The 57,671-nt window shown below is 57.6% G+C and carries 50 protein-coding genes (1 of these 50 running past the window's edge); 29 read left to right on the top strand and 21 right to left on the bottom strand.

Going from position 1 to position 57,671, the window contains the following annotated elements:
* The 4 genes from G6N80_RS07875 to rpsU all read right to left on the bottom strand — a co-directional run.
* A protein-coding gene (locus G6N80_RS07875) for a pectate lyase family protein (RefSeq protein WP_206531710.1) crosses the window boundary here: on the bottom strand, positions 1–690 show its beginning. It extends 789 nt beyond the left edge of the window; only the first 690 of its 1,479 coding nucleotides appear in the window; its start codon is at positions 688–690; its stop codon lies off the left edge, out of view.
* 149 nt (positions 691–839) lie between these two features.
* Positions 840–1,331 carry a sigma-70 family RNA polymerase sigma factor gene (locus tag G6N80_RS07870; RefSeq protein ID WP_062555505.1) on the bottom strand — a complete coding sequence of 164 codons (492 nt, stop codon included), beginning with the start codon at positions 1,329–1,331 and terminating at the stop codon, positions 840–842.
* 615 nt (positions 1,332–1,946) lie between these two features.
* A complete protein-coding gene (locus tag G6N80_RS07865; RefSeq protein ID WP_062555415.1) occupies positions 1,947–2,132 on the bottom strand; it encodes a hypothetical protein in 186 nt (61 codons plus the stop codon).
* Positions 2,133–2,176: 44 nt separating this feature from the next.
* Positions 2,177–2,419, bottom strand: coding sequence for a 30S ribosomal protein S21 (gene rpsU, locus G6N80_RS07860; RefSeq protein WP_062555416.1), 243 nt, complete (start codon positions 2,417–2,419; stop codon positions 2,177–2,179).
* Between the two features lie 324 nt (positions 2,420–2,743).
* On the opposite strand from rpsU, the gene G6N80_RS07855 reads away from it, so the two are divergent.
* Together G6N80_RS07855 and G6N80_RS07850 are read left to right on the top strand one after the other, a co-directional pair.
* Positions 2,744–4,177 carry an aldehyde dehydrogenase family protein gene (locus G6N80_RS07855; protein ID WP_165132870.1) on the top strand — a complete coding sequence of 478 codons (1,434 nt, stop codon included), beginning with the start codon at positions 2,744–2,746 and terminating at the stop codon, positions 4,175–4,177.
* Positions 4,178–4,328: 151 nt separating this feature from the next.
* On the top strand, positions 4,329–4,604 hold the full coding sequence (locus G6N80_RS07850) for a hypothetical protein (RefSeq protein ID WP_165132867.1): 276 nt from the start codon (positions 4,329–4,331) through the stop codon (positions 4,602–4,604).
* 446 nt (positions 4,605–5,050) lie between these two features.
* Here the strand turns inward: G6N80_RS07850 and G6N80_RS07845 are convergent, their stop codons facing one another.
* A complete protein-coding gene (locus tag G6N80_RS07845; RefSeq protein ID WP_082547234.1) occupies positions 5,051–6,802 on the bottom strand; it encodes an MFS transporter in 1,752 nt (583 codons plus the stop codon).
* 1,542 nt (positions 6,803–8,344) lie between these two features.
* Between G6N80_RS07845 and G6N80_RS07840 the strand changes: the two genes are divergently transcribed.
* Positions 8,345–9,166: a bifunctional allantoicase/(S)-ureidoglycine aminohydrolase gene (locus tag G6N80_RS07840; RefSeq protein WP_165136966.1), complete on the top strand. Its 822-nt coding sequence runs from the start codon at positions 8,345–8,347 to the stop codon at positions 9,164–9,166.
* 106 nt (positions 9,167–9,272) lie between these two features.
* Here G6N80_RS07840 and aptA read toward each other — a convergent pair whose 3' ends face one another.
* Entirely contained in the window at positions 9,273–10,607 is a 1,335-nt protein-coding gene (aptA, locus tag G6N80_RS07835) for an omega-aminotransferase AptA (RefSeq protein WP_165132864.1), read from the bottom strand.
* A gap of 156 nt (positions 10,608–10,763) precedes the next feature.
* Between aptA and G6N80_RS07830 the strand changes: the two genes are divergently transcribed.
* Entirely contained in the window at positions 10,764–11,312 is a 549-nt protein-coding gene (locus tag G6N80_RS07830) for a cupin domain-containing protein (RefSeq protein ID WP_165132861.1), read from the top strand.
* Between the two features lie 2 nt (positions 11,313–11,314).
* Here G6N80_RS07830 and G6N80_RS07825 read toward each other — a convergent pair whose 3' ends face one another.
* Both G6N80_RS07825 and prmB read right to left on the bottom strand, forming a co-directional pair.
* Complete coding sequence (locus G6N80_RS07825; RefSeq protein ID WP_165132858.1) at positions 11,315–12,019, bottom strand: SDR family oxidoreductase; 705 nt, start codon at positions 12,017–12,019, stop codon at positions 11,315–11,317.
* A gap of 186 nt (positions 12,020–12,205) precedes the next feature.
* Positions 12,206–13,123, bottom strand: coding sequence for a 50S ribosomal protein L3 N(5)-glutamine methyltransferase (gene prmB / locus G6N80_RS07820; protein ID WP_165132855.1), 918 nt, complete (start codon positions 13,121–13,123; stop codon positions 12,206–12,208).
* Between the two features lie 141 nt (positions 13,124–13,264).
* On the opposite strand from prmB, the gene G6N80_RS07815 reads away from it, so the two are divergent.
* Positions 13,265–14,101, top strand: coding sequence for a pseudouridine synthase (locus G6N80_RS07815; RefSeq protein ID WP_425503905.1), 837 nt, complete (start codon positions 13,265–13,267; stop codon positions 14,099–14,101).
* Here the strand turns inward: G6N80_RS07815 and greA are convergent.
* Together greA and G6N80_RS07805 are read right to left on the bottom strand one after the other, a co-directional pair.
* On the bottom strand, positions 14,098–14,595 hold the full coding sequence (gene greA, locus G6N80_RS07810; RefSeq protein WP_062555424.1) for a transcription elongation factor GreA: 498 nt from the start codon (positions 14,593–14,595) through the stop codon (positions 14,098–14,100). The two genes, G6N80_RS07815 and greA, sit on opposite strands and share 4 nt — an antisense overlap.
* A gap of 144 nt (positions 14,596–14,739) precedes the next feature.
* On the bottom strand, positions 14,740–16,107 hold the full coding sequence (locus G6N80_RS07805; protein WP_165132852.1) for an MmgE/PrpD family protein: 1,368 nt from the start codon (positions 16,105–16,107) through the stop codon (positions 14,740–14,742).
* A 106-nt stretch (positions 16,108–16,213) separates the two neighbouring features.
* Here G6N80_RS07805 and G6N80_RS07800 point away from each other — a divergent pair, with 106 nt between their 5' ends.
* The 9 genes from G6N80_RS07800 to G6N80_RS07760 all read left to right on the top strand — a co-directional run bounded on the left by G6N80_RS07800 (position 16,214) and on the right by G6N80_RS07760 (position 26,952).
* On the top strand, positions 16,214–17,119 hold the full coding sequence (locus G6N80_RS07800) for a LysR family transcriptional regulator (protein ID WP_062555426.1): 906 nt from the start codon (positions 16,214–16,216) through the stop codon (positions 17,117–17,119).
* Positions 17,120–17,157: 38 nt separating this feature from the next.
* On the top strand, positions 17,158–18,069 hold the full coding sequence (locus G6N80_RS07795; protein ID WP_165136960.1) for a LysR family transcriptional regulator: 912 nt from the start codon (positions 17,158–17,160) through the stop codon (positions 18,067–18,069).
* 172 nt (positions 18,070–18,241) lie between these two features.
* Positions 18,242–19,186 carry an ABC transporter permease gene (locus G6N80_RS07790; protein ID WP_165132849.1) on the top strand — a complete coding sequence of 315 codons (945 nt, stop codon included), beginning with the start codon at positions 18,242–18,244 and terminating at the stop codon, positions 19,184–19,186.
* Positions 19,183–20,001 (top strand): ABC transporter permease, encoded by an 819-nt coding sequence (locus G6N80_RS07785; RefSeq protein ID WP_165132846.1) that lies wholly within the window; start codon positions 19,183–19,185, stop codon positions 19,999–20,001. The genes G6N80_RS07790 and G6N80_RS07785 overlap by 4 nt, the downstream gene beginning before the upstream one ends.
* Positions 19,998–21,626 carry an ABC transporter ATP-binding protein gene (locus G6N80_RS07780; RefSeq protein WP_165132843.1) on the top strand — a complete coding sequence of 543 codons (1,629 nt, stop codon included), beginning with the start codon at positions 19,998–20,000 and terminating at the stop codon, positions 21,624–21,626. Before G6N80_RS07785 ends, G6N80_RS07780 begins: the two co-directional genes overlap by 4 nt.
* A gap of 17 nt (positions 21,627–21,643) precedes the next feature.
* Positions 21,644–22,504: a serine hydrolase gene (locus G6N80_RS07775; RefSeq protein ID WP_165136957.1), complete on the top strand. Its 861-nt coding sequence runs from the start codon at positions 21,644–21,646 to the stop codon at positions 22,502–22,504.
* 38 nt (positions 22,505–22,542) lie between these two features.
* Positions 22,543–24,084, top strand: a complete 1,542-nt coding sequence (locus tag G6N80_RS07770; RefSeq protein ID WP_165132840.1) for an ABC transporter substrate-binding protein — start codon at positions 22,543–22,545, stop codon at positions 24,082–24,084.
* Positions 24,085–24,188: 104 nt separating this feature from the next.
* A complete protein-coding gene (locus G6N80_RS07765) occupies positions 24,189–25,643 on the top strand; it encodes a M20 family metallopeptidase (RefSeq protein WP_165132837.1) in 1,455 nt (484 codons plus the stop codon).
* A 526-nt stretch (positions 25,644–26,169) separates the two neighbouring features.
* Positions 26,170–26,952, top strand: coding sequence for a class I SAM-dependent methyltransferase (locus G6N80_RS07760; protein ID WP_165132834.1), 783 nt, complete (start codon positions 26,170–26,172; stop codon positions 26,950–26,952).
* Positions 26,953–26,999: 47 nt separating this feature from the next.
* Here G6N80_RS07760 and G6N80_RS07755 read toward each other — a convergent pair whose 3' ends face one another.
* Positions 27,000–27,653, bottom strand: coding sequence for a hypothetical protein (locus G6N80_RS07755; RefSeq protein WP_165132831.1), 654 nt, complete (start codon positions 27,651–27,653; stop codon positions 27,000–27,002).
* 437 nt (positions 27,654–28,090) lie between these two features.
* Between G6N80_RS07755 and G6N80_RS07750 the strand changes: the two genes are divergently transcribed.
* Positions 28,091–28,690 carry a histidine phosphatase family protein gene (locus tag G6N80_RS07750; protein WP_165132828.1) on the top strand — a complete coding sequence of 200 codons (600 nt, stop codon included), beginning with the start codon at positions 28,091–28,093 and terminating at the stop codon, positions 28,688–28,690.
* A 154-nt stretch (positions 28,691–28,844) separates the two neighbouring features.
* On the opposite strand, the gene G6N80_RS07745 is transcribed toward G6N80_RS07750, so the two are convergent.
* On the bottom strand, positions 28,845–30,035 hold the full coding sequence (locus tag G6N80_RS07745; RefSeq protein WP_165132825.1) for a GGDEF domain-containing protein: 1,191 nt from the start codon (positions 30,033–30,035) through the stop codon (positions 28,845–28,847).
* Positions 30,036–30,877: 842 nt separating this feature from the next.
* Between G6N80_RS07745 and G6N80_RS07740 the strand changes: the two genes are divergently transcribed.
* Complete coding sequence (locus G6N80_RS07740; protein WP_206531714.1) at positions 30,878–31,621, top strand: alpha/beta hydrolase fold domain-containing protein; 744 nt, start codon at positions 30,878–30,880, stop codon at positions 31,619–31,621.
* Positions 31,622–32,310: 689 nt separating this feature from the next.
* Here G6N80_RS07740 and G6N80_RS07735 read toward each other — a convergent pair.
* Positions 32,311–33,048: an SDR family oxidoreductase gene (locus G6N80_RS07735; protein WP_062555431.1), complete on the bottom strand. Its 738-nt coding sequence runs from the start codon at positions 33,046–33,048 to the stop codon at positions 32,311–32,313.
* A 75-nt stretch (positions 33,049–33,123) separates the two neighbouring features.
* Here G6N80_RS07735 and G6N80_RS07730 point away from each other — a divergent pair, with 75 nt between their 5' ends.
* Positions 33,124–34,041 carry an AraC family transcriptional regulator gene (locus tag G6N80_RS07730; RefSeq protein WP_062555432.1) on the top strand — a complete coding sequence of 306 codons (918 nt, stop codon included), beginning with the start codon at positions 33,124–33,126 and terminating at the stop codon, positions 34,039–34,041.
* An 87-nt stretch (positions 34,042–34,128) separates the two neighbouring features.
* Here the strand turns inward: G6N80_RS07730 and G6N80_RS07725 are convergent, their stop codons facing one another.
* Positions 34,129–35,004 carry a LysR family transcriptional regulator gene (locus G6N80_RS07725; protein WP_062555433.1) on the bottom strand — a complete coding sequence of 292 codons (876 nt, stop codon included), beginning with the start codon at positions 35,002–35,004 and terminating at the stop codon, positions 34,129–34,131.
* A 108-nt stretch (positions 35,005–35,112) separates the two neighbouring features.
* Here G6N80_RS07725 and G6N80_RS07720 point away from each other — a divergent pair, with 108 nt between their 5' ends.
* The 4 genes from G6N80_RS07720 to G6N80_RS07705 all read left to right on the top strand — a co-directional run bounded on the left by G6N80_RS07720 (position 35,113) and on the right by G6N80_RS07705 (position 38,095).
* Entirely contained in the window at positions 35,113–35,733 is a 621-nt protein-coding gene (locus tag G6N80_RS07720) for a glutathione S-transferase family protein (protein WP_062555434.1), read from the top strand.
* A gap of 44 nt (positions 35,734–35,777) precedes the next feature.
* On the top strand, positions 35,778–36,548 hold the full coding sequence (locus tag G6N80_RS07715; RefSeq protein WP_062555435.1) for an enoyl-CoA hydratase/isomerase family protein: 771 nt from the start codon (positions 35,778–35,780) through the stop codon (positions 36,546–36,548).
* Between the two features lie 100 nt (positions 36,549–36,648).
* On the top strand, positions 36,649–37,326 hold the full coding sequence (locus G6N80_RS07710; RefSeq protein WP_062555436.1) for a peroxiredoxin-like family protein: 678 nt from the start codon (positions 36,649–36,651) through the stop codon (positions 37,324–37,326).
* Between the two features lie 55 nt (positions 37,327–37,381).
* On the top strand, positions 37,382–38,095 hold the full coding sequence (locus G6N80_RS07705) for an SDR family oxidoreductase (protein WP_062555437.1): 714 nt from the start codon (positions 37,382–37,384) through the stop codon (positions 38,093–38,095).
* Positions 38,096–38,257: 162 nt separating this feature from the next.
* Here the strand turns inward: G6N80_RS07705 and G6N80_RS07700 are convergent, their stop codons facing one another.
* The gene (locus tag G6N80_RS07700; RefSeq protein ID WP_246251463.1) at positions 38,258–39,325 is read right to left on the bottom strand and encodes an acyltransferase family protein; all 1,068 of its coding nucleotides are present in this window, start codon (positions 39,323–39,325) and stop codon (positions 38,258–38,260) included.
* A gap of 1,223 nt (positions 39,326–40,548) precedes the next feature.
* Here G6N80_RS07700 and G6N80_RS07695 point away from each other — a divergent pair.
* Together G6N80_RS07695 and G6N80_RS07690 are read left to right on the top strand one after the other, a co-directional pair.
* Positions 40,549–41,553 carry an alpha/beta hydrolase gene (locus G6N80_RS07695; RefSeq protein ID WP_183898015.1) on the top strand — a complete coding sequence of 335 codons (1,005 nt, stop codon included), beginning with the start codon at positions 40,549–40,551 and terminating at the stop codon, positions 41,551–41,553.
* A 666-nt stretch (positions 41,554–42,219) separates the two neighbouring features.
* A complete protein-coding gene (locus G6N80_RS07690; RefSeq protein ID WP_165132816.1) occupies positions 42,220–42,777 on the top strand; it encodes a helix-turn-helix domain-containing protein in 558 nt (185 codons plus the stop codon).
* Between the two features lie 3 nt (positions 42,778–42,780).
* Here the strand turns inward: G6N80_RS07690 and G6N80_RS07685 are convergent, their stop codons facing one another.
* The 3 genes from G6N80_RS07685 to G6N80_RS07675 form a co-directional block, all read right to left on the bottom strand.
* Positions 42,781–43,473 (bottom strand): DUF6656 family protein, encoded by a 693-nt coding sequence (locus G6N80_RS07685; protein ID WP_165132813.1) that lies wholly within the window; start codon positions 43,471–43,473, stop codon positions 42,781–42,783.
* Positions 43,474–44,816: 1,343 nt separating this feature from the next.
* Entirely contained in the window at positions 44,817–45,569 is a 753-nt protein-coding gene (locus tag G6N80_RS07680) for an alpha/beta fold hydrolase (RefSeq protein ID WP_165132810.1), read from the bottom strand.
* 47 nt (positions 45,570–45,616) lie between these two features.
* The gene (locus tag G6N80_RS07675; protein WP_165132807.1) at positions 45,617–47,395 is read right to left on the bottom strand and encodes a cytochrome c biogenesis protein DipZ; all 1,779 of its coding nucleotides are present in this window, start codon (positions 47,393–47,395) and stop codon (positions 45,617–45,619) included.
* Positions 47,396–47,714: 319 nt separating this feature from the next.
* On the opposite strand from G6N80_RS07675, the gene G6N80_RS07670 reads away from it, so the two are divergent.
* The 4 genes from G6N80_RS07670 to G6N80_RS07655 all read left to right on the top strand — a co-directional run bounded on the left by G6N80_RS07670 (position 47,715) and on the right by G6N80_RS07655 (position 51,449).
* Positions 47,715–48,761, top strand: a complete 1,047-nt coding sequence (locus G6N80_RS07670) for an alpha/beta fold hydrolase (protein WP_165132804.1) — start codon at positions 47,715–47,717, stop codon at positions 48,759–48,761.
* An 89-nt stretch (positions 48,762–48,850) separates the two neighbouring features.
* On the top strand, positions 48,851–49,591 hold the full coding sequence (locus G6N80_RS07665) for a response regulator (RefSeq protein WP_165136951.1): 741 nt from the start codon (positions 48,851–48,853) through the stop codon (positions 49,589–49,591).
* Positions 49,588–50,907: a sensor histidine kinase gene (locus G6N80_RS07660; RefSeq protein ID WP_165132801.1), complete on the top strand. Its 1,320-nt coding sequence runs from the start codon at positions 49,588–49,590 to the stop codon at positions 50,905–50,907. The genes G6N80_RS07665 and G6N80_RS07660 overlap by 4 nt, the downstream gene beginning before the upstream one ends.
* A 125-nt stretch (positions 50,908–51,032) precedes the next feature.
* Positions 51,033–51,449, top strand: coding sequence for an organic hydroperoxide resistance protein (locus tag G6N80_RS07655; protein ID WP_165132798.1), 417 nt, complete (start codon positions 51,033–51,035; stop codon positions 51,447–51,449).
* Between the two features lie 208 nt (positions 51,450–51,657).
* On the opposite strand, the gene G6N80_RS07650 is transcribed toward G6N80_RS07655, so the two are convergent.
* Both G6N80_RS07650 and G6N80_RS07645 read right to left on the bottom strand, forming a co-directional pair.
* Entirely contained in the window at positions 51,658–52,017 is a 360-nt protein-coding gene (locus G6N80_RS07650) for an EF-hand domain-containing protein (protein ID WP_165132795.1), read from the bottom strand.
* 16 nt (positions 52,018–52,033) lie between these two features.
* Complete coding sequence (locus G6N80_RS07645; protein WP_165132792.1) at positions 52,034–52,675, bottom strand: TetR/AcrR family transcriptional regulator; 642 nt, start codon at positions 52,673–52,675, stop codon at positions 52,034–52,036.
* 114 nt (positions 52,676–52,789) lie between these two features.
* Here G6N80_RS07645 and G6N80_RS07640 point away from each other — a divergent pair, with 114 nt between their 5' ends.
* Positions 52,790–54,388, top strand: a complete 1,599-nt coding sequence (locus G6N80_RS07640) for an ABC-F family ATP-binding cassette domain-containing protein (RefSeq protein WP_165132789.1) — start codon at positions 52,790–52,792, stop codon at positions 54,386–54,388.
* Positions 54,389–54,437: 49 nt separating this feature from the next.
* Here the strand turns inward: G6N80_RS07640 and G6N80_RS07635 are convergent, their stop codons facing one another.
* Positions 54,438–55,853 carry an aldehyde dehydrogenase family protein gene (locus tag G6N80_RS07635; RefSeq protein WP_165132786.1) on the bottom strand — a complete coding sequence of 472 codons (1,416 nt, stop codon included), beginning with the start codon at positions 55,851–55,853 and terminating at the stop codon, positions 54,438–54,440.
* Between the two features lie 98 nt (positions 55,854–55,951).
* Here G6N80_RS07635 and G6N80_RS07630 point away from each other — a divergent pair, with 98 nt between their 5' ends.
* Entirely contained in the window at positions 55,952–56,851 is a 900-nt protein-coding gene (locus G6N80_RS07630) for a LysR family transcriptional regulator (RefSeq protein ID WP_165132783.1), read from the top strand.
* Positions 56,852–57,671 lie beyond the last annotated feature (820 nt).

Below are 57,671 nucleotides of genomic sequence, written 5' to 3'. Positions count from 1 at the left end.
CTTGGCTGCATCCACACGTGTCTCCTGGCAGCCGGGATAGCTCGCTTCGATCTTCCAGCTGTCACCGGGATCCCAGGCCGGAAAGTAATCGAAGGCATCCTCGAAGGTGATATTGCGGATGATGACGTTTTCCGTCCCTTCGCCAATCACGAGGTTTCCCTTTGTGATCCGGGCATCCTTGCCAAGACCAATCAGGGTCGTATTTGACGTCAATTTGATCACAACCCGCGCCTTCTGCCTCTCCGCAGACCGCTTGCGCGCTTCCTCAAGAGGTCCTGTCAGGTCGCGGATCGGTTTCTTCTTGTCATCCAGCCGCACATTCCAGGTGGAAGGTGCGTAGGCCGTTCTATAGGCCTCGAAGCTATAGCCCGGATCAGCGTAGTCCTTTTCCAGCAATTCCCTGTTCTGATCATCGACCGACAGGTTGATCGTCCCGCTCACCTGAATGATTTTCGATATGCTCGGCTCCCCACCAGCCTGCAAAGCGCTCAGCAATTCCGAGCGGTTCGTGACCTTGTAGATATGACGATCCACGGCATCAGCGCCGCCAGACGTTCCTCCGGCCCATCCATCATTGGCTGCCAGCGTCTGGCGCAGATGGTCTCCCTCAGCGGCTGCTTGCTGCAACGGCATTGCAAGAGCGGCGGCCATCAGCGCGGCGAGCCGATGTTTCAGGTCCAAGGATGTCATGATCGTCTCCTCCCCAAGAAAGAAAGAGCTCATCTTATATGATGTGCTAAGCGAGTCATATTACAAATTTTTGCCTATGTGCCTCGCTCTGGTCGACATGAAAAAGGGCAGCCGTGGCCGCCCTCGATGTCAGTCTATCAATATTCTACCTAGTTCAACTGCGATGCCAGTTGAGCCCTAGCGCGGTTGACCCGGCTCTTGATCGTGCCAACAGGGCACCCGCACCGTTCGGCTGCAACCTCGTAGCTCTGGCCCTGCAGCAGGATGATGTCGACGGCATCCCGATAATGTTCTGGAAGACTAAGCAGGGCGCGGTGAAACTCGTGGGCGCGGACAGACCATTCCTGTGGCGCATTGACGGTGGGCCGTGCCGATGCGCAATCCTCCAGGCCTACGGTCTCACGCTTTGATAATCCGAATTTTGTGCAGAACGTGTTGCGCAGGATCGTAAACATCCAAGATTTCAGGCTGGTCCCTTCTTGAAACTTGTCGAGGTTCGCCAAGGCGCGCGTCAAGGTTTCCTGCACGAGATCGTCAACATTGGTCGGGCTTCTGTCCAGTCGTCTAGCGAATGATCTGAGTGCTGGTATCAACTGTACCATCTCTGCCTGCACACGATCGCGTCCGTTCACATTGGTCATGATGTCTGCCTCCATTCCCTCTCGACCTCAAACAAGGGGTGTGGCGCATAGTTCCCGGAAATGCTGAAAACACGATACATTGTCTGCTTTAGTACAAGGTCGTCTCCGATCACACGACAGTTCGGGATAGTGCCGTAGGGAATATCGGGAACCTCATTCTGGCTGATGCAGTTGTGGTAGCAAGGAGGATGCAGAAATGGAGATGACCAACACATCCCGAGCCGGTCTTCGCGTCAGTTGCATCGCGATACTTACCTCGATGAGCTTGCTTGTCCCGGCAAGCACTTTTGCGCAGACGCCCAGTGGTACGACAAAATGCCAAGTGCCACCACAACAATTGTCCCAGAACGGTCAGGCAGCCAATGGCCAATCCGCGAACGAGCATGCTTCTTCGCAAAGCCTGAGTGGTAGCCTGGCGGATTGCAAAGGAGTTCTGAAACCACCTGCGACAGGCGACCAAGAACTTGTGGAACCAGCGCCCCAGACAGGCAATATGCCCGTTATCAAGCCAGGGCAATCCCCAGTCCAGCAGGGCGGTTGACGCCGTCGATATCTCGCTTGAAAGCGCAAAAAAAGAAGCGGCTCGTCGGCCGCTTCGTCTTTTCAGTCGCAGGATTACCGCTTGGTCTTGACGGGTTGGGACGTTGCCCTCGCCATTCGCATGGCGCGAAGTTTCTCGGTTTTCTTTTCCCGAGCAATCGCCTCAGAGTCGATAATGGCCTTCGCCGCCCTGTCTGTCGCTTCCGCCCGGTCGCGCGGCGAGAGCTTGGCGGGGGTTAAAGTCGCTTCTTCCATGGACATTGGGACCTACCTTTCTCGTCAAACGGAATTGCAAAATCGCCCGATCAGCGGCCTCCTCGGCCAACTGCTTTCTTGGGCGCCGGCAGAAGGCCTTCACGCTGTGCCTTCTTTCGCGCAAGCTTACGCTGGCGACGGATGGCTTCGGACTTTTCTCGTGCGCGCTTTTCGGACGGCTTTTCATAGGCGCTGCGCGCCTTGATTTCCCGGAAGATACCTTCACGCTGCATCTTCTTCTTCAAGACCCGGAGGGCCTGATCGACATTGTTATCTCGAACTAGAACCTGCAAAACATCTCCTTTGCATCGTGACCGTTCAAACCTTGCAGCCCGTTACCGATCCTATGCTAATGGTATCAAGATCGGCGCGCGTCAGCTGAAGTTGACATGTGCCTGCATCGCCATGTCGTCGATCGACGATCTCATGTCACAACTTATGTAGGGCGCGCTCAAAAACCTTCAACCCTGACAGGGCCAGCGGGTTGAACCGATGCTTAAATCAACTTATCATATTTATTTGACTGAGATATATGATAAGTGAGGGGTCGATGCTGATCCGGCGGCTGCCGGATCGTGGAATTACTGTGAAAAGCACCTAGCGAAAGGGAGGCATTCGTGACCATCCATCAAAATCTCATTGCCGGTGAATGGGTCGGCAAACAAGGTTCGGAAAACATCAATCCATCCGATACCAAGAACGTCGTGGGCATTTATGCACAGGCCTCGGCTGACGATGCCAAAGCGGCTATTGCCGCGGCAAAAGCAGCATTCCCGGCCTGGTCCCGTTCCGGCATTCTGGAGCGCCACGCGATTTTGAAGAAGACGGCGGATGAGATCCTCGCCCGCAAGGAAGAGCTCGGACGCCTCCTTTCGCAGGAAGAAGGCAAAACCTTGCCGGAAGGCATTGGCGAGACCATTCGCGCCGCGCAGATCTTCGATTTCTTTGCCGGTGAAACCCTGCGTCTGGCAGGCGAAGTGCTACCGTCCGCGCGCCCGAACATCGGAGTCGAAATAACGCGCGAGCCGCTGGGGCCGATCGGCATCATCACGCCGTGGAACTTCCCGATCGCCATTCCCGCCTGGAAGATTGCCCCGGCACTTGCCTATGGAAACACGGTGGTCTTCAAGCCAGCGGATCTGGTTCCCGGTTGCTCTTGGGCCATCGTCGACATTCTACACCGTGCGGGTCTGCCGAAAGGCGTGCTGAACCTTGTGATGGGCCGCGGCTCTGTCGTTGGTCAGGCCATGCTGGATAGCCCGGATCTCGCAGGCATCACATTTACCGGCTCCACCGGAACCGGCAAACGCGTGGCGCTGTCTTCCATCGAGCATAATCGCAAGTTCCAACTGGAAATGGGCGGCAAAAACCCGATGGTGGTTCTGGATGATGCAGATCTCGGCGTTGCTGTCGAAGCGGCTGCCAATTCCGGCTTCTTCTCCACGGGCCAGCGCTGCACTGCCTCTTCGCGCCTCATCGTCACGGAAGGTATTCACGACAAGTTCGTGGCTGCTTTGACAGAACGTTTGAGCAAGCTGAACGTCGATCACGCGCTGAAGGATGGAACGCATATTGGCCCGGTGGTCGATGAGAAGCAGCTCCAGCAGGATTGCGATTACATCGAAATCGGCAAGCAGGAGGGCGCCAAACTCGCCTTTGGTGGAGAGCGTATCGAACGCGATACCCCCGGCTTCTACCTGCAGCCGACGCTGTTCACCGAAGCAACAAACCAGATGCGCATCTCGCGCGAAGAGATCTTTGGGCCTGTTGCTGCCGTCATTCGCGTCAAGGACTACGAGGAAGCTTTGGCGGTTGCCAATGATACGCCATTCGGCCTGTCTGCCGGCATCGCCACGACCAGCCTGAAGCATGCCACCCATTTCAAGCGCGATTCGGAAGCCGGCATGGTCATGGTCAACCTTCCGACCGCTGGCGTCGATTTCCACGTGCCCTTCGGTGGCCGGAAGGCTTCCTCCTTCGGCCCGCGCGAGCAGGGAAAATACGCGGCGGAATTCTTCACAGTCGTCAAGACCGCCTATACGCTGGCTTAAGTCATCCATCAGGTAAACGATCAAGCCGACGGGGTCTCTCCGTCGGCTTTTTCAATGATGACGTGGTTGCTGCTTGCCTCACAACTCTTTTGCAAGACTTGGGCGCACTTTCAGTTTATGAAAGCGAACCAATTGTTTAGGGGGGAGAGCGATGGCAGATATTCTAGTTTCGCAACTGACAGATCCGTTTCGAATCGGGATGATGTTCTTCCTGCTCGTCACGGCGATCCGCACCCGCGATACGATGGGCATGAAGGCGCCTCTAGCCATGGGCGTGGTCTTCGTTGCGATCCTGCTGCCCATGACCACGGCGGCCAGCGCAGAGGTTGCGCGTTTCACGTCCATCGGCCTCGGCATCGTTTCCAATGCCCTTATCCTCGGCGTCTTTCTGGTTGGCTGGTTCTTCTGGGAAAAGCAGAAGCGGTAGAGAATTCGGGAGAGACTTGAAACTCATCTGCCGCCAAGATATCTTTCAGGAGTGAGGTCAGAAGCTCGAACTTCTGACCTCTGTTTCGATTATGCGAAGAATTGAACCCGGACGCGAATTAACCAGCTCGTCCGGGTTTTTCTTAGCTCAATCGCGATCACGATAGGTAAGCCCATCCTAATCACTCCTGTTCGAGGGCAGAGCCTCTGCCTCGGCACGTGTGGCTCATCCTCACGTGTCAGTACCGGCTGGTGCGGCACTTGCTGCTTGGCCCTCGATGCTGCTTTTATAGCACCCGTTTTGCGTGTTTCCAGTCTTCGTCGGCAGCGCGAATTCTTATTATAAATCAATAATTTAAGCTATTCTGTGTGTTGAATACTCACCAATAAAAAACAGGCTGGCGGTGAGGCCAGCCTGTCGCATTCCTTCAAGAGGAACCGCCTGGATTACTGTGCGTCGTCCGCAAAGATATCCTTCTTGTGGGTGTTGCCCGGAACCAGCAGTGCACCGATGACGACAGTCGCACCTGCGATAATGATCGGGTACCACAGACCACCATAGACGTTGCCCGTCTGCGCAGAGATCGCGAAGGCCGTTGCAGGCATCAGGCCGCCGAACCAGCCGTTACCGATGTGGTATGGCAGGGAGAGGCCGGAGTAGCGAATGCGTGTCGGGAAGAGTTCGACCAGCATGGCTGCAATCGGGGCATAGACCATCGTCACCAGGATGATGAGGTAGGTCAGGATCAGGACCACGGTAATCTTCTGGCCGCTGAAGATGTCGAAGAAATGCGCGGCCTTGATGACAGTCGTATTCTTGTCGGCGGAAGCCGGGTATCCGGCAGCCGTCAGGGCATCATTGACAGACTTTGTGAAGGCGGCCGGAGCCGTCTTGGCAGCATCGCCTGCCAGCTTGGTCGCGTCATAGGACGGGATGACCGTGTCGCCGATCTTCACCTGTGCAACCGTTGCCGCGGGGTCCTGCACCGAGGTGTAGTTGACCGAGGAACGGGCAAGCGTCGACTTGGCGATATCGCAAGAAGACGTGAACTTGGCAGTGCCGACCGGGTTGAACTGGAACGAGCAATCGCCAGGAGCTGCGGTGACAGTGACGATAGTCTGCTGTGCCGCATGGAGTGCCGGGTTGGCGACCTGCGTCAGCATCGGGAACACGAACTTGTAGGTCAGTGCCGCAATCAGGCAGCCTGCGAGGATGATTGGCTTGCGGCCGATCTTGTCCGACAGCGAACCAAAGAACAGGAAGCCACCGGTGCCGAGGATGAGCGACCAGGCAACCATGACGTTTGCCGTGAAGCTGTCGACCTTGATGACGTTCTGCAGGAAGAACAGTGCATAGAACTGGCCGGAGTACCAGACGACGGCCTGACCAGCGACGAGACCAAAGAGTGCGATGAGTGCAAACTTGCCGTTCTTCCAGGTGCCGAATGCTTCACGCAGCGGCGCCTTGGAGGCAGCACCCTCTTCCTTCATCTTCTTGAAGGCAGGGGATTCGTTCATCTGCATGCGGATATAAAGGGAAATCAGCAGCAGAACGATCGAGCCGAGGAACGGAATGCGCCAGCCCCAAAGATCGAAGGCCTTGATCATGCGTGGCGTACCATCCGGGTTCATGATGGCAGCACCGGCTGCATCGAGAACCGCAGTAGGAGCCCAGTTGGCGTTCACATAGCTCTGCACGGCCAGAATGACCACGAGCGACAGCAGAAGGCCGAGCGTCGCTGTCGTCTGGATGAAGGCTGTGAAATAGCCACGCTGGTTGGAAGGCGCATGTTCGGCCACGTAAACCGCGGCACCGCCATATTCACCACCAAGGGCCAGACCCTGAAGCATGCGAAGCACGATCAGGATGATCGGTGCGGCAGCACCCCAGCTGTTGTAGCCGGGCAGAAGGCCAACGAGGAAGGTCGAGAGGCCCATGATGAGAATAGTCATCAGGAAGGTGTACTTGCGGCCGACGAGATCGCCCAGCGCTCCAAACACCAGCGCGCCGAACGGACGCACGATGAAGCCGGCAGCAAAGGCCAGAAGCGCAAACACGTTTCGCGTGGCTTCCGGGAATGCGGTAAAGTACTGGGCGCCGATGATGGCTGCCAGTGAACCGTAGAGATAAAAGTCGTACCACTCGAAGATTGTCCCGGCAGAGGAGGCCATGATGACCTTCTTTTCCTCTGCGGTCATGGGCCGTGACCGGTCCCTCGCATTCATCTCGATTGCTGCCATGTATTCCTCCTCCTTGTGTCCGGCCTTCCGGCCGGAAAATGTCTTTCAACATCTATCGCGATCGCCACCTCCGTAGCTTTCGCTTGCCCCGAGTGCGGCCCTCTACCGCCTCAAGGCTTTCACGTGCCCCCGTGGCGGCACGCCCTCCATTTGCCCCGCGGTCCGAATGTCCGGATCAAGCTTGCGCTATGTCTACATCATCGCCAGAACGATGACCTGGGAGCTTGAAGCTAACACAGCCCCAAGGACTGAATCAGAACGACTTTGGTCTAAGAGAGTAAGCAATGCATCGAAAAATTGAATTACAATATAAAATGCGTCCAAAGATAGGCGCTTCCCACATGTTGCATTTGCTCACTGGATGGATCGAAGCATAGGTCGCGCTGACTGAGTAGACAGGTTGAAAGATCAAATGTTCAATAAAGAGAACGAGGTGGAAACGGGTCCATGAAACCTTCCTGTGTTGTGCACTGCGATTGGAGCATAGCCGACGAAAAGCGGTGGATGACAGTAGCCCGTCGTAAGGGAAACGATTGGCTGATCTCCGAGCCTCAAAAAGTTGGACCGACAACCACCCTGTTTGATCGAGCCACTGCGCAAAACCAGGAGAATGGTTGCGTGTTCTTTGGTTTCGACTTTCCGATCGGTGTTCCGAGGACCTATGGCGAAAAGACCGGCTTCAGCAATTTTCGCGATCTGCTCGATGTGCTTGGCCACGATGAATGGTCTGATTGGTTTCGCCCCGCTGACAAACCTTCAGAGATTTCGCTGAGGCGCCCCTTTTATCCGGCGCGCTCCGGCGGCACGCTTCAGGCACATCTGTTCGAGGGCCTGGGTATCGGGAAAGAGAATTTGCTGCGTCTGTGCGAGCGTCCGGCTCCAGGCCTTTCGCCACCCTCCATGCTGTTCTGGACCATGGGTGCATCGCAGGTGGGCAAGGCGGCAATTGCCGGGTGGCGAGAACTGATCCAGCCCTTTCGTCAAAGGATCGGGATCTGGCCCTTCGATGGCGGTCTGGCCGATCTGTTTCGGGCTCAAAAGATAGTGGTCGCAGAAAGCTATCCGGCGGATGCCTATGCGAAAATTGGCATTCCGCGAAGCCCGGTGTGGAGCAAGCGAAGGCAGGAGGACCGGCAGCGGTTCGCGCCCACTATCCAACAATGGTTCGCGGCAAGGCCGGATCTGCAACCGGATGACGGTCTGCTCGAAATGATCGACGATGGCTTCGGCAGTGATGCTAGCGGCGAAGATCGCTTTGACGCGCTGATGGGCCTGTTTCCGATGATCGAGATCGTTGAGGGGAGACACACCGAAGGGGTTCCGGATCTGGTGGGTTGCCGCGATTGGGAAGGCTGGATCCTCGGACGCAGCTTGACCGCGCGGGGTGACGAAGCGCCCATGAGTTCTCGATTTATTTCGACTTCGCTTGAGGATATGACAGGGGGAATCGATGCCGCTGTCAGACAACATGGCGGGGCATCACCCGACGGAGACATGGGCATGAGATCAGGACGATACTATTCCAACATGGGCGGACTTCCGGGACAGACGGAGCTTCTGTCGAGCAAGGCAACGTTCAAGACGGCCTATGCAGTCATCCCGAAGCGGGTCATGTCAGATATCGTCACCAGCGTGCTGCCACATTGGGATGCGACGCGCGCCTGGATCATCGCCCGACCGATGACCGGTTTTTCCGAGACCTTCGCGCAGTATATCATGGAGGTCGCACCCGGTGGCGGCAGCGAAAGGCCCGAGCCGAACGCGGCAGCCCAGGCAGCCATCTTCGTGGTCGAAGGCGAAATGACCATAGTGCTGGATGGCACAGCTCACGAGCTGCGCGAAGGCTCGTTTGCCTATCTGCCTGCAGGGGCGAAATGGACCCTGAAGAACAACAGCCAGAGCCTCGCCAAATTCCATTGGGTGCGCAAGAAGTTTCAGGCCGTCGAGGGGCTGGAACTGCCTCCTGCCATCTTCAGCCATGAGGATGACCACCAGCTTTCCGCCATGCCGGATACCGATGGAAAATGGGCAACCACCCGTTTTATCGATCCCGCGGACGTGCGCTACGACATGCACCTGAATATCGTGACCTTCCAGCCGGGTGCACTCATTCCATTCATGGAAACCCATGTCATGGAGCACGGTCTCTATGTTCTGGAAGGCAAGGCCGTTTATCGCCTGAACGATGACTGGGTAGAAGTCGAAGCCGGAGATTTCATGTGGCTGCGCGCCTTCTGCCCGCAGGCTTGCTATGCCGGTGGACCGGGGCGCTTCCGATATCTGCTCTACAAGGACGTGAACCGTCACGTCGATCTTTGGTGAGCTCCGCATTTCCAGGAAAAGTGTCAGCGGTTTTCCGTCCGGAAATGCGACCAGCTGATAAACAGTGCCCCCGACGAGCATCTCATCGGGGGCATTTTTCGTTTCATCAGGCAACACGCTTCAGCGCATCGCCGATCATGGAAACGATCGTCTCGATCTGCTCCTTCTCGATGATCAGCGGCGGCGAGAGAGCAATGACATCGCCCGTAACGCGGATCAGCAGGCCCTTCTTGAAGCAATCCACGAACACGTCATAAGCGCGTGTTCCCGGTGCACCATCACGCGGGCTCAACTCGATGGCGCCAACGAGGCCGAGATTGCGCACATCCACCACATGCGGATGATCCTTCAGGCTGTGCAGCGCCTCCTGCCAGGTCTCTGCCAGACCGGCAGCGCGCGTTAGAAGGTTTTCTTCCGCATAGATTTCCAGTGTCGCAATGCCAGCGGCACTGGCCACCGGATGACCGGAATAGGTGTAGCCGTGGAAGAGCTCTATGGCATTCTCCGGTCCGTTCATCAGCCCGTCATAGACCTTGCGGCTGGCGAATACCGCGCCCATCGGGATGGCACCATTGGTCAGGCCCTTTGCTGTGGTGACGAGATCCGGCACGACGCCGAAATAGTCGGTCGCAAAAGGTGTGCCGAGACGGCCGAAACCGGTGATGACTTCATCGAAGATCAGCAGGATGCCGTATTTCTGCGAGATCGCGCGAATGCGCTCCAGATAGCCCTTCGGCGGAAGGATGACGCCGGCAGACCCAGACATCGGCTCGACGATGACGGCGGCAATGGTTTCCGGCCCATGCAACTGGACCAGACGCTCCAGATCCTCCGCCAGTTCCAGACCATGCGCCGGCAGACCCTTGGAGAAGGCATTGCGCTCGATATCCAGCGTATGGCGCATGTGGTCGGCTGGGATCTGCGGGAAGACGCGACGATTGTTGACGAGGCCGCCGACGGAAATTCCGCCGAAGCCGACGCCGTGATAACCCTTCTCGCGGCCGATGATGCGGCTGCGCGTACCCTGGCCGATGGCGCGCTGATAGGCGATCGCGATCTTCAGGGCCGTATCGACGGACTCGGATCCGGAGCCAGTGAAGAAGACGCGATCGAGTTCAGCGGCAACGCCACCCGGGACGATCCTTCCCAGTTTTTCGGCAAAATCGAACGCGATCGGATGGCCCATCTGGAAGGTCGGGGCAAAATCCAGCGTGCGCAGCTGTCGTTCCACGGCATCGGCAATGCGCTTGCGACCGTGACCAGCGTTGACGCACCAGAGGCCAGCCGTGCCGTCCAGCACCGTATTGCCATCGACGTCGGTATAGTACATGCCACTCGCGCTGGCGAGCAGGCGGGGAGCAGCCTTGAACTGACGGTTCGCCGTGAACGGCATCCAGAAATTTTCCAGCGTCGGCGTGTTGGATGGCTTTGTATAGTCCATGGCGGTTCGGCTCCTTCGGCACAGCATGTCACGCTGGTGTGAGCGATTTTGGAGAGGCCAACAAGTCCTTTTCTCTCAATCTGTAAGCTATTGATTTTTCGATCTAAGAGTTGCAGAATTTGCGATATCTTCAACATCCGAAACAGTGGGTCTATCGTGTCTGTCGATGTCGGTAACCGTCTTCGCCATCTGCGCATGGCGCATAAGCTTTCACAGCGGGAGTTGGCCAAGCGCGCGGGCGTGACGAACTCCACCATATCGTTGATCGAATCCAACGCCTCCAATCCGTCCGTTGGGGCGCTGAAGCGCATTCTCGATGGCATTCCCATCGGGCTCGCAGAATTCTTCGCCTTCGAGCCGGATAAGCCGAAGAAGGCCTTCTATGCGGCAGAAGAGCTTGTCGAGATCGGCAAAGGCAAGATCTCCTATCGCCAGATCGGCGATAATCTGTTTGGCCGCAGTCTGCAGATCCTGAAGGAGTGCTACCAGCCGGGCGCCGATACGGGCAAGGTCCCGCTTGTTCACGAAGGAGAGGAGGGCGGTATCGTGCTGTCCGGTCGGCTCGAGGTGACGGTGGATGAGGAGCGCCGGATCCTCGGACCCGGCGACGCCTATTATTTCGAAAGCCGCAGACCACATCGTTTCCGCTGTGTCGGGCCTGTTGCCTGCGAGGTCATCAGCGCCTGCACGCCGCCAACCTTCTAATCTCAAACGGAGCGCATCAAGCCGCCATCCACCTTCAGGCTCTGGCCGGTGATGTAGCCTGCGCCTTCAGAAACGAGGAAGGAGATGGTGGCCGCGATTTCCTCCATCGTGCCATAGCGCCTCATCGGCACGCTCTCACGCCGCTCCTCTGTGCCGGGCAGACTGTCGATCCAGCCGGGCAGAACATTGTTCATGCGCACATTGTCGATGGCATAGGTATCGGCAAACAGTTTCGTATAGGCCGCAAGCCCTGCACGGAACACGGCAGAGGTGGGGAACATGGGCGATGGCTCGAACACCCAGGCGGTCGAGATGTTGACGATCGCGCCAGCCTTTTGCGCCTGCATGATGGGCGCCACCAGTCGAACCGGGCGGATGACGTTCATGAGATAGACATCCATGCCGGTGTGCCACTGTTCGTCGGTGATATCCAGAAGCTGCGCGCGCGGTCCATGGCCGGCGGAGTTCACCAGCGCGTCGATCCTTCCCCACTTTTCCATGGCGCCATCGATCAGCCGCTTGAGATCATCGTTCGATTGGTTGGAGCCGGTCACGCCGATGCCGCCAAGCTCTGTGGCCAAGGCTTCGCCCTTGCCGGAGGAGGAAAGGATGGCAACCTTGTAGCCATCGGCGGCGAGCCGCTTTGCGGCTGCCGCGCCCATGCCGCTGCCGCCCGCCGTAATGAGTGCCACTTTTGTCTCTGACATGATCTCTGCCTCCATAAGCTACAGCGCGGCGCGTTCGATTGAACGCGCGAACGACGCTGTAAGACTTTAAAATAATGCATATCGCGCTCAACCGAATCCGGTTGAGCGCGATATGCATTAGTGAGGCAGAGATATCACCGAAGGGAGCGACTGCAAGGGTGTTTCCCACCGGCAGAGATCAGAAGCCTACTTGACGCCGAGGTGTTCCGCGGTAATCCAGAACACGGCATCCTGGGATTCTGCTGTCTCCAGCCATGTGAATTCCAGGTGCGGGAATTCCTCTTCCAGAATTTCGCGACCGGAACCGATTTCGCACAACAGGCCGCCCTCGGGCGTCAAGTATTTCGGTGCCTCGCGCAGGATTTCGCGAACGAGATCAAGTCCGTCTTCCCCGCCATCATGGGCCATGCGCGGCTCGGCCTGATATTCCGGCGGGTAGCCGGCAAGGGCTTCATGATCCACATAGGGCGGATTGGTGATGATGAGATCGTAGCGTCGCCCATCAAGTGGCTTGAAGAGATCACCCTGGTGAAGCGTCACCTGACCCTCCACCTCGTGCTCGGCGACGTTGAGCCTCGCGACTTCCAAAGCATCGGCAGACAGGTCAACCGCATCGACCTCCGCCTGCGGGAAGAACTTCGCCATGATAACGGCAAGACAGCCGGAACCGGTGCAGATATCCACGGCACGTTCCACCATCATCGGATCGGGCAGCCAGTTGGAGCCATGCGGGTTCGTGTATTCCGCAAACAGGATTTCGCCGATATGTGAGCGAGGAACGATGACCCGCTCGTCCACGTGAAAGCGCACACCCTGGATGTAGGAGTGACCGGTTATGTAAGAGGACGGTTTGCGGGTGGACACGCGCGTCTCGATCCGCTCCGCCAGAAGCTTGCGTTCGTGGGGCAGAAGTCTTGCATCCAGAAACGGGTCCAGCGTATCGATCGGCAGGTCAAGCGAATCGAGCAGCAGGAAAGCAGCGTCATCGCCTGCATTTCCCGTGCCGTGACCATAGGCCAGATCTGCCGCGTTGAAGCGCGAAATGGCATAACGCCAATAGTCGCGCAGCGTTACGAGTTCCTGAGTGATGAGGTCAGTGTTCAAGATCGTCTCACTTCCTGACTTGGGTTTTCGCAGTTCCAGGTTATGGCAGTTCTAGTTTATGGCACTTATGGAATATGGTCGTGCAAACTGCCCTCGCTGTAGAATGGTGCGTGCGGCTGGTCAACAGAGTGAAGAACAACGGTGCGAAACAGAAATGCGCGCGGTCAGCGGCCGCCAGCCCGGTCTGCGGGAAGGGGGCCGGGCCGAGCCGGCAAGCCGAAACTGAAGGCTGCGCCAGAGGCGGCTGCGGGCAAGCGCGTGACCCTGGCGCGGGCGCTTTCCAAGCTTGGCTTCTGTTCGCGCACGCAAGGGGAAGATCTGGTGCGGGCTGGCCGCGTTTCCGTTGATGGAAATATCACGACCGACCTCGAAACCTGGGTGGACCTCGACACCGCAAATATCACCGTGGATGGCCGACCTGTCGTCGCAGAAGACCATGTTTATCTGATGCTCAACAAGCCGCGCGGCCTGGTCACCACCCGTCACGATCCGCAGGGTCGGGCAACAGTCTATGATTGCCTGAAACATCTGCCGGACCGGCATATTTCCCCGGTCGGACGTCTGGACAAGGCGAGCGAAGGCCTGTTGCTTTTCACCAACGACACGCGATTTGCCGATGCCCTGCTCGATCCCGGAACGCATGTTTCGAAGACTTACCATGTACAGATCGACGGGCCTGCGGACGACACGCTCATTCAAGGCCTGCGAGCCGGAGTGGTGCATGACGGAGAAAGACTGAGCGCCAGACGCGTGGATGTCTTGCGGCAGGGCGAGAAAAACGCCTGGCTGGAAATTGTGCTCGATGAGGGCAAGAACCGGCAGATCCGCCGAATGCTGGAGGCGCATCAGGTCGAATGTCTCAGGCTCGTGCGCGTTGCTATCGGCGATCTGACGCTTGGAAATCTGGCAAAAGGTGAAAGCCGCAATCTGACGGAAGCTGAGGTCCTCGCACTCAAGCGGCTTTCTGGCGGGAGTTAGAGCACGTCTTGAAGGGTGATGGAAAGCAGCTCCAGTTCCTGCCCGCCCGCCATGACGACATCGCCCACACGTTTTCCCACAAGCTGCCTCGCAACGGGCGATACGTAAGAGATGCTGCCTGCCTTGGGGTCTGCTTCATCTTCCCCCACGATCCGGTAGGTCTGAACCCTGCCGTCCTCCCGTGAAAAGGTGACGGTGTGGCCGAAAGCGACCACCTCGGTATCTGTCGGATCCGGTACAATCTGGGCAGTCCTGACCCGTTCCGTCAGATAGCGCAGGTCACGCAGCGGTCCGGCAGCCTGTCGTCTTCTTTCGTTGATGTCGTCGATTGCGCTGGAAGCCTGGTAGGCCTCTCGCGCTTCTTCCAGCTGCCGCTTCAGTTGCTCCAGTCCAGCCTCGGTCACAAGGTTTGGATGCGGCGATATGGGGCGGTCCGGCAACAGGGTTTCCGCTGCCGTTTCTGCACTCTCTTCTTTTACGAAGGCCACACTCATGACGGGCTCCTTCTTCTGGATCAGACCTCTGGCTCTACAGCGCGGCGCGTTCGATTGCTGGGTCGTTCGTACACCGAACAGGCAGAGAAGGGAATGTCATGCGCCTGAAGCAGGCTTCGCCGGGGGGGGGTCGCCAGTCAATGATCAGGAACTGTGACGGCCGGTAAAAAGGCCATCAGTGATCGCCTTCACGCTGTCTTCAGAGCAGAGTCTCTTGATGCTGGCGTAAGTCACGTCTGTGTCCTGCCGCCCTGACCAACGCACGCAATCTTTAAATTTTGCAAGCTTCTGCGCGTCTGTCAGCGGCCTTTGAATAGCCCCGTTGGCGTGAAGTCGTTCGGTCGAGAACCTGCGGCCGTCTTTCAACGCAATATGGACGTGATGTGGCAGTCGTTCGACCCCGCGTTCTTCTTCAACGCTGTACGAAGTCATGGTGATCTTCGCCATAAGACAACGCGGTTCGGGCCGTATGGCGGCTTGCGGTGTGAAGTCACCAAGCGACAGCCCGCCGTTCGTCAATGCGACGGCAAGGCAATATTGCATCGAAAATCTGGCCTGCATTTCATCGGAAGGATCGGGATAGGCGAGATTGTCGACCGCTGAGCGCCCGACTTTCGTGTCGATCCGTTGGATGTCCTCGACTGAAAATCCATGCTCCTTTTGCAGATCCAGAGCGGCATCTATCGCTCGATGCGTGGAGGCGCAGCATGGATGGAGTTTCGTCACGAGACCGCGTGTTTCGATGACGTGCTTCTCGTCCCAGGACAGATCCGCCCAACCTGCTGCCTCGTCACCGCCAAAGAGATCCAGAAAGCCCTGGGGACGTTCCAGAATATCGAGCCTCCCCGTCAATCCCGATTGGGCCAGCAGCGCGGCCTCAACCGAGTTTCGGGCCGCGATACCTGCATGAAAGGGTTTGGCTCCCGTTCCAAACTGTCCTTTGGGGCCGGAAGCCATGCTGGTGGCGAGGCTCATGGCGTGTGAGATCTGAGCCTCATCAAGTCCTAGGAGGACTGCCACACCTGCGGCGGCCCCTATGCAGCCAATTGTCGAGGTTCCATGCCAGCCCCGGTTATAGTGTGAGGGTATGGTGCCGACGCCCACGGATGACTGCGCTTCCAGCCCGGCCAGATAGGCTCTGACCAGCATGGGGCCTGAGAAATCATTGCTGCTTGTCGCGACGGAGAGAAGTGCTGGCACCAGGACCGCTGAGGCATGCGCGCGTGCGGGATGGAAATTGTCGTCGAAGTCGAGGCAGTGGGCGGCGGTGCCGTTGATCAGGGCTGCAACGGAGCGCGATGCGCGGCCTCCTGTGAAAACCAGCGATGGTCCATCTGGTTTGATTTCAGTTGCGAAAGCTGCGGCGACAGACTGTGGTGCCGCGTCATTCATACCCGCCATCATGCATGCAATCGTATCCACAATTGCGTCTTCCGCTCGTTCCATTGCGAGAGCGGAAAACGATGGTCTTGAAACGAGTTGTCGCGCAATTCTTTCGAGAACCGTTTTCATTCCACCACTTCCTTGCAAATCTCTCGGCGAGCGGCATTGATGAACGGCGACATTAATCGGCGCAATCTTATGCAAAAGACGGGTGACGTTATCCGGGAGAACGAGCATGAAAAAGTCGGGTGACGTACAGATCAGCATCAAGCATATTCAGGCCTTCGATGCGATTGCGGCCACTGGTTCAACCATTGCCGCAGCCGTTGATCTGGGTATTTCTCAATCCAACACGAGCCGTCTTTTGCATCAGCTGGAGGTCTATCTCGGCGTGCGGCTGTTCGACAGGGATAAGAACCGGCTCTCGATGACGCGTGAAGGGATGCAGTTGGGTCCGCAAATCCGAGCGATCGCCGACAAGCTGATGGCCTTGAAGATCACGGCTCAGGAACTGGAGGAAGGACGCTCCACCGACATTCCCTTGAGACTGGCATTTCCCGCAAGCCTCTCGGCGACCCTGGTGCCGCGTATGATAAAAAGCTTTCTGGCCGAAGCTGGTCCGGTGCGAATCGAGATTGCCTCTGGAAATTACCTGGCGATTGAACGGATGGTGGCGGAAGGCGCTGTCGATCTCGGCTTCACGCGCCTGCCTTCGCCGACGCCGGGACTTCGTGAAGAGCATGTCATGCCGACGCGCAATATTTGCGTCCTGCACAAGAGCCATCCACTTGCCGGAAATTCGAAGATCGACGTTGAACAGTTGAAGACCGAGAACCTCATTCTTCTCAACCGCGAGCGTGCTGTCCGTCACGAACTGGAGGCCATCTTTTATCGCGCCGGTCTTCGCCGCCGCCCGGCCATCGAAGCGCATTCCGTCGGCTGCGGCTGCGCACTTGCCGCAGAAGGTCTTGGCATTGCAATCGTCAGCGAGTTGCTGGCGCTCGAATATCGGGCTTTACCACTGGCCTTCGTTCCGCTGGAACCGACCATTTCCGTCGATTACGCCATCGTCAGTTCCGAACTCTCGCCACTTCCGAAAATCGCTGTGCCGTTCTTGAACTACATCCGGGAATGGGCTTAAGCCAGACGTCAGGCTGGAGAGGGAGTGGCGACGGCATGATCAATTTCAGGCAACTCGAAGTTCTGAAAACGCTGCTCGCGACAGGTTCAACCATTGCTACCGCAAAAAGCATGGGGCTTAGTCAATCCGGTGTGAGCCGTCTGCTTCAACAGCTGGAAACCGATCTCGATCTACGGTTATTCGACCGGGACAAGGGCAGGCTTATTCCCACGCCTGAGGCTGGCATTCTGGCGCGCGATGCCGAAACCATCCTGCTTGGGTTGAACAGATTTTCGGGACTGGCAGAAGATCTTCGAAGCGGTGCAAAGGGCCCGGAACTGGTGCGCGTCGGGCTTCCCAGCAGCATGTGGGAAAATTTTGCCCCCGCCATGATGACGGATTTCGTGCGCGACTATCCTTCCGTGCGCATCGAAACCTTTTTCGAGACGACGTCCAACATCGCGCGACTGGTCGAGCAGAAAGTCATCGATTTCGGCTTTTTGCGCAACGAGCATCAGGCCCTCCCGGGCATCGATATGGAAATCGTCGCAACGGGAACCAGCGTGTGCGTTCTGCCTGAAGGGCATGAACTGGCATCCTTGAAAGAGATCCACGCCAGGGATTTGCGTGGGGTGCCGCTGATCCTCATTGGCCGCCAGAGGCCAACGCGCATGCTGCTCGATCAAACCTTTTCGCGCGAAGCGGTAAAGCAGAACGTGAAGATCGAGACCCATACCAATAGTTCCGCCTGCTCCTATGTGGCGCACGGCTTAGGGGTTGCCATTTTGAGCAGTTTCTTCGCTAATCTCTACCAGCACCTGCCCATCGTTCAGCGTCCGTTCGTTCCCGTCACCACGCAGGAATTTGCGCTGGCGACACCGTCTGGCACATCAGCTTCCCTTGCAGCCAAAGCCTTGATGGAAGCGCTCAGACGGCAGATCCAGATCTCCCAGAAACGCGCCATCGGTTGATGCCGTTACAGGTCTTCGCCAGCTCGTTGGCCCGACGCTGCTCGCAGAATATGCATTATTCTATGACAATAATGCATAAGATTGCGCCCATTTTTTTGATCCGTCATAGTCTTTTCCATAACAGCCGGTGACTTTGCAGATCCGGTCCCGACAATCGTGTTCAGGGGAACCGATGATTAGATTCATATTCCATCGACTGTTGATGGCGATCCCGACTCTGGTGATCGTTGCCATCACAGTTTTCGCGCTTATTCGGTTCATACCCGGTGATCCGGCAGCTCTCATGCTGGGAGACATGGCCACGCCCGATCAGGTTGCCGAGATGCGCAAAGAGCTTGGCCTCGATGCATCTCTGCCTCAGCAGTTCCTTGTGTGGACGGGTAACGTCTTGAGCGGCGATTTCGGTCAGTCCATCGTCAACAAGGAGCCGGTGCTACCGCTCGTCGTTTCACGTTTCATGGTTTCCGCAGAGATCGTGGTCGTCGCCGTTATTCTGGCAAGCCTGATTGCAGTGCCTGCCGGTGTTATCGCGGCATGGCGCCAGAACAGCGCGACGGATCTTTTCCTGATTGGCACGGCAACCGTTTTGCTGTCGATCCCGACATTCTGGCTCGGATTGCTTTTGCTTCTCTTCTTCGGCCTGAAACTCGGCTGGCTGCCGGTGCTGGGCTACGTGTCCATCTCGGACAATTTTACGTCTGGCCTGCTCTATCTGGTCCTGCCGATCATGACACTCGTTATCCATGAGGCCGGCGTTCTGATCCGCATGGCGCGTGCCTCCACGCTCGAGGTTCTCAGGCTGGATTATATTACCCATGCCCGTGCCAAGGGCTTGTCCGAGCAGGCGGTTCTCTGGAAGCACGCTTTCAAGAACGCCTTCGGTCCAACCTGGACCATGATCGGCCTGATCCTTGGAAATCTGCTCGGCGGCATCGCCGTCATCGAAACCGTCTTCACCATTCCGGGCCTTGGCCGACTGATGGTCGATAGCATTTTCCAGCGCGATTACCCCGTCATTCAGGGCTGCCTTCTCTTCGTCGCCATGTCCTATGTGATCGTCAACCTGATTGTCGACCTCCTCTATCCCCTGTTTGATCCGCGCGTGGTGGCCGAATGAAACACGTTTCCCTCAATGGCTTGATCGGCGGCATTCTCATCGCCTTCCTTCTGATAGTCGCCGCCCTGAGCCTGTTCTGGACGCCCTTCGATCCCATGAAGCTGAGCTTCACTGCACGGCTTGCGGCACCTGGCCCACTCCATCTGCTCGGCACGGATGAGTTCGGTCGCGATGTCCTGAGCCGCCTGATGGTCGGCGCGCGGGCCAGCGTCTGGATCGGCTGCCTCACGGTTGGCTTTGCAGTGATTGCAGGCACCCTGATTGGTCTGGTGAGCGGCTATGCTCGCGGCTGGATCGATGGCCTGATCATGGCGGTCAACAACGCCCTGCTGGCTTTCCCCGGCATCCTGCTGGCGCTCGGACTTCTCGCGGTGTTCGGCGCCAATCAATACGGCATCATCTTCGCCCTTGGCATTGCCTACACGCCATCCATGGCGCGCGTCGTTCGGGGCGCTGTGCTGTCCCTGCGAGAGCGGGAATTCGTTGAAGCGTCGCGCGTGATGGGCAATGGCGAGATCTTCACGATGTTCCGGCACATCCTGCCCAACTGCCTCGCGCCGATCACCGTGCTCGCCACCTCGATGTTCGGCTGGGCCATTCTTTCGGAAAGTGCCTTGAGCTTTCTAGGTCTCGGCGTGCCGCCGCCGGCGCCCACCTGGGGCAATATGCTGGCGGCTGGCCGCCCCTTCATCGAACAGGCCGTCTGGCTCGGTCTTTTTCCCGGCCTCTGCATCGCTCTCACACTGCTTGGCATCAACCTTCTTGGCGATGCGCTACGCGACAAACTCGATCCCCGCATGAGAGGTTTGAAATGACTGAAGGAAAACTTCTCAGCGTCCGTAATCTCTCGCTGCAGATCGCCCGTCGTGATGTCGGTGTCGTCAACGACGTCAGCTTCGACGTGGCACCGGGCGAAATCTTCGGCATCGTCGGCGAAAGCGGGTCTGGCAAATCGCTTGCGACACGTGCGCTCGTCTCACTGCTGCCGCCCGTCATACGCAAGGTGGCAGGCACGGTCATCTTCAAAGGCCGCGACATCACAGCCATCAGTGAGAAAGACTTGCGCTCACTGCGTGGTGCGGAAATCGGGTTGGTGTTTCAGGAGCCGATGACCTCTCTCAATCCCTCCATGACCATCGGGCGGCAATTGGAGGAGGGGCTGGCGCTTCATACACAGGATCAGGCATCGGGGCGGCGTGAGAAAATCCTCTCCATGCTGCAACGCGTCGGCATTCGCGATCCCGAAAGGGCGCTTAACGCCTATCCGCACGAGTTTTCCGGCGGCATGCGCCAGCGCATCATGCTGGCCTCCGTCATGCTGTTGAAGCCAGCTTTGCTGATCGCCGACGAACCGACCACTGCGCTGGATGCCGTGATCCAGCGCGACGTCATGGAACTGATGGTGGAACTGACGAAGGCGGAAGGCACCGCCGTCCTTCTCATCAGCCATGATCTGCCGATGGTGGCACGCTACACCGACCGGATTGTCGTGATGGAAAAAGGCTCCATCGTCGAAGCTGGTACGACGGAACAAATACTGGAGCGCCCGCAGCATCCTTATACGCGAAAGCTTCTGTCATCCTTGCCTGTGCGCGGCGAAGTCCGACCAATCGATACGACATCCGCACCGATGATTTCGGCCCGCAACATCGTCGTCGATTATCCTGGACGCAAATCGCTTCTCAAGAAGGGAGAGCCGAAACGCGCTCTGCACGGTGTCTCGATCGACATTCATGAAGGCGAAGTGGTGGCGCTCGTCGGCGGCTCCGGCTCCGGGAAGACGACGCTTGGGCGAACGATTGCCGGACTGGTCAAGGAAACCGAAGGTGAGATTCTCTTCCAGGGCCGCACCCGTGACCACGACTGGCGCGACTATCGTCTCAACTGCCAGATGGTCTTCCAGGACCCCTATTCCTCGCTCGATCCCAGAATGACGATCCTCGCCCTCGTTGAAGAGGCGCTGCGTCTCGTTCCCGGAATTGATCGGGCGGCCAAGATGAAGCGTGCGTATGAAACGCTGGACGAGGTTGGCCTCAGTGCCGATTTTGCGCTGCGTTATCCGCACGAACTTTCAGGCGGGCAGCGCCAGAGAGTGGCGATTGCCAGAGCTATTGCGCGCCGGCCCCGGTTCCTGATTGCCGATGAACCTGTCTCGGCGCTCGACGTGACTGTCCGTGCGCAGGTGCTCTCGCTCTTTTCCGATCTCCAGAAACGATACGGCTTTTCCTGCCTGTTCATCAGTCACGATCTCGGCGTGGTCGAACAGGTGGCCGATCGCGTCATCGTCATGCAGGACGGCAGGATCATCGAGCAGGGTGATCGCAACACGATCTTCGACACGCCGAAGGAGCCCTATACGCGGCGTCTTCTCTCGGCAATTCCCGCACTTGATCTCAACGAGACCGGCGGCGTGAAACTCAAATGGCGCCTGGAGGCGTGACGATGAATACAGCACCCATGACATCTGCCAGCCTTGGTTCAACGACCGAGAGGCTGAACGCAATTTGCGACGCGCAGCCCTTCATTACGCGCTTCTGCATAAAGAATCTCCGCACTGGTGACGTTTTCGAACGCGGGGCCGATGAGGAAACACCCTCGGCCAGCACGCGCAAGACGTCCATCATGATGGCAGCGTTGAAGGCCGTGCATGAGGGCCGGCTCGATCTCGATGAGAAAATTGTCTACGAAGCGCGTTTTGCCGAAGAAGTCGCAAGCGGAATGTTTCGCTATCTGACGCCGGGGATCGTGATTTCGCTTCGAGATGCCATAACCGGCATGATGGTGTTGTCCGACAATGTCTGCACCAAAATGGTGTTCGAGCGGCTCACTCTGGAAGAGGTAAACACCTATTGCCAATCCATCGGGATGGTGGGCACGCACCACCGTTTCCTGATCCCGCCGCTGGCTCTTTCTCCCGATCATTCGCTGAAATCCGTCACCACGACAACCGCACGCGACCAGATGTTCCTGCTTCAATCGATTCTGGATGCGCAGGTCTCCGAAGAGGCTTCAAAGCGCCTCGGGGTTTCGCAAGCCTTGAGCAGCTATGCCTTGCAGACGCTGAAAAATCAGATCCTGCGCTATGCCATCCCCTCGCGTCTGCCCTTCGGTACGGTGGTTGCACACAAGGGTGGAACGGGGAAGCGCGGCCGGATGAACGCGGGCATCGTCTACGATGATGGCCAGCCGCTCTACATCATCACCGCATTCACGGATCAGGTTCCGCAGGAAATGCCGGATGGCACGCCGGGTTACACCGTGTCTCTCGAAACCATCGGGCGTCTTTCGCGCGTCTGCTGGGATGATTTTCGAGCCTGACCAACAGCATCGCAACAAACAAGAACAGAGGGTAGAACATGAAAAGCTTAACTCTTGCCGGAACAATGCTGATCGCGCTTTCGGGCGTGGCCGAGGCGCGCGACATCGTGATTGCGCAAAGTTCGGACTTGCGCAGCAACATTCCAGGCGTCAACCGGGATGGGAATACTGACGGCGTCATTCTGCACATCGTCGAAGGACTGGTGGGCTATGCCAATAACGGTGAGGTGAAGCCTCTTTTGGCGCAAAGCGTGGAGACATCCGCCGATGGGCTGACGTACACATTCAAGCTTCGCCAAAACGTCCAGTTTCACAATGGCAAGCCGCTGACGGCTGATGATGTGGTTTGGAATTGGAACCGCTACATGGATCCGGCCACGAAATGGACCTGCATCAAGGATTTCGACGGCGGAACCGTGAAGGTGACGGGGATCAAGGCCGTCGATGCGCAAACCGTCACCATGTCGCTGGAGAAGCCTTCGGCGGTTTTCCTCGGTCTGATGGCGCGGCCTGAATGTGGCTATACCGGAATGATCTCGAAGGATTCGCTCAAGGCCGATGGCTCTTTCGATAAGCCCATCGGCACCGGTCCGTTCAAATGGAACGAGTGGAAGAAGGGCGAATACATTCAACTGTCCAAATTCGATGGATATCAATCGCCAGCCAATGACGGCAAGCCGGATGGCATGGTCGGCTCAAAACGTCCGCTGGTGGATGGCATCAAGTTCATGGTCATCCCCGATGCATCGACCGTGAAGGCGGGCCTGCAATCAGGCGTCCTCGATACGGCGGAGATTTCTCCTGACCTCATTCCGGAATTCGAAAAAAGCCAGAAGGCGAAGGTCATCATTTCGCAGAACAACGGCAAGAACCTCTTCTACATCCAGACGCGCGATCCCGTGTTGAGCAAGCCGGGCGTTCGCCGTGCCATGGCGATGGCGCTCGACATGGATGAGCTTGTTGCTGCGGCCTCCAACGGTACGGGCAAGGCGAACGGCTCCATGGTGGCGTCGGACTCGATTTATTTCAGCGAGACCCAGAAGAAGCGTCTTCCCTACGATCTGGCGGCTGCGAAAAAGGAACTGCAAGCCTCCGGCTACAAGGGTGAGCAGATCAACATCATCGCCAACAAGCGCGGCAATGTTCCAAGCTTCCCGGCGGCCGTTATCGCACAAGCCATGTTGCAGCAGATCGGGCTCAATGTGCAGATCGAAGTGCTGGACTATGCGACGCAGGTTGATCGCCGTCGTTCCGGGAACTACCAGATCATTTCGCAATCGGTTGCACCGCGTCTCGATCCGGCCCTGATGTACAGCTTCTACGTGGGCGACAAGGACAAGAATGCCTCGCTGATGTGGGACAACCCCAAGGCAATCGAATTGATGAAGGCCGCCTATGCCGAGATCGACCAGAAGAAGCGGCAGGTGATTTTCGACCAGTTTCATGAACTCATGCTGCAGGAAATGCCGGGCATCTTCCTTTACGACATGATCGATGTCTGGGGCGCAACGAAGTCCCTGCAAGGCCAGCCTGTCTGGCAGTCCAATGCACGGCTCTGGGAAGTGTCCGTCGCCCAATAACCCGTCATGCAAGGCACCGCATTCGTGCGGTGCCTTTCAACCTGACAGAAGCCTCCGCCATCGTCGATGCGCGGGAATGGTTTCGCTTTGCCTTGAGGAACAGCATGCCAGATCAAACCGCCCTGAAATCCCTGACGCAATCGATTGAGCGTCTCGCGCCTGATTTTGCTGCCCTGAGCGACCGGATCTGGGATTTTGCGGAACTCAAATTCGACGAATTCAAATCGGCTGAACTCCTCGTTCAGACACTGAAGCAGCACGGATTTGCCGTCGAGCAGGGCATCGCGGGTATGGAAACCGCTTTCATCGGCCAGTATGGCGGCGGCAATCCCGTCATCGCATTTCTGGGCGAATACGACGCGCTTGCCGGCATGAGCCAGATTGCGGGCATCGATGAACCGCGTGAGGGCAAATCCGGTGCCAGTGGCCACGGCTGTGGTCATAACCTGCTGGGCGCAGGCTCGCTGTTGGCTGCTGTCTCGCTGGCGAAGCATCTGGAGGCCAACGGCCTGCAAGGCACGGTGCGATATTATGGTTGTCCCGGAGAAGAGGGCGGTTCCGGGAAGACCTTCATGGTGCGGGCAGGGGCATTCAGTGACGTGGATGCGGCGCTGACCTGGCATCCGGCCCCTTTCAACGGCGTCAGATCGACAAATAATCTGGCGGTGCTGGAATATTACTACCGGTTCAAGGGCATTGCGGCGCACGCCTCCAATGCTGCTCACCTTGGTCGCTCTGCACTTGATGCGGTTGAACTGATGAATGTCGGCGTGAACTTCCTTCGCGAACATATGCCACAGGATTGCCGCGTCCATTACGCAATCACCGACGCGGGCGGGCGCGCTGCGAACGTAGTTCAGGCAAAAGCCGAAGTACTTTATCTTGTGCGTGCGCCCGAGATGTCACAGGCCTTGGCGCTGGCGGAACGCGTCGATCAGGTCGCGCGCGGGGCGGCGATGATGACGGGAACAGAGGTCGAGATCATATTTGATACTGCTGCGACAAACCTTCTACCGAACCTGACGCTCGAAAATGCGATCCACGAAAATCTGGTGGCGATCGGGCCAGTCCCGTTCGATGAGGCGGACATCGATTTTGCTCGCAAGATCCAGGCGACATTCACGCAAGAAGCTATCAACAGCAGCATCAAGCTTTACCAGATCAAGCAGGATGTCTTCTCCAACGAGAAGATCGATGGATCGACACCACTGCACACGGGCTTGCGTGCCTTCGAAGGCCAATCCCACTTTCGCGCGGGCTCGACCGACGTCGGAGATGTCAGCCGCGTTACCCCGACCGCACAATGCTGGGCTCCGGCCTGGGCAATCGGAACCAATCCGCATACATGGCAGGTGGTCGCACAGGGAAGAAGCGCGGCGGCGCACAAGGCGATGCTGCACGCCGCGAAGGCTCTGGCCTCAACGGGACTGGATCTGGCAACCTCACCGCACTTGCTGAGCAAGGCACGGGCAGAGTGGGAAGCCGCAATGAAGGACGAGCCTTATGTCTGCCCGATACCCGCTACCGTCATGCCCGGCATAAGGGCATCGGTGAAATAATGCGAGGCAATGGTTCACTGGCGTAGGACGCTATAAATCTACAAGCCTGGCGATCTCAGATCGCCAGCTATCCCCTGACATCCTCGGCGGGTGTTCGTCGCTGGCTCAGAAGAGAGCTTCCGAAGACGAATCGGCCTTCCCATCTCAACTGGCGAAATGATGGGAATGTTATCTCCAGTCACCGGAGGGAAAGCAAAAACCACCGCAGCTTAGTTCAGGGAGACGTACCGAGAGAATTGGCTGGGGAGCCTGGATTCTCACATGATTTCAATGGCTTAGTTGAAAAGCCTTGAAATTCCCTCTGTTTTCCTGCCGCGAGCGACCGTGGATGCCACCTTTGTGCCCTGGCTTTGGGCATCAGTCAACTGGGCGCCAGAGCGGCAATAATTTCCGCGCTGGCGAAGAAGGTTACAGTGCCCCGGGATGGCCGCTTCGCACCAACACCGGACATTGCTGCGATGTAAACAATAGGGATATGTTCGGAGCTGCCCGAGATTTTACGGAGGTCCAGCTTTTGGAAGGTGACATGCAGAAAACTGACGTCGCGAAGCACTGGAACGAAAACGCCGACCAGTGGACCCGAGACGTTCGAGCTGGCTTCGATGTCTATAGAGACAAGTTTACCTTCCCGGCTTTCCTTGATGCCCTACCCGCAATCAAAGGGCTCGATGTCATCGACTTCGGATGCGGTGAGGGGACCAATACTCGCACCTTCGCTCGGATGGGGGCACGCGTTACTGGTATCGACCTTTCAATCCGGATGATTCAGCACGCGAGGCGGACGGAGGAAGCTGATCCGCTCGGAATCCGATATCAAGTGGCGTCGTATAGCGATCATTGTGGGATGCCAGATGCATCTTTCGATGCCGTCCTTTCAACGATGGCCCTGATGGATGGACCGGATTTCCCCGGAGCTATGCGAGAGGCATATCGGCTTCTGCGACCGGGCGGCTTCATACTTTTCAGCGTTCTGCATCCTTGCTTCATCACGCCCGGGCTCGGGTGGGAAAAAGACGATGAAGGTCGCACAACTGGACTTCGAGTAGCCCGCTATTTTGATAGATCGTCTTTTACTGAGCATTGGCGTTTCGGAAATCGCCCCAAGGACGAAGACGTTCTCCCGTTCTCTGTCCCAAGGTTTCCACGCACGATAAGCGACTACCTGAACGCCGTAGCCTCGGCTGGTTTCATGATAACGCAAATCGGGGAGCCTCAACCGTCTCACGCCGCTTGTGAAGCGGTCCCGCGGTTCTCACGCTGGCGCGACCTTGGAGGCTTTCTCCTGCTGGTCACGGCGAGGCGAGCCTGATCCAACCAGCGCCGCATTGACGGACCTCCGCTCAGCGCCAAGAGTGGTCAGTAAGTACGCTGGTTGTTGCGCAAGCGCTCAGCATGTCTTTGACGTGTTGCGTAGTCGTCACCAATCAGGTAGCCGCATTCATTAATCTCGATTTGGTCCATATTACGTTGATATGGCTGGAAGGTTGCAGAGCCATCACCTCTGAAGTGGACGGAGAACGTCACATCGAACGGTATACTCCAGCCAGAGGCGCGTTCGACGAATTCAATCACTTCCGCTTCCTCATCCTCCGTAATAGCCAATGCTGGATGATAAACCTTAAAGCGATTGCTGACTTTAGCAGTGTTGTCGATTGGCGTTCCGCGCCTGTCAACGAACGCCTCGTAGGCTGGATCGCAGACGCCATAGAGGAAATTTGAGATGCTGGTTCCGAGCGTCGCTTCAACGGCCTCGCGCTTGTAAGTCGCCGCAACATATGCGGCTGCGGTGAGGAGGCACAGCCCAGCGGCGGCAGCTATGGACACAACGCGCACCGCATACCTGTCGACGAGTAACATTGTCCTACCGAGCTTCAACATAACTGTTTGGCCCTCATACTGCATTTGTCCCAGCTTAAACATCGGTGCGTCAACATTGAGTTTGTGGGTCCACGCAAATTCTAACGACTGCTCTGGGCCGGGAGAGGTTTGCCGCTCAACGCCAGAAATCATCGGAATCATCGCGCGAAAGCGCAGTTGTTCCTCGTCAGCTCAGGAGAAGCCAAAAAAAGACGCCCTCAAAAGTAAGTGCTGACGCGATGTAAGCGGATTTCCAGTTGGGAAGAAAGGGAAACCGAAACGGGTAAAGAAAGCGGTTCAGCAACAACACGCCGGATGCCAAAGAGGCACAAAAAACATACAATAACATCATGCATGTCCATCACTTGTCCTCTATTGCAAGGCTTCACTTGTAAGGATACTATGGTGCCTAAATACGCCTTAAAGTGGCATTAGAATATCTCCCAGATCGTATTTCATGTCCGCAATGGGGCGACGACAGTCTTCCGTTTCGCGCCATTTGCAGTCATCAGGATGCCATATCATTCGGCCAATCAGCACCGTTGAGCCTAGAGCTAAACCAAAAGCGACGAAATTGCCGGGATACTTTGATGATTTATCTTCTGCGCCACGGCGAAACCGTTTGGAATACACTTGGTCGCTTCCAAGGCCAGAAGGATTCCCCGCTTACCAAGCATGGTATCGAGCAAGCTGATCTAGTCAGTACGCTACTTTATCATCAGCTCGAAGGAGACTGTAGATCGTTCGACTTCCAAGTCAGCCCGCTTGGAAGAACGAGGGAGACAGCGGATAGATTGAAGTTGAGGATACCTCTTCCCTCTCAGGAGGATGCACGTCTTATGGAGGTAACCGTCGGTTCGTGGGACGGATTGACCAAATTTGAGATCGACATGGAGTATCCGGGTCACCTTGACGGTTCAGACCTGTACGATTGGTATTTTAGATCGCCTGATGGCGAGACATTCGACGACGCGTGCAATCGTGCGAGAGACTGGATTTCGGATATCAAACGCCCAACCATTGCCCTGTCACACGGCCTCTTTGGTCGAATTGTGCGAGGGGTCTACGCGGGTCTATCGATGCGAGAGACCCTTGAATTACCAGTACCGCAGGACGGATTCTATCTGCTGCGTGACGGTGGCTTTAGCCTGATTGATCGCAATTGTCACACCGTTGATGTCGCTAACTAAGGACCTTTAGTCCGCTTTGGGCCGGTAGCGGTCGCGGGCATATTCGTAACCTTGAGTTATTCCTTTGAACCAGCGAGGTAAATCTGGCATGTCATTAGACAATGAGAGTCCTCGGCTCGGCGGAGAGATGCCAAAGTGGCGAATGAACCGCCGGTCAAGCCTCTTGCCGTTCTCCCTGACTGTCGCCGACTGCCAAACAAGGTAACGTTTGGGCGTCGCCGCCATCGACAAACACGCGGTTCCGACCGGCGGCCTTGGCCGCATATAGTGCCCGGTCCGCCCGCTCGAACGCGGCCTCCACTCGAGTATCCTCGGCCATTAAGGAAGCGACGCCGCCGGAAACAGTGAATTGCTCAGTCACATTGAAGGCCACCCACGCCCTTTCCGCGAAGGCGCTCCGCAATGACTGCGCCAGGTTACGTGCTTCCGTGACACCGACGCCGGGCAGGTACGCAACGAATTCTTCACCGCCATAGCGCGCCGTGAACCCGTGAGACCCGACAACCTGAAGGAGGTCTTGGCCCAGCCCTCGTATGACCTCGTCGCCGAAGCCGTGTCCGTAGCCATCATTGATGCGTTTAAAGTGATCGATGTCGAAGGTGATCAACGAGCCTTGGCGGGTGGTACCATAATTGCGCGCGAGTGCGTAGCGCAGCCCCCGGCGGTTCAGAAGCCCGGTCAGCTCATCCGTCTCCGCCGCCCTTCTGTAACGTTCGAGCGCTGTCTGTCCGACGGCTGCGACCGCGCTGAAGGGAAAGAACATACAGACAGTAATGGTCGTAAGATGAACTGCAAGATTGTAAGTCGAGTCGGCAAAGTCGGCAAACTCGTTGCTCGACCCGGTAAAGAACGTGAAGTAGGTCGCGCGCGACACCGAATCCAGTACGACAATGCAACTCGTCGCGACGAGTGCCTTGTCGATACCGCTTACGGCCTCTCGCCTGACCCTGAGGATTGCCCAGCCGAGCAGGAACGCGAATCCCATGTCGGTTAGGAATAATTGGTAGATCAGGCTCTTCTCTACAAACACCACGTAAATGAGCGCCAGCGTATATAAGGCGACGAATGTCAGGCGCTGCGTGTTCTGTCTGGCCAGTTTGAAGTGAGACAAGAGCCCGCTGCCGTAGCAATAGGCTGCGCCCATAAAGATCAGTCCGGACGCAAAGGCGTCGAAGGTCGGTTGGATCGAGAAGGTCGAAATCACGAAGCCAAGCGCGGTCTGCGCAAAGCCCGCGCCCCAATACCAGGTGTCACTCAACTTCAGATGCCACAAAAGGAAGAAGCATCCAGCCACTAGGTTGAACAGCACCGGCGGCACGTAAACGATCAGATTGCTCGTCTCCATCCAGTGCAGCCCCCAGCCCCCGTAGGTTGTTATGACCTGGATGTAGCTCTTTTGAGTTTAATGCTTGGTAAACGGCTGAACCGACGGCTTCCGCTGAAGGAATACTGTCCCCTCCCGCCAGCCCGCTTGGCCACCGCTCCAGACACGGAAATAATTTCCGCCTTCGGTCGCCGAACTGCCAAATACACTGAATTGAGACAGAGACAGCGCGCCTCAGTACCATCTCTGCGGAACGTCCAGCTATTCCCAAGTTGGGTATAGACGACGGCCTGGTGCGCGGCGAGCTCCGCAGGCACTTGCAGGATGCCATGGTGATTGAGCCGTCGATCCCTGTTGGTGGCTTTGCCCTCCCTTTCGCATTGTACTGCCGTTAAGCCTCGGACAAAGCGCTCCAACACGTTGCGGCAACTGTCACGGTTGCTTCGCGAAAGATGACCAAATTCCTGACGGCCTCGGGCTTACGTGCAGTGACGCACCCAGATTTGCGCACTTACGATTGGATGGAAGCCTTTGTCTTTGCGGTGATCTTCTACGGCGAAGGTACGTGACATATAGCCGCTCAAAACAGGATCCAACTCTTGCACCCGGGCGGTAGCAATCTAATGAATATTGCCAATCGTTCAGGCGGCCTAAGTTCCGCCCAGCCTTGCTGGCAGAATCTGGGAGGCGAGTTAAGCTGACTGGAGAGAGTCTTGAGGAACTGGCGGGATGACCTCAAACTCAATGCTGTGAGCGTAGATCAACGTCGCGTGCCAGTGCCAAACTCGATCAGTAGAGAGGCGCAACAACGGCTTCATAACGCCGTCCGAAACGACGGGTTACCCATCAACGCACTGTACCCAATGCCTCCGGCGGAGGATCATGAAGCATGGCAGAAGCTTAAGTCAGCCGTAGATTCAACTTACGCCGCCACGGTATCAGTGTTGGAGTCATCTCGAGACGTACAGTTAAGTAGGAAGCGAATTGGCTCTGCCGACGTTCATTTTGCAAAGCCTATCGAGCTCGATCGCGCGGATTGTGTATATATCGATCTTAATGGAGGGGCGCTTGTCTTTGGTGGCGGTGAAGCAAGCCGCGAAGGGGCTCGGATAGCTGCATCTCGCTTTAGCATTCAATGCTACGGCGTGGACTATCGGATGCCACCTGAATTCCCGTTTCCGGCTGCGCTTGACGACTGCATGTGCGTGTACAAGCATGCTGTGGACACACATGGCGCCGAACGCATTGTCATCGGTGGACGCTCTGCAGGTGGCAATCTGGCATTGGCGACCGTCGTGCGCGCTCAGGATGAAGGGCTGGATTTGCCCCGCGCGATTGTGTTGCTTTCGCCTGAAATCGACCTGACGGAGTCAGGGGATAGCTTCCAGACCAACAAGATGATCGACGTAAACCTTCCAACCTCTTTGATGCCAGCGAACCTACTCTATGCCAACGGCGCCGATCTGGCCCATCCTTATATCTCGCCTCTCTTCGGACGGTTCAACACAGGCTGCGCGGGAGTGGCATCGCACCCACGAACTTCTAGCGCTTTCGAAACGATGGCGGGAAAAGGCTCGTCTGGGTGCGGCCGCCTATGGCCGAAATGAAGTGCCGTAGGGCATGCCCGGATGAGATGCGCCGCGCTTTGGCCGACTGACAGAGGAATCGTCGGGACAGTGACCTGGCGGGCCGTCGCCGCCGAACAATCAAGATGTCTTAACCCTGACCTGGTTCCGTTTGGCCACGAACAAAGGGATTGAAGTTCATCACGGCGGACCTCGCATGTCACAGCATCGGCCTTGAACAACTTACGGGTCCCCAGCTAACTTTCTGGGCGTCGTCGAACTCGACGGATAGCCCAAGAAAATACGGTAGAGATCGCTCAATTTATTGAGAAGACGCTACTTTTTTGTGCGCGAGCCGATGACCAGTTCAGGTAAAAAATTAGGGTCAAAATGAGTTCACTGGGTGACCTGGATTCTCACATTATTTCAATGACTTAGTGGATAAGTCTTGAAATTCCCTCTGTTTTCCCGCCGCGAGCGACCGTGGATGCCACCTTTGTGCCCTGGCTTTGGGCATCAGTCAACTGGGCGCCAGAGCGGCAATAATTTCCGCTCTGGCGAAGAAGGTTACAGTGCCCGGGATGGCCGCTTCGCGCCATAAGCGGCCAAGTCTGAGCTGTTGATGATGATCCCACTCCATACCTGTTGCGAGCATCCGGTGGATTTTTTTGCGGTCGTTTCAGGTCCGAAGGAGAGTTCTGTGCGCCCAAAGCCGAGACGCTCCGATAGTGTCAATCCTGTGCGGTCGGGCGCACTACGATGCTGCCGATTTCCACGTCACTGGGTTGCTCGATTGCGAAGGCTATCGCCCTTGCGATAGCTACCGGGGAAATGGCGAGCGCTTCCTTGCGGGTGACAATAGCCGCTCTGATGTCAGGATCGGCAATGGAGGCATACGCGAAGGTCGTGTCAATGAAACCCGGGGATATCTCCGTCACGCGCAGGTTTTTTCCCGCTTCCTGCCGCAGACCTTCTGTGGCTGTCCGCAGTGCATTCTTGGTCGCGGCGTAAACGCCCATCGTTGGCACGATCTTGAGGCCAGCGGTTGATACGACGTTGATGACGTGCCCGCTATCTTGGCCCGTAAACACGGGCAGAACCGCAGCGATACCGTAGAGCGCGCCCTTCAGGTTTACGTCGATCATGGCGTCCCATTCATCGACCTTCAGCGCTTTGAAACGCGACAGCGGACCGATGCCTGCATTGTTGATGATGACATCCAGCCGCCCGAAACGTTCGCAGGCAAGCTTGACCAGATCCTCCAGATCTACAGCTCTAGTTACGTCGATGGCCCGATAGACGGCTTCGCCGCCCGCCGCCTCGATTTCTCCTGCTACACTGGCGATCTCCGCTTCGCTTCGTGCACCGAGCACAAGGCGCGCGCCTCGCGCGGCAAGATGTATAGCTGTCGCCCGGCCAATGCCGCGCCCGGCTCCAGTGATGGCAACGATCTTGTTCTCAATGGTCATGATAGGGGGCTCCATTGTCTGCATGAGAAGCAAGATCTAGGCAGCGCATCTCGGATGATCTATGCTTGAACAACCATGTCTTTGTCGCGATCCGCCAAACCAATAGCCGATCCGTTCTCCGAGGTTCTTGCAGCCTTGGGCGCGCGGAGCGTCCGGGGCACCGGCCTCGAAGCGGCGGGAGACTGGGCACTCGCCTTCGACGGGCGAGCGCGGTTGAAGTTCGTCGCTGTCACAAGAGGCCAGTGCTGGCTTCTTCTTCCGGATCATTCGCCACAAGCACTTGTGGAAGGCGATGTCGTTCTCATCCGCGACACGCGTTATGCGGTGGCGAGTGACCCTGCCGTCGAACCGATGGATGGGATGCCGCTCTACGCGGCTCCGGGACAGGACTTGGTACGGCTGGGCGCTGCAGACGAAACGGCGCTGATAGGGGGTGGCAGCGGCTTTGCCAATGGCAGCGCCGCGTTCGTTCTCGATGCGCTCCCGAAATTTTTGCGTATTGATGCCAGGTCGTCCACCGCCGAGGCTGTCGCGAGAACGTTGAATGCTCTGAGGATAGAGGTCGCCCACGCGGAACTGGGTGGCTCACTGGTTGCCGAGCGACTGGCGGAAATCCTTATTATCACGGCCGTTCGCGCTTTCGTGGCCACCAACCCTAAGAACAGTGTCGGCTGGGTCACCGCGCTGGCGGACCCGAGGATCGGCAGGGCGCTGAGATTGATGCATGGGGATGTCGCGTGCCGCTGGACAGCGCCCATGCTGGCGTCGGAGGTCGGCATGTCGCGTTCGGCCTTCACGCAACGGTTCACCGCGCGTGTCGGCCGGCCGCCTCTCGACTACCTTACTCACTGGCGCATGGTCCTGGCGCAGCAAAAACTGAATGCGGGCGAGACCGTCGCGGCCGTTGCTTCCGCCGTTGGCTATAACTCGCAAAGCGCCTTTGCTCATGCTTTCAAGCGGACTTTGGGACGGACGCCACGATCGGGCCGATGATGACAGCGTCTAGGCTTCCCGCCGCGTCTTCCTGCCAGATCCGGGATGTCTTCGATGTCCACTTTGAGGCCAAGAGGAGACATTGCTTCAGCCGACGATCGTCTTCACGAAATCGGCGAAGGCGCGCGCTTTTGCACTGGCCAGCCGCCCCGTTGGAAAGACAGCCCACAGGTCGATGTCCGGGAGCGTCCAATCCTCCAGCACCCGGAGAACTTCGCCGTTCTGCAGTTCCGGCCAGAACATCCAGTCCGATGTTACTGCCAGTCCCATATCTGCCTTGACGGCAGCGCGAATGCCCTCGGCGGCGGTGAAGCGTACCCGTCCTGACACCGCGACAGAGGCCTCAGTACCATCTCTGCGGAACGTCCAGCTATTCCCAAGTTGGGTATAGACAACGGCCTGGTGCGTGGCGAGGTCTGCTGGAGCCTGCGGGATGCCATGCTGCTTGAGATAGGCAGGCGTCGCCACCACGGAACGGTGGCCTGTCGCGATCCTGCGGGCGACAGCGGTACTGTCGGCGAGTTCGCCCATGCGCAGCGCGATGTCGATACCTTCGGATACAAGGTCGATCACGCGATCGTCGAGAACGACATCGACCTCAAGGTCGGGATGGGCGGCCAAGAACTCCGCCAGTCGAGGGATCAACATCAGCCTGGCGAATGTCGTTGCCGCACTGACACGGAGGCGGCCAGACAAGCCCGCCCCGGCGCCCTTCGCCTCCAGTTCGGCCTCATCGGCTTCCTGGATTGCCGCCTTTGCACGTTCATAGAATCGAATGCCTGCATCCGTCGGCGAAAGGCCGTGCGTGGATCGGATAAGCAGCCGAACCTGCAACCGATCCTCAAGCTGCGCAATCGTCTTCGAGATCGCCGGCTGACCCACGCCGATCTGTCGCGCGGCGTGCGAGAACGAGCCTGTCTCCACCACTCGCACAAATGCGCTCATCGCCTGCAGTCGATCCATCGCCTATTCTCCCTAGGAATAAACATTATCGCCTCAAGCTGTCTGCCGCAAGGTTCGAGGAATGGGCATACCTGTCTTCAACGGAACACGATCTGATGGAGACACACAATGATCCAAGTCCACGCTTTCGCTACTCCGAACAGTGTCAAGGTGCTAATCGCCCTGGAAGAGTTGGAGATGCCCTACGATCTCAGGCCTATCAACGTGCGCATAGGCGCGCAGAAGGCTGAGGCATTCCTCGCTCTCAACCCGAACGGCAAGGTGCCTGTCCTGGTCGACGACGGATTTGTCCTGACCGAGAGCGCTGCCATCCTCGTCCATCTCGCTGAGAAGACCGGCAAGCTGTTGCCAAAGGATGGCGCCGGCCGCGCTCGTGTCTTCGAACAGCTTTTCTTCCACGCCTCGGGCTTGAGCCCTGCTTTCGGCAATGCCGGCTTCTTCAAGCGCTCATCGCCCGAGCCCCAGCCGATCGCCGAGGCCCGCTTCACCAACGAGGCAGAACGGCTCCTCGGACTGCTCGATGCCAAGCTTGCCTCGCAGCCCTTCATGGCCGGAAAGGAGTTTACGATCGCCGACATCGCCCATTTTGGCTGGATGTGGCGGATCCAATTTCCTGGGCTCACTATCGACGGTCGCCCCAACCTTTCCCGCTGGTACCAGGCGGTGGCTGCACGCCCCGCCGTCCAGCAGGCCATTGCTCGCGTCGAAGCAGCCGTGCCCGCCACCTGATTCTTCCCCACCATTTCCGCCTAAGCAAACATTGGAGAACCACCATGTCCAAATTCGACACCTACAAGAATTCCTTCCCGAATGCCCGCCTGACCCGCACGCCGAGCGGTGTGCTTGAAGTCGCGCTTCACACCAATGGCGGCAAGCTCGTCTTCAACGGCCATACGCACGAACAGTTCGTCGATCTGTTTCATCAGATCGGCTCTGATAGCGAGAACCGGGTCGTGATCCTCACCGGCTCGGGCGACGCCTTCATGGATGCGATCAGCCCCGATGGCTTCGACTTCTTCTCGCCGCGTGGCTACGACAAGATCTTTCGCGAGGGCCGCAAGGTTCTGATGAACATCCTCGACATCGAGGTGCCAATGATCACGGCGCTCAACGGGCCGGTGCTGCTTCACTCGGAATATGCGCTGCTCACCGACATCATTCTTGCGACGCCGGAAACGGTCTTCCAGGATAAGCCGCATTTCGACTTCGGCATCGTGCCCGGTGATGGCGTCAACCTGCTCTGGCCCGAAGTGATCGGCAGCATCCGCGGCCGCTATTTCATCCTGACCCGCCAGGTACTCGATGCGGCAACCGCCAAGGACTGGGGCGTCGTTAATGAGGTCGTGCCGGCCGACAAGCTTCTCGCCCGAGCCCATGAGATCGCCGAGGGTATTGCAGCGCTTCCGCCGCTGACCTCGAGCTATACCCGCATCGCGCTCACCCAGAAGCTGCGCCGGATCATCGATCAGGACGGTGGCTACGGTCTTGCTCTCGAAGGCATCAGCGCCGCCGAAGTCGCTCGTTCCCTGGCCGCACAGGGCTGATCACCTTTCAAGTTTATCAACGGACTTCAGGGGCATCCTGAAGTCCAGAAATGCCCGACACGACAGACCCAGTTCCAATTCCAATTCAAGGAGAATGACCATGACCCTTCAATCCAAGCTTGACGCTTTCAGAGCTGACTTCGAAGCCGGCAAGCCGCCTTACAACGTGCCGTACTCCGTGATCGAGACGATGCACCGCGCCACTTCCGAACTGATTGCCTCTGGTGCTGCCCAAAAAGCCCTGAAGGCTGGCGACAAGTTGCCGGAATTCACCCTCTCCGATCCTGACGGCAATCCGGTTTCGTCGGCTGAGCTTCTGGCGCATGGCCCGCTGGTGATCAGCTTTTACCGTGGTGTCTGGTGCCCGTATTGCAACATGGAGCTCCAGGCCCTGCAGGAAGCCCTCCCGCAGTTCGAAGCACTTGGCGCAAAGCTTGTTGCTATTTCCCCGCAAAACCCGGTCAACAGCCGCAAATCGGTGCGCCAGAACAACCTTACCTTCCCAATCCTGTCCGACACGCATAACGATGTCGCAGCCGCCTGTGGCCTGCGTTTCGAGATGCAGGATTATCTGGTCAACCTCTACAAGTCGCTCAAGAACGATCTTCCCACCTTCAACGGCGACCCGAGTTGGACGCTGCCCATGCCAGCCCGCTACGTTGTCGGCCAGGATGGCTTCATCCTTTATGCCGAGGTGAACCCGGATTACACCCGTCGTCCTGAGCCGGAAGACATGTTGCCCGCGCTTCTTGCCGCAGCCACCCGCACCGCCGCCTGATCGGTCCACACCAGAGCACCCTGTCTCTTCTGAGGCAGGGTTGAGAGGATATGCGATGAAGAAGACATTTCTTATCACGGGTGCCAGCAAGGGCATCGGGCTGGCGCTTGCGAAGCGGCTGTCGGCTCAGGGTGACGCGGTGATCGGCATCGCCCGCCATGCAGTCGACGACTTTCCCGGCACCCTGCATGAGTTCGATCTGGGTAACGACGAAACGCTCGACAGGCTTGCCGACATCGTACGCGATAGCGGCGTCGACGGCATCGTCAACAATGTCGGCCTTGTTCGTGCCGCGCCGCTGGGTAACATCTCCTTCGATACGCTGGACGAGGTGTTGCGCGTCAATCTGCATCCGGCACTCGTCTCGGCGCAGGCGGCTCTTGTCGGGATGAAGGCACGGGGATGGGGCCGGATCGTCAACATCTCCAGTCTGACCGTCCTGGGTAGCGTGCAACGCACGAGTTATGCCGCCGCGAAGGCCGCACTCGTCAGCTTCACACGGAGCTGGGCGCTGGAACTTGCGGCGACCGGCATCACGGTTAATGCCGTGTCGCCTGGCCCCACCGAGACCGAGCTATTCCGAGCCAACAATGCACCCGGCAGTGAGGGGGAGGCACGCTATCTTTCCGGAGTCCCAATGGGGCGCTTTGGCAAACCAGAGGAAATCGCAGCCGTAATTGCCTTCCTTCTTTCCAACGATTCAGCGTTCATGACCGGGCAGGTGTTGCAGGTCGATGGCGGGGCATCGATTGGGAGGGCATCGATTTGAGGTTCGCTTAGGCTCGTCGAAAGCGGACAAGCAACAGAGCTTAAAGGTCAGCGTTACCTTCTTCTTCAACGCAATATTCGACCGTGGATTTCCGCCTCGTTGCAGTCTTTGGCTGCGGGTTTCCAGCCCATTTTGCCGAGACCCGTTTCAGGGCGACATAGTTTAGCGTAAGCGCTGTGGCATCCAGCCGGAAATCTGCTGGGCACATGATTCCAATACCCAATCCGTAGCATGCTGGCACCAGCGAGTAGCCCAGCTTCCGAAAGCTTTTTCGATGAAGGCGTAGGTCATTACTGATAGGCCAAGGCTCAACGCGACCGTTACTGCGACAAGCAGCCACCCGCTAAAAGGATTTCCCAAATTAAAATCCACGTTGATCCAGATGGCAATCCAGATCGCGATCGGGTGGATGAGATACAAGGAATAGGAGATATTTCCCAAGCGAACCAAGACATCTGGTACCACGAAACGAAATGTCTTTTCCGCCATCACAAGAGAGACAAAAAGAGCGGCAAGTGGCAGTCCAACGCCTGTCATGCCGTGAGCGATGTTCCAGTTCGACATGTACTGGGCTACGCAGCATGTGAATGAAAATGCTACCGCCAGCATGGCTGGTGTCGCAGATCCAAAGTGCACATCGCTTCGATACAGAACTCCAGTGAGGATCCCGATCAAAAACAGGCTGTTGATCGGGTTCGGGAAAATCGCTCTTGCGGCAGACCAGTCTGGCGGAACGACGGTCGGATCCAGCCAGTAATTGCCTTCCAGCAATGCCATTCCAATTAGCGCAATCAGTGCCCAAATCAGAATGACCCTCAACAAGTATTTTCCGAACGCCAAAGAGAGTGCGAAAACGCTGTAAAACGCAACTTCGTAGGTAATCGACCAGCCGACGGTGAGGGCAGGTTCGAAAATGTTCGGCCCAGTTGCGTTCAAGGTTGGCATGAAGAAGAGGCTGCGGAAGAGGAGTTCCCCGGTCTGGCGCTCACCGTTGAACTCGATGCCAAAAATTACCAGCGTACAAATGAGATAAAGCGGGTAGATGCGGACGAGCCGGCGAACCAGGAAGTTTAGCGGGTTCTGGGTCTGCAGGTCGTCAGGTTTGCCCTTGGTGGAGGAGAGAAAGATGACGAAGCCGCATATGAGGAAAAACATATCCACGCCCATGATGGACGCCGGACGGAAGGCTCTGATCGCCATTTCGCTATCATAGCCGCCGGTGAACAACATGGAATGCCACAGCATCACACCAAAGGCGCAAACTCCTCTCAGGGCTTGGACCGTCTCGATCCGCTGATTAGTTAGCATCATCTAATTCTCTCATTGAGGGAGATTTATGCGGGCGATTCTTGGAAAGATAGCATCAATTTGAGTGTGTATCGGAACTTAGGCGTGTGTTGTGCTAATGCAACGGTTCAGTTGCAGGTTGAGAAAGGCCAGATGGGTATCAAGTGTCTCCAGAAGGTCCGGCGCGCCTTTACAGATCATCTCGCGCTGACCGAACCAGGCAGACCAAGGCGCCAAAGATGAATTTCCCGCCTTCGCCCGTATTGCTTCCGATTTTGAGATACGCCTTGGCCTGATCTATGAGGGCGCCAAATGCGGGGATCTCCGAGCTTTAGGGGGAGCAGAGCTAGCGGTGACTTGAGGGCGTGCCGCCGCATCTAGCTTGAACAGAGTGCCAGCCTTCGATGCTGCTGTAACTCCCAGCAACTTGTCCCCGAGAATATATAGCTCGGGTTCAAATGTTCTTTGAGTGTCAGGAGCCGGAGGGGATTCCCGAGCTGATACTGGCGGAAGCGTCGGCGGCGGACTTAATGGCATGCCGCTGCGCCTTGGCGACGTATCATTTGACAAACATTACTTGTTCGCAAGTGCAATAATTCTGGCGGAAGACCGCCCCGGTAGTTCGCCCTGATGGCGTCGATGTGCAAGATCGGGACAAGGTTGTTGAGGAGATATCTGGTAGTACTGAAGTGGGCAGCCATACGAAAAGCCTGAACTTTGCAACTCGAGGCGTTACGATCATCCGTTTAAGGGTGGCAACGGCCTTCCGTATCCTCAACGAGAGGGAACGGTCACGAAGATGATGACGATGAATTCGCCGACTTCCCGCAGGTGACAATCGTTACGGGTGCCAATTTGGCACTTGAAAGACACCCCGACCTTTTTTGCCAAAGATTTTCGAGGCGGCAATCAGATAGACGGCTTGTGCGGGCTTACGTGCAGTGACGCACCCAGATTTGCGCACTTACGATTGGATGGAAGCCTTTGTCTTTGCGGTGATCTTCTACGGCGAAGGTACGTGACATATAGCCGCTCAAAACAGGATCCAACTCTTGCACCCGGGCGGTAGCAATCTAATGAATATTGCCAATCGTTCAGGCGGCCTAAGTTCCGCCCAGCCTTGCTGGCAGAATCTGGGAGGCGAGTTAAGCTGACTGGAGAGAGTCTTGAGGAACTGGCGGGATGACCTCAAACTCAATGCTGTGAGCGTAGATCAACGTCGCGTGCCAGTGCCAAACTCGATCAGTAGAGAGGCGCAACAATGGCTTCATAACGCCGTCCGAAACGACGGGTTACCCATCAACGCACTGTACCCAATGCCTCCGGCGGAGGATCATGAAGCATGGCAGAAGCTTAAGTCAGCCGTAGATTCAACTTACGCCGCCACGGTATCAGTGTTGGAATCATCTCGAGACGTACAGTTAAGTAGGAAGCGAATTGGCTCTGCCGACGTTCATTTTGCAAAGCCTATCGAGCTCGATCGCGCGGATTGTGTATATATCGATCTTCATGGAGGGGCGCTTGTCTTTGGTGGCGGTGAAGCAAGCCGCGAAGGGGCTCGGATAGCTGCATCTCGCTTTAGCATTCAATGCTACGGCGTGGACTATCGGATGCCACCTGAATTCCCGTTTCCGGCTGCGCTTGACGACTGCATGTGCGTGTACAAGCATGCTGTGGACACATACGGCGCCGAACGCATTGTCATCGGTGGACGCTCTGCAGGTGGCAATCTGGCATTGGCGACCGTCGTGCGCGCTCAGGATGAAGGGCTGGATTTGTCCCGCGCGGTTGTGTTGCTTTCGCCTGAAATCGACCTGACGGAGTCAGGGGATAGCTTCCAGACCAACAAGATGATCGACGTAAACCTTCCAACCTCTTTGATGCCAGCGAACCTACTCTATGCCAACGGCGCCGATCTGGCCCATCCTTATATCTCGCCTCTCTTCGGACGGTTCACCAATGAATTCCCACCGACATTCATTCAGAGTGGCACACGCGATCTCTTGCTTTCGAATGCGGTACGCTTGCATAGGGCCCTGCGTCAGGTTGGAGCCGTGGCTGAACTGCATGTGTTCGAAGCCATGCCTCATGGCGGCTTTGGGGACGCACCGAAAGATGAAGAACTTTCCCGTGAGGTAGCCCGTTTCGTGAATGCCGCCCTTTCTCAATGAGTTGGCTTGAAAATGAATTCAGCCGCACGCGTGGGGTCGCCGGGGGGATTTTATGCGCCCGACACTCGACTGCTAGGTAATCTTCAATGCGGTTTGTCTTCTCGTTGAAGACAAGGTTCTGCATCGCTGATGCACTGGCTTCAGCCGCTACGAGACCTTCACTTCCGGATAGCCTCGCTCGGCAATTTGGCGCAACGCATCACTTTGAAAGCTACCCTGAATTATCAATAACCTTGAAGGCCTCCTGCGTAAAATTTAGCTGACCAGGCCGCTACAGGCCCTGTGGCTATTCACTGCGACGCACCAGTACCATTCAAAGTGCGTTCAATTACTACATGATTTCGGGCGATGACCGTGTAGCATCCTGACTCCATGTCCATCCAAAAAAACTTGGAATCGGGCCGTAACGACTGTTTCCGGCAGGCTTCCAAGTCCCAAGCACTACCAACCTAAAGCATGCTTTCGATGTGGCGCCGCAACTGCTTGTTAAGGTATCTCGCCGATACACCCATCCTGAATCGAAATGGAAATGTTTAGTGTACGCATGTAACTATGACCTCATTTAACGCGCTCTCCGAGACCCTTATCGATGCCTGGTTGCTGTCAGACGAGGCCACGAACCCACAAGACCTATACGCTACCATCCTAAACAGCCTGACGATCAAGATGGCGCTTTCCGTGGTCGCAACGGAAGCCGATGACCCTTATGACTGGCGGTTTCGTAGAGTGAAAGATTTTGGCTTCAGAAGCCATCTACTCAACCAGATGAAACAGCAGTTTCCTGATGCGGCGCTGCGCGATCTAAACCGCAGTTTCATCGACGATGCGATCATAGCACCCTATTCGCGGGCTCTGGAAGTGAAGCGTCCCGCCCTAGAGTTGGTGAGGACAAAGCTTCTCGGAGTTCGGATTGGCTACGAGCGCCTCATCCTGCCCCAGAAATGCGATGGAAAGCCGGGCTGGTGCATGAGTCTGATAGAAGGGCGCTTCTTCATCTCGCCGATGCGAGAGGCTAAGACCGACCTTACCGATGATAACATCATACAACTTCTTATTGAGGGACAGAGCACGAAGGAAATCGCTGAGTTTCTGCATCTGTCGCCGAGGACCATCGAACATCGGATTGACAGGTTGAAAAGTCGCTTCGAGGCGAAGAACCTTGTGCATCTGGTGGCGAAGCTAGTCGCCACCCAGATTGAGCGTAGGGAAAAAGGCAGCGGCTGAGATTTACTTGGTCGCTTTCTGAATGGCGGCAGCCCGCGCCTTCAGGGCTTCCATGGAGAGGCCAGTGCTTGCCGCTGCAACATTGTAAAGCGCGGTCGTGATGTCCTTTGTTTTGAAGGCCACGCCGTTGTCTCCGAGGCGCTTGTCGAAACCCAGCGCGTTCCCGTCTCGATCCATGATCAGGTGAAGGCCGAAAAACATTTGGTCGAAATCGCGGCTGCGTGGCTTACAGAAGTTCGCACCTGCGACATCCGTGTTGAGGTCGCCATCAAAGTTGGCGATGAATATCTGAGTGACCGCGAAATGGTCTTGATTACGGCCGGTTACGATTTCTCCGAACTTGCATGTGCCGAGATAGGGGACATGCGGTAGAATGGAGGAGCGGATAGCTTTTCGCATTCGATGCCCGGCTGGAAGCTTCGACGTGAACAGATCGCTGGCGTCGTCACCGAGAATAGAAAGATTTTCTTTCGTCGCCGCGATGACTTCGGCCACGGCCATATCTCCGGTGATCTGGCGGAACTTTTTGGCAGAGGTCGCCATAGGTTCCGGTTCGCCGGGATCGCCATGGAACCATCGCGTGTAGCGTGCGCTGGCCACCTGAGCCTCTGTGGAGGCCGATGCCACGGAGAAAGCGATCTTCTTCACGTCTTCGCCAAAGCGATTGCCATACTGAAGCTTCGATGCTGAATTCATGTTTCCCCTCATTACTTGCCGTGCCGCGAAAGTATGAGAGATTCGTTAACACGGTGACCGCATTGACTCCGTAGTTTTCCCCTCGATTCATTTTCTCCGTGCTGTTCTCGAAAGGCTGAATCCACCCAAAAAATTCCGTGTTTGTTCAAAATGTGTGTGCCAGAGAAGGCCTTAACGCGCGTTCGGCACGGTCGCATGTAAAGATATGCTGGGATTCGACCTCAAAACCTTGTTCCGGGAGGCGTGGTATCCGCTCTGCATTTGCGCTGGTCCCGGTCTTCCCACATGCTTTGAGAGGCAGACGGCAACGGAGTATCAGGCTACATGTCTGTAATCAACGAGCGGAGTGAATACGTTTATAAAAGTGCGGCCTAGCTGGCGGAGAGCGTATTGGTCGAAGCCTGCGAGAGGCACAAGCCCACCAACCAGATCACACAGGCTGCTGCGCGGGAGTGGCATCGCACACACGAACTTCTAGCGCTTTCGAAACGGAGGCGGGAAAAGGCTCGTCTGGGTGCGGCCGCCTATGGCCGAAATGAAGTGCCGTAGGGCATGCCCGGATGAGATGCGCCGCGCTCTGGCCGACTGACAGAGGCATCGTCGGGACAGTGACCTGGCGGGCCGTCGCCAACGAACAATCAAGATGTCTTAACCCTGACCAGGTTCCGTTTGGCCACGAACGGAGGGATTGAAGTTCATCACGGCGGACCTCGCATGTCACAGCATCGGCGTTTGAACAACTTACGGGTCCCCAGCCAATTTTTGCTAGCCGCCTTCGAACGCGACGGATGGCCAAAAAATTGCGGCCGAGATCGCTTAACTTATTGTGAAGACGCCACTTTCCCGCGAGGGAGATAATCGCTAATCTGGATCGAAAAATCAGTCAAAAATGACTTGCTTGGGAGACCTGGATTCTCACATGATTTCAAAGGCTTACCGAAAGATCCTTGAAATTTCCTCTGTTTTCCCGCCGCGAGCGACCGTGGATGCCACCTTTGTGCCCTGGCTTTGGGCATCAGTCAATATGGGGCGCGGGACGGAAATAATTTCCGCTTCCAAACTGAAGTTGACGTTGCCGCGGATTGCCGCTTTGCGCCTCCATTTTGGCCGTTGAGCTCATCAGATCAGGAACCTAAAGGCGGACATCCCTCCAGTGCGCCAACTTGAGCATTCCGCTCAGGGCTCCCGTCCGATCATGCGGGTAGCTCCAACATCCCCGAAGGCTTTAGAGACCTTATCCCTCCAGGAGCTTCTATTAGCAGATTCCAAAGTTCACTTACTTGTAGTGCTGCCAAGTGCTCAGTGACGATCCGATTCTATCGGATCGTCACGTTGACTTAGCGCTAGAGAGTGTTTGCCGCCCTTTCGATAAAATCGGCAACCTTTTCAGGCTGTGAGGCGAAGACGGCATGACTGGCTTTGATCTCAGTCACCTTGCTGCCGGCACGCTTCGCCATGTCACGCTCCAGCTCCGGATTGATAGACCTGTCCTCGGTTGCGACGATGGACCAGCTTGGCTTGGTATTCCAGGCCGGATCTCCGGCTCGTGCCGAGAAAGCCTCCTTGGCTGCAAAAACCTGCGACCTTGCCATGAAGTTCGCCTCGTCTTTCGGCAGGTCGGCGGCGAAGTCTTTCGCGAAGGCTGCGGGATCGATGTAGAGATATTTCCCGTCCTTCGTCTCGCGGATATTCATGCCGCCGGCAGGCTTCGAACTCGCAAGGCCCAGCAGGCTTTCGCCCTTGTCTGGCTCGAAAGCCGCGACATAAACGAGGCCGGTGACAACGGGGTTGTGGCCAGCTTCGCTGATCACCATTCCGCCATAGCTGTGCCCAACGAGAAGCGTCGGGCCGTCCTGCAGATCGAGCACCCGGTTCGTGGCGGCGATATCGTCGGCGAGCGACGTGATCGGCTCCTGCACGACCGTCACCTTGAAACCGCGCCGGACGAGGATGTCGGATGCCTTGCGCCAGCCCGATCCATCGGCAAGTGCACCATGGACGATGACGATGTTCTTGACCTCTGCGGCCTCGGCCGCAAAAGCGATGATGCTGCTGGCAAAAGCGAGCGCCAGAATTGATAGGGAATGTCGGTTCATGCGTCTTACTCCTGTTGCGGTTGGTGGTCTTGGTGAGAGGTCAGCGCTTAGCCGAAGGTGAAGGCGTAGGCTTCGGCGCCGGAGTTGAGGAATCGGATCTCGAACGTCCGTTCCTCGACAGCGCCCGACTGGCGGACGAGTTGGTAAAGCCTGGTAGAGGTTATCGTGCCGTGGCCAGCCGGATCGGTATCCGCGCCATGATTGGATCCTGGCGCCCTGCCGTCGATCGTTACCTGGAAGCGAACCGGTTTGTCGGCGGCTCCGGGCCCGAGCACCAGATTGAGGTCGCGGGCGCTGAAGCGATAGACGATGCTGCCATCCGGCTCGTCGAGCACGGCGCGCTCTGCACCGATCGTCCATCTCCCTGAAAGGCCCCATTCGTTCAGGCCGGGTCTGTCGACGGAATAGACCCTGGCGGCATCCGCGCTCAGCCCTTCCGGAGAGACGAAGCCGGCGGCGCGATCGTAGCCGACATAGCTTTCGCCGGAGCGGATGTTCGTGATGTCGGCGCTCGCCTCGGCACCCTGAGCATCCGGCGTCACAGGCGCTGTCGCCATCGTCTCCTTGCCGGCATCGCGAAGCAGGTCCTGGATCGCCTCCTCCGTTTGGCGGTCATTGCCTTCGCCGAAGTGATGGTAACGGATCCGGCCGCTCGCATCGATCAGGTATTGTGCCGGCCAGTAGTTGTTTTCGAAGGCGCGCCAGATCTTGTAGTCGTTGTCGATCGCGATCGGGTAACCAATCTGGAAATCGCCGATTGCCTGTCTGACATTGTCGATGTTCTTCTCGAAGGCGAATTCCGGCGCGTGCACGCCGATCACGACGAGGCCTTGATCCCTGTATTTTTCAGCCCAGGCGCGAACATAGGGGATGGTGCGAATGCAGTTGATGCAGGAATAGGTCCAGAAGTCCACGAGGACGACCTTGCCGCGGAGCTGTTTAGTCGTCAGGGGCGGCGAGTTCAGCCATTCCACGGCGCCAGTCAATGAAGGCGCCAGACCCTCCACGGGAAGCTTGCTCCGGAGTGGCCGATCCGAAACAGGTGCGGCAACATGGCTGGCCTCGTCGCCCGCAGCGTCGCCAGAGCCTAATGCGGTCGGCTTCTCGTGCAATCGATCAACGACCGCCTGCTCGAGCCGGGTCGTTCCGGCGTAGGAAATCCGGGCCAGGAAACCGGTGTCGAGGCCAAGCGCAATGACGGCGACACCAGCCAGAACCGCGGCACCCAGGATCTTGCGGATCGCTTCGCTAATGCCCAGCGACCGCTTCATGCCGGTGAAGATCCTGTCCCCGACAAGAAGAGCCAAGGCAAGCGATGTCGCGGCGCCGGCAGCATAGGCAAGGAGCAGAACCGTCGTCTGCAGGTTGGCGCCATTCAATGCCGCGCCGGTCAGCAGAAGGCCGAGGACAGGGCCGGCGCACGGCGCCCAAAGAAGCCCGGTCGCAATGCCAAGAATCATGGCGCCTGCCCCGGTCGGCACGGATTTGCGTCTGCCTGACGCGTTCAGCAAGCTGTGGCCGAAATCGACGAGCGGCTGGCTGAGCATGCTCGCGATGCGCGGCGACAAAAGGCTGACGCCGAACACCGCGAGCAGCAGGATGGCGGCGAGGCGACCGTATTCATTCGCATGGATTGCCCAGCCCCCGCCGACCGACGCGAGCGTCGCGACGACAGCGAAAGTGATGCTCATGCCGATCAGCATGGGCAGTGTATTCCTCAGGAATGGCTGTCCGGTGCGGGCAAAGACGAAGGGGAGGATGGGAAGGATGCAGGGGCTGAGGATAGTCAGCGCCCCTCCAAGATAAGCAATGATGAGAAGCGTCATCGTCGTCTCCATGAAACCGTTCGGTCGGGTTCTGGGCGGCGATGAGCACGGCCAGAAACATGACCCAACTGGCAGGAGCGAGGTATCCTGGATGTGTCGGGTTTTCGTCTGAAATGTACCGAAGTGTAGAACCGCAGCGTTCGAAAACAGTCAGATACAAATAGCCAGCGACGCCTCGTGGCGGTCGCGTCGATTGTATCAGACTGTATCAAGAGACCCTCAGGCTACATCCGATTTCAAATGTGGGGCTGACGGGACACATCCGGGACACGTGCAGGCGGTTTTCTTTCCATCACGATCAATCGAGACGGAGAGAACGATGTCCCCTGACTTTAACCAACAGCGCCGCCGCTTCTTTGGCATCGCCGCAATGACCGTAGCCGCAGCCGAATTCGGCATGAGTGCAGTTGCCGATGCGAAGGCACTCGCCTCGGCCCCGACCGCGCCCAAAGCCAGCTCGGGAGGACACACGTCCTTTACGGCGATCAAGCAGGTTAAGGCAGGTCTGCTTGACCTCGGATATGCGGAAGCAGGTCCTGGAAACGGTCCCGTCGTCCTGCTCGTTCACGGCTGGCCCTATGACATCCATAGCTATGTCGATGTCGCGCCTATCCTGGCCGATGCAGGCTATCGGGTGCTGATCCCTTATCTGCGCGGCTACGGAACGACACGCTTCCTGTCGGACGACACTCCCCGCAACGGCCAGCAGGCGGCGCTGGCTGTCGACATGATTGCCTTCATGGATGCACTCGGCATCCAGAAAGCGATCCTCGGTGGATATGACTGGGGCGCGCGCACCGTCAACATCATGGCCGCGCTTTGGCCGGATCGTTGCCGGGCCATGGTTTCTGTCAGCGGATATCTCATTGGCAGTCAGGCCGCCAACAGCAAGCCACTCCCGCCGGCCGCAGAACTCTCATGGTGGTACCAGTTCTATTTCGCAACCGAGCGGGGGCGGCTTGGCTACGCCGCCAACACGCATGAATTCGCCAAGCTGATCTGGCGGACGGCGTCGCCCACCTGGCAGTTTGACGATGAAACCTTCGATCGCTCAGCCGCCGCCCTCGACAATCCCGACCACGTGGCGATCACCATCCATAATTACCGCTGGCGGCTTGGCATCGCTGAGGGCGAAGCTGGCTATGATACCTTCGAGAAGCAACTCGCCACGGGGCCGGTCATCGCCATTCCGACGATTACCATGGAAGGCGGTGCCAATGGCGCGCCCCACCCGCAGGCAGCAGCCTATGCCAGGAAGTTCTCTGGACGATACGAACACAGAGACATAGCGGGCGTTGGGCATAATCTTCCGCAGGAGGCGCCGAGGGCATTCGCCCAGGCCATCATCGACGTCGCGAAATTCTGATGGCCGGGCTGCCGCGAGAAACCGCTTTACTCGCGGCAGCCAAAACGCAAACTGATGCCGACACAGCAAGGAAGTTCGAAAGGCCGCAGATGGAGCATGTCGACCACATCATGATCGTCGATGACGATCGCGAAATCCGGGAACTGGTGTCGAGCTACCTGAAAAAGAACGGCCTTCGCACCACGGTTGCCGCCGACGGCCGGCAGATGCGCAGTTTCCTTGAGGCCGGTACAATCGACCTGATCGTCCTTGACGTCATGATGCCGGGCGATGACGGGCTGGTGCTGTGCCGCGAGCTGCGCGCCGGCAAGCACAAGGCCATACCGGTGATCATGCTGACGGCGCGCGACGATGAAATGGACCGTATCATCGGCCTTGAGATGGGCGCCGACGATTACTTGCCGAAACCGTTCGCGGCGCGGGAATTGCTGGCCCGCATAAAGGCCGTGCTGCGGCGCACGCGCATGCTGCCGCCGAACCTGCAGATCAGCGAGGCTGGCCAGGTGCTGACCTTCGGAAACTGGCGGCTCGACACTGTCGGCCGGAATCTTCTTGACCGGGACGGAACGGAAATAGCCTTGAGCGGTGCCGAATACAGGCTGCTGCGGGTGTTCATCGATCATCCCCAACGCGTGCTAAACCGTGATCAGATCCTGAACCTCACGCAGGGCCGCGATGCCGACTTGTTCGACCGCTCTATCGATCTCCTGGTCAGTCGCCTGCGGCAGCGGCTCGGCGACGATGCACGCGAGCCGACCTATATCAAGACCGTGAGAGCCGAAGGCTACGTGTTCTCCGTCCCGGTTGAAATATCGGTACCCAAGACATGAGCGGGGGCGGCGGGTCTCGTTGGCGCTTGTGGCCGGGCACGCTCCGCTCCCGCCTGTTTCTGATTCTGTTTGCCGGGCTGGCGGTCGCTTATGGCCTGTCTTTCAGCATTCTTTTTGCCGAGCGTTACATGTCGGCCAAGGCCGTGATGCTTGGAACGCTCGAGAGCGATCTGTCAACCTCTATCGCGATTCTCGACCGTCTTCCGACAAACGAGCGGGCGGATTGGCTGGATCGCCTCAGCCGCGGCAGCTACCGCCTTGTTTTAGGGCCCGGGCTTCCAGGTGTTCCAGATTTGTCTGGGCGTGGCGCGGAGATCGCGCAGCGGATAGATGAGGCGGCTGGCAAAAGGTTTCCGATCCGCGTGGAAGCCATACCGGGCGACCACATGCGGCTGCAGGGTCATTTGACGCTATCGGATGGCTCTCCGCTGACAATCGATGTGACACCGCGCGGGGTCATGCCCTTGGCCAAGTGGCTGCCATATTTGTTCGCAGCCCAGATGGTCCTGCTCATCTTCTGCACCTGGTTTGCGGTGCGTCTCGCAATTCGTCCGCTGAGCGCGCTCGCCGCCGCCGCCAACGCACTCGATCCGGCCAAGCCGGGTTCTTCCCTGACCGAGGGCGGTCCCAGCGAGGTTGCCCATGCTGCCCGCGCCTTCAATGCCATGCGTGACCGCATCGCGCATTACCTGGAAGAACGCGTGCAGATTCTGGCGGCAATCTCTCATGATCTTCAGACGCCGATCACGCGCATGCGGCTTCGTGCCGACATGGCTGACGACAGCCCCGAGAAGGACAAGCTGATCAATGATCTGCGCGAGATCGAGCGTCTAGTGCAGGACGGGATCGCCTATGCACGCAGTTCGCACGGCAATGGGGAGAAGAACGCGCGCATCGATCTCGCCTCCTTCATCGACAGCATTGCCTATGATTACCAGGATACGGGGAAGGCGGTCTCCGTTGCCGGTATTGTCCGGGGAACGGTCCTGACCAAGCCCTACGCACTGCGCAGAGTCCTGACCAATTTCATCGACAACGCCCTGAAGTTTGCCGGTTCCGCGGAAATCGGCGTCGAAAGATCGGGCGAGGGGCATATCGTCATTGCGGTCAAGGACAACGGGCCTGGGATTCCCAAGGACAAGTTGCAGGCCGCGATGCAGCCCTTCTATCGTCTCGAAACTTCCCGTAACCGGGAGACGGGAGGCACGGGGCTCGGTCTGGCAATCTCCCAGCAGCTCGCGGTCTCGCTCGGCAGTGAGGTGCGGATCTACAATCGCCCCGGCGGCGGACTTGTTGCCGAAGTGACGCTGCCCTGACGAGGCGCAGCATCGCGCTACACGGCGATACAAAAATGCCCCGGCTCGAAACATGCCGGATACCTGCATACGGCAAAACACCTCCGTCAACCAAGTCGCGGGTGCGACAGAAAAAGGAGTGTTTCATGACCATGATCGACAAGATCCTCTATACCGGCAGGACCCATACAACCGGCGGACGTGATGGCGCGGCGCACAGCGACGATGGACAACTCGACGTCAAGCTTTCGCCTCCTCGCAGCGGCAAGCCCGGAACCAATCCCGAGCAGCTCTTCGCGGCCGGCTGGTCAGCCTGCTTCATCGGTGCCCTTGGCAGGGCCGCCGCCACGCAAGGGGTCCGCCTGCCGGCAGAGACGGCCATCGCCGCGGAAGTAGATCTCGGGATGACCGGAGACGCCTTTCACCTGCAGGCGCGCCTGAACGTCAGCCTGCCAGGTATCGATCCTGACCAGGCGCGCGCGCTGATCGATGCAGCCCACCAGATCTGCCCTTATTCGAAGGCCACGCGCGGCAATATCGCTGTCGAGCTCAAACTCGCCTGAGCACAAACGCCGCGTCGTGGGTTTTGCCATGAAATGACTGATCGTGGGCTTGCTGCTGCTTGCCGTTCTTGCAGCCCCCTGCATCTATGACGTCTTGTCCCCGGAACCATCGCCCCTGGGTATCGTCGCTCTGGCGGTCGGTTTTCAAGGATGGTCATGCTGGAAGAAGGGAAGGGAGCGGCTTTGGGCCGGTCGCTCCCTGGTGCTGTCAGCCCTGTTCTCCATCTTCCGTCACCAAGCGTGCAGCTTCGATTGCTGACGGATCAGCCTTCAGAAGCAGGTAGTCCAGCATTGATTTCAGGCTCGGATCGCACAGGTCTGCCGGCATCAAGAGAGGTGTCGAATTCATTTCATCCTGGCTGACCCACCCGTCGTCGTCGTGGTCCATGCGTTCTTTATAATCGACGGTTGGCTTGCCCTCCTTGTTGACAGCGATGCCGGGTTTGAGGAGTTCGTTGAAGGTCTTGAATTCGTCGCCGTTGAGTTTTCCGTCCCCGTCTCGATCCAATTTTTCGAACGCCTTGTTGAGCATCTCGGACAGGTCGCTGGAATTGTTGATTGTCGTCACGAGTTCTTGTCTCCGGTCAATCGGACTTCGGTGTCAGGGCAGTCTGGAAAATGGTCCACCGGCTTTCGAAAACCCGAAGGAGTTCGGCTGCATCGGAAGTGTCCCGCAAGCCACGGCGAATGCGGTTATTGGCGCCTTCGAGCAGATCTATAAGGACAGCGCATATTTCGGATGCGTCGCCCGTTACGACGGCGCCGGAAGCCTGAGCAGCGATGATCGCGTCCATCACGGGTTCCAGTGCGATCCTCGACCAGTCGGCCAGCCGTTCTCGGAGAGACGGGGAGAGAACCGCCTCTGCCGTGACCGACAGGTAGAAAGCGGAATAGTCCCTGTCGGTGCCAAACTCAAAATACTGGAAGGCAACGGCTCGGAGGGCGAGCAAAGGCTCCTTATGCTGCTTTGCCGCCTGCGCGAGTGTTGCACGAAACCTGACAAGGTCGCGCTCGACCACCGCCTCGAGAAGCGCCTGCTTGTTCGGGTAGCGCCGGTAAAGTGTATGTTTCGAGATTGCCTGTCGCGCAGCGATTTCTTCCATTGAGGCATTTGCAACACCCTTCGATGCAAAAATGGCTCGAGCGTCATCCAGAATCTGCGTGGTGAGCTTCGCTGCCTCCTCGCGTGTCGGTCGTCCACCAGGACGTGGCGGTGCTGTCGTCATGGGGCACAAGTCAGTTGAAGCGAGAAGAACTTGATGCTGGTGACCATTGCCTGAACCTGCAGTATCCGATAAAAGCACGATATCGTGCTGTTAATTTCATGCAACAGGTTTCATATGCCGTCAATTGTGCTTTCGCGGATTTCCTGGACAAGACCGCAGGGGGATCCGGTTTTTCAGGGCCTGGACCTGTCGGTGGGACAAGAGCGGGTCGGTCTGGTCGGGCGAAACGGGGTAGGCAAAACGACCCTGCTCAAAATTATCGCCGGCGTGCTTTCTCCGTCCGGGGGAACAATCTCCGCCGAGGGCAAGATCGCGCTCGTCCGACAGATGCTGGACGTCGATCCTAATGAGACGGTGGCGGACCTTTTCGGTACAAGGCACACAATCGACGTGCTGACCCGAGCAGGAACCGGGCGAGCCAGCCTGGAGGAACTTGCGGAGGCAGACTGGACCATCAGGGAAAGAATCCATGCGGCCCTCGTCCGCTTCGACCTCCATGCCGAAGCGGATACGTTGCTCAGCCATTTATCCGGCGGACAGCGCACGCGGGCCGCTCTCGCTGCAGCCCTGTTTCACGAGCCTGACTTTCTGCTTTTGGATGAACCGACCAACAACCTGGACAGCGCCGGTCGGCAGGCAGTCATCGATTTCCTCAAGAGATGGAAAGGTGGAGCCATCGTCATCAGCCATGATCGCGGATTGCTTGAGAACATGGATGCCATTGTTGAACTGACCACTCTTGGAGCGAAGCGCTATGGCGGCAATTGGAGCGACTATCGGTCGGCAAAGGCGATCGAGCTGAATGCTGCGGAACAGAGCCTCGCTCATGCTCAAAAAACTGCCGACGAAATCGACCGCAAGGCGAAGGCGCTGGCGGAACGACAGGACCGACGGAATGCCGCTGGTAACCGCATGGCAGAAAAAGGAGACATGCCGAAGATTCTCCTCGGTCGACGGAAAAGCATCGCAGAGGCTAGTCGAGGCAAGGTCGCGGAACTCGCCGAGCGACAGCGCGCCGATGCCTTGGGCGCGGTTGCATCCGCCAAGGCGAGAGTCGAAGTGCTCCAGCCTTTTTCGATCCATCTGCCCCCGGCGAACCTGCCTGCCGGCAAGGCGGTCCTGTCACTTGATCGCGTTGCGGCGGGCTATGACAAGGGACATCCCATCATCCGTGATTTGTCCTTTTCGCTGGTCGGTCCCGAGCGTATAGCGATTTCGGGCCCGAACGGATCAGGCAAGACTACGCTCCTGAGGGTGATCACGGGAGAGATCATGCCCATAGCCGGTAAGGTCACGCTTTCTGTCCCTGCAACCATGCTGGACCAAAGTGTCAACCTTCTCGATCGCAGCAAGAACATCCTCGGTAATTTCAAGCGACTGAACCCCGGAGCAACTGAAAATGCTTGCCGGGCCGCCCTGGCCAGCTTTCGCTTTCGCGCCGACGCCGCCCTCCAGCGTGTGGAAACCTTGAGCGGCGGACAGATTCTGCGTGCGGGCCTTGCCTGCGTGCTCGGCGGTTCCACTCCTCCGTCATTGTTGATCCTGGATGAACCGACCAATCATCTCGACATCGAGTCGATCGAGACGATCGAAGCGGTGCTGCGAGCCTATGACGGTGCGCTCCTGATCGTCAGCCATGATGACGCCTTCCTCGAAAATGTCGGGCTGAACGGGCGGCTGGATCTCGCTGGCCGCACCTCGTCCAATTCGTGAGACGACGGCGCAAATTGCCCACTGCCTCACTCTGAAATGTGTCTGCTCCTCAGCCAAGGATTGCACGCGGTTCGAGAAATGCCTCAAGGCCGAAGACACCGAATTCCCGTCCGAAGCCGGATTGCTTGAAGCCGCCGAATGGTGCCAGCGGTTCGTGAGGAGCGCCATTGAGAATGACCCGGCCTGCCATGATCCTGCCTGCCACACGCCGTGCTCGCAAAACATCGGATGAAAAGACCTGCGCCTGCAGGCCGTAATCGGTGTCGTTTGCTACCGCGACGGCCTCTTCCTCGTCGTGATACGGAATAAGGGACAGGACTGGCCCGAAGATCTCCTCGCGGGCGATGCGCATGCCGTTGTTCACGCCGGTAAATATGGTGGGACGCACGAACCAGCCGCGCGACAGACCTTCCGGCCGTCCCTCGCCACCGGCGAGCAGCCGAGCGCCTTCTTCCTGGCCCAGCCTGATATAGGACTGGACGCGGTCCCATTGTTTCTGGCTGACCATCGGGCCGATGCGGACGCTTTTGTCCTTGGGGTCGCCCACCTTGAAATCCTTGACCGCCTCCTGAAGGCGGCCTTCGATTTCACCGAACCTGGCGAGTGGTGCAAGAATGCGTGTTCCGGCTATGCAGGCCTGACTGCTGTTCAGGAATCCCGCAGCAAGCACCTGTGGAATAACGACGTCGAGATCGGCATCATCGAGAATGATGCTGGGGCCCTTGCCGCCGAGTTCCATCGTCACGCGCTTCATGGTTTCGGCGGCCATGCGGACAATCGTCCGGCCTGTGGCCGTCGATCCGGTGAAGGTGATTTTCGACACGTCGCGGTGGGCCGCCAGTGCGGCGCCGACGACCGCTCCGTCGCCGGTGACGATGTTGAAGACGCCATCGGGCAGCCCTGCGGCGTGCAGGCATTCCGTGATCACTCTGGTCTGGATGGCGCTCATTTCCGAAGGCTTGATCACCATCGTGGCGCCCGCGGCGATCGCAGCAGAGAGTTTTCCGCATATGAAACTGTAATTGCTGTTCCAGGGGGTGATTGCGACGGCGACACCAGAGGGACGCATCTCGACTTCTGCACCGCCGATACGGCGTCTGAACTCATAGGCTTCCAGTGTCTTGGCCATGTCGAGAAAGACGTTGCCCGCTCTCGGCGCCGAAAAATCGATGAAGCTTGATGGAGCGCCATATTCTTCGCGCATGGCCTCGACGAGATCGCTTGCACGGTCGGCCACGGCCGCGTGCAGCCGGCGGAGCATCTCGATCCGTTCTTCCCTGGAGGTGTTGGAGAAAGCTGTAAAGGTGCGCTTAGCGGCCGCCACCGCGCGATCGGCATCCTCCGCATCGGCCAGGCGCACGGTACCAATCTGTTCCTCTGTGGCCGGATTGAAGAGCGGCGCCCATTGGGTGCCATGAGGTTCGACGAAGGCGCCGTCAATGTAAATGCGCTCGATGATATGCATGTCGTTTCTCCTGCAATGACTTCACGGGAAAAATGACATCCGTTATGTGTTGCGAATAGTAGGACAAAAGTGGACGAGCTGATGAACTGGATCGCGCAATGAGGGCGAGCCTCATCGAATTGGAGGCGGTTGCTGCGGTGGCTCGCCATGGCGGATTCCGGGCTGCCGCGCGCGAGTTAGGTATGTCATCATCGGCTTTGAGCCATGCAATCGCGGCGCTGGAGGAACGCCTTGCCGTCAGGCTGTTCAACCGAACCACCAGAAGCGTGGCTCTTTCCGCGGCAGGGGAGCAATTCCTATCCGAAATCGGCCCAGCCCTGCAGACGCTGGAAAAAGCCATCGAGAATGTCGGGGAACATGCCGATCGGCCGTCTGGAAGGCTGCGGCTGAACATGGCGCCGGGCGCGGCACGTATCCTGCTCCAACCGCTTCTACTGGAATATGCCCGCCGTTATCCGGAAGTGGAACTGGAAGTGGTCACCGAGAATGCGCTGGTCGATGTGATCGGCAAGGGCTTCGATGCCGGCATTCGTCTCACCGAGGCAATTTCACCCGACATGATCGCAGTGCCCATCATTTCGAAAATGCGCTCCTTCGTGGTTGGCTCGCCGCACTATTTCGAAGGTCGTGACAAGCCCGTCGTCCCCGGCGATCTGTCCCGGCATCGCTGTATTCAGATGCGCATGACGGGCGGAAGGCTCTATCGTTGGGAGTTTGAAAGGCGCGGTGAAACCGTCCTGATCGATGTCTCGGGTCATCTCACATTCGATGCATCCGACCTAATACTGGAGGCGGCTCTCGCCGGTTTCGGGCTCGCATACCTGGGTGAACATGCTGTCGCGCGCCATATCGCTTCCGGCGATCTCGTACCCGTTCTCGAGGACTGGTCGCCTTCCTATCCGGGCCTCAGTCTCTACTTCGCAAACAGGCGGCATATACCGTCCAAGCTGCGCGCATTCATCGAGCTGATCCGTCGGAGCCCGGTGCGCGACTGGTAAAGGCGAAACGATAACCGTGTCGCGCGGGGCTGAAGGTTCCAGGCTGCGTCGCCTCGACCAAGCTATGGTAAGCGTAGTCATCGACTCGGGCAGATGCAACAGAAGAGCCGTAGCTCCGGCTCTGGTCCGTGCTCCCGATCGAGCATACGAATATAGTCCGCAAAGCCGGCCCCCGTTCCAACTTGAGGACACGGCTGCCTCGTAATCTTCAGGAAGAGGAGGGGCCATGCATCGAGGCGCTGCAGGCTCGCCTGAGACAACATTGCTCGGCCATCGCAGCGGAAAGCATCGGCATCTGAGTGCTTGCATTCATCCATGTCTGCTTCTCGATGCGAAGAGTTTGAAATGGCCCGTCTACTATCGGCCTAGGTTGTAATCAGTGCTTGCGGGTCCCCAGCCAATTTTTGCTAGCCGCCTTCGAACGCGACGGATGGCCAAAAAATTGCGGCCGAGATCGCTTAACTTATTGTGAAGACGCCACTTTCCCGCGAGGGAGATAATCGCTAATCTGGATCGAAAAATCAGTCAAAAATGACTTGCTTGGGAGACCTGGATTCTCACATGATTTCAATGGGTTAATGAAAAAGCCTTGAAATTCCCTCTGTTTTCCAATCGCAAGCAACCATGGATGCCACCGTTGTGCCCTGGCTTTGGATATCCGTCAATAGGGCGCCAGAGCGGCAATAATTTCCGCTCTCAGACTTTGACTTTGCAGTCTCGCCGCGATGAAGCGCACGGCAGCATTTTTGCCGTCACTGCAGACGTTGAGTCGTGAGTTTTTCGAGCGCAGCAACTTTGATTTGACCTTGCGGAGGAACGA

This window comes from Rhizobium rhizoryzae (assembly GCF_011046895.1).
Taxonomy (GTDB): Bacteria; Pseudomonadota; Alphaproteobacteria; order Rhizobiales; family Rhizobiaceae; genus Neorhizobium; species Neorhizobium rhizoryzae.
Note: the sequence above shows the minus strand (reverse complement) of the source record. Positions and strands in the feature narration are given on the sequence as shown.

Excerpts from the sequence above, each read along its gene's own strand:
- G6N80_RS07870 (WP_062555505.1), bottom strand. The coding sequence starts at position 1,331 with ATGACCAATGTGAACGGACGCGATCGTGTGCAGGCAGAGATGGTACAG.
- G6N80_RS07865 (WP_062555415.1), bottom strand. The coding sequence starts at position 2,132 with ATGTCCATGGAAGAAGCGACTTTAACCCCCGCCAAGCTCTCGCCGCGC.
- G6N80_RS07850 (WP_165132867.1), top strand. The coding sequence starts at position 4,329 with ATGGCAGATATTCTAGTTTCGCAACTGACAGATCCGTTTCGAATCGGG.
- G6N80_RS07845 (WP_082547234.1), bottom strand. The coding sequence starts at position 6,802 with ATGACCGCAGAGGAAAAGAAGGTCATCATGGCCTCCTCTGCCGGGACA.
- G6N80_RS07840 (WP_165136966.1), top strand. The coding sequence starts at position 8,345 with ATGAGATCAGGACGATACTATTCCAACATGGGCGGACTTCCGGGACAG.
- aptA (WP_165132864.1), bottom strand. The coding sequence starts at position 10,607 with ATGGACTATACAAAGCCATCCAACACGCCGACGCTGGAAAATTTCTGG.
- G6N80_RS07825 (WP_165132858.1), bottom strand. The coding sequence starts at position 12,019 with ATGTCAGAGACAAAAGTGGCACTCATTACGGCGGGCGGCAGCGGCATG.
- greA (WP_062555424.1), bottom strand. The coding sequence starts at position 14,595 with ATGAGTGTGGCCTTCGTAAAAGAAGAGAGTGCAGAAACGGCAGCGGAA.
- G6N80_RS07805 (WP_165132852.1), bottom strand. The coding sequence starts at position 16,107 with ATGAAAACGGTTCTCGAAAGAATTGCGCGACAACTCGTTTCAAGACCA.
- G6N80_RS07800 (WP_062555426.1), top strand. The coding sequence starts at position 16,214 with ATGAAAAAGTCGGGTGACGTACAGATCAGCATCAAGCATATTCAGGCC.
- G6N80_RS07790 (WP_165132849.1), top strand. The coding sequence starts at position 18,242 with ATGATTAGATTCATATTCCATCGACTGTTGATGGCGATCCCGACTCTG.
- G6N80_RS07785 (WP_165132846.1), top strand. The coding sequence starts at position 19,183 with ATGAAACACGTTTCCCTCAATGGCTTGATCGGCGGCATTCTCATCGCC.
- G6N80_RS07780 (WP_165132843.1), top strand. The coding sequence starts at position 19,998 with ATGACTGAAGGAAAACTTCTCAGCGTCCGTAATCTCTCGCTGCAGATC.
- G6N80_RS07775 (WP_165136957.1), top strand. The coding sequence starts at position 21,644 with ATGACATCTGCCAGCCTTGGTTCAACGACCGAGAGGCTGAACGCAATT.
- G6N80_RS07770 (WP_165132840.1), top strand. The coding sequence starts at position 22,543 with ATGAAAAGCTTAACTCTTGCCGGAACAATGCTGATCGCGCTTTCGGGC.
- G6N80_RS07765 (WP_165132837.1), top strand. The coding sequence starts at position 24,189 with ATGCCAGATCAAACCGCCCTGAAATCCCTGACGCAATCGATTGAGCGT.
- G6N80_RS07760 (WP_165132834.1), top strand. The coding sequence starts at position 26,170 with ATGCAGAAAACTGACGTCGCGAAGCACTGGAACGAAAACGCCGACCAG.
- G6N80_RS07755 (WP_165132831.1), bottom strand. The coding sequence starts at position 27,653 with ATGATTTCTGGCGTTGAGCGGCAAACCTCTCCCGGCCCAGAGCAGTCG.
- G6N80_RS07750 (WP_165132828.1), top strand. The coding sequence starts at position 28,091 with ATGATTTATCTTCTGCGCCACGGCGAAACCGTTTGGAATACACTTGGT.
- G6N80_RS07745 (WP_165132825.1), bottom strand. The coding sequence starts at position 30,035 with ATGGAGACGAGCAATCTGATCGTTTACGTGCCGCCGGTGCTGTTCAAC.
- G6N80_RS07740 (WP_206531714.1), top strand. The coding sequence starts at position 30,878 with ATGCCTCCGGCGGAGGATCATGAAGCATGGCAGAAGCTTAAGTCAGCC.
- G6N80_RS07735 (WP_062555431.1), bottom strand. The coding sequence starts at position 33,048 with ATGACCATTGAGAACAAGATCGTTGCCATCACTGGAGCCGGGCGCGGC.
- G6N80_RS07730 (WP_062555432.1), top strand. The coding sequence starts at position 33,124 with ATGTCTTTGTCGCGATCCGCCAAACCAATAGCCGATCCGTTCTCCGAG.
- G6N80_RS07725 (WP_062555433.1), bottom strand. The coding sequence starts at position 35,004 with ATGGATCGACTGCAGGCGATGAGCGCATTTGTGCGAGTGGTGGAGACA.
- G6N80_RS07720 (WP_062555434.1), top strand. The coding sequence starts at position 35,113 with ATGATCCAAGTCCACGCTTTCGCTACTCCGAACAGTGTCAAGGTGCTA.
- G6N80_RS07715 (WP_062555435.1), top strand. The coding sequence starts at position 35,778 with ATGTCCAAATTCGACACCTACAAGAATTCCTTCCCGAATGCCCGCCTG.
- G6N80_RS07710 (WP_062555436.1), top strand. The coding sequence starts at position 36,649 with ATGACCCTTCAATCCAAGCTTGACGCTTTCAGAGCTGACTTCGAAGCC.
- G6N80_RS07705 (WP_062555437.1), top strand. The coding sequence starts at position 37,382 with ATGAAGAAGACATTTCTTATCACGGGTGCCAGCAAGGGCATCGGGCTG.
- G6N80_RS07700 (WP_246251463.1), bottom strand. The coding sequence starts at position 39,325 with ATGTTGTTCACCGGCGGCTATGATAGCGAAATGGCGATCAGAGCCTTC.
- G6N80_RS07690 (WP_165132816.1), top strand. The coding sequence starts at position 42,220 with ATGGCGCTTTCCGTGGTCGCAACGGAAGCCGATGACCCTTATGACTGG.
- G6N80_RS07685 (WP_165132813.1), bottom strand. The coding sequence starts at position 43,473 with ATGAATTCAGCATCGAAGCTTCAGTATGGCAATCGCTTTGGCGAAGAC.
- G6N80_RS07680 (WP_165132810.1), bottom strand. The coding sequence starts at position 45,569 with ATGAACCGACATTCCCTATCAATTCTGGCGCTCGCTTTTGCCAGCAGC.
- G6N80_RS07675 (WP_165132807.1), bottom strand. The coding sequence starts at position 47,395 with ATGACGCTTCTCATCATTGCTTATCTTGGAGGGGCGCTGACTATCCTC.
- G6N80_RS07670 (WP_165132804.1), top strand. The coding sequence starts at position 47,715 with ATGTCCCCTGACTTTAACCAACAGCGCCGCCGCTTCTTTGGCATCGCC.
- G6N80_RS07665 (WP_165136951.1), top strand. The coding sequence starts at position 48,851 with ATGGAGCATGTCGACCACATCATGATCGTCGATGACGATCGCGAAATC.
- G6N80_RS07660 (WP_165132801.1), top strand. The coding sequence starts at position 49,588 with ATGAGCGGGGGCGGCGGGTCTCGTTGGCGCTTGTGGCCGGGCACGCTC.
- G6N80_RS07655 (WP_165132798.1), top strand. The coding sequence starts at position 51,033 with ATGACCATGATCGACAAGATCCTCTATACCGGCAGGACCCATACAACC.
- G6N80_RS07645 (WP_165132792.1), bottom strand. The coding sequence starts at position 52,675 with ATGACGACAGCACCGCCACGTCCTGGTGGACGACCGACACGCGAGGAG.
- G6N80_RS07640 (WP_165132789.1), top strand. The coding sequence starts at position 52,790 with ATGCCGTCAATTGTGCTTTCGCGGATTTCCTGGACAAGACCGCAGGGG.
- G6N80_RS07635 (WP_165132786.1), bottom strand. The coding sequence starts at position 55,853 with ATGCATATCATCGAGCGCATTTACATTGACGGCGCCTTCGTCGAACCT.
- G6N80_RS07630 (WP_165132783.1), top strand. The coding sequence starts at position 55,952 with ATGAGGGCGAGCCTCATCGAATTGGAGGCGGTTGCTGCGGTGGCTCGC.